This is a genomic window from Thermomonas sp. (genome assembly GCF_023953935.1).
GTDB lineage: Bacteria > Pseudomonadota > Gammaproteobacteria > Xanthomonadales > Xanthomonadaceae > Thermomonas.
The window spans coordinates 144,434-202,104 of sequence record NZ_JAMLIW010000006.1 but is presented as its reverse complement, the minus strand read 5'-3'; the positions used below and the strand labels follow the sequence as shown (position 1 = coordinate 202,104).

At 67.1% G+C, this 57,671-nt stretch carries 44 protein-coding genes, 1 pseudogene and 1 riboswitch (2 of these 46 running past the window's edge); of the genes and pseudogenes, 18 read left to right on the top strand and 27 right to left on the bottom strand.

Features of this window, described 5'->3' with window-relative positions; genetic code table 11:
- Positions 1-1,674, top strand: partial view of a winged helix-turn-helix domain-containing protein gene (locus M9902_RS08855; protein WP_297222329.1) — the 3' portion only. 957 nt of this gene lie to the left of the window's left edge; 1,674 of the gene's 2,631 nt are visible here — the last part of the coding sequence; its start codon lies off the left edge, out of view; it ends in the stop codon at positions 1,672-1,674.
- 27 nt (positions 1,675-1,701) lie between these two features.
- Here M9902_RS08855 and M9902_RS08850 read toward each other — a convergent pair whose 3' ends face one another.
- Complete coding sequence (locus M9902_RS08850; protein ID WP_297172688.1) at positions 1,702-1,905, bottom strand: dodecin family protein; 204 nt, start codon at positions 1,903-1,905, stop codon at positions 1,702-1,704.
- A gap of 97 nt (positions 1,906-2,002) precedes the next feature.
- Between M9902_RS08850 and M9902_RS08845 the strand changes: the two genes are divergently transcribed.
- Both M9902_RS08845 and aroB read left to right on the top strand, forming a co-directional pair.
- A complete protein-coding gene (locus tag M9902_RS08845) occupies positions 2,003-2,551 on the top strand; it encodes a shikimate kinase (protein ID WP_297222327.1) in 549 nt (182 codons plus the stop codon).
- Positions 2,548-3,642, top strand: coding sequence for a 3-dehydroquinate synthase (gene aroB, locus M9902_RS08840; protein ID WP_297222325.1), 1,095 nt, complete (start codon positions 2,548-2,550; stop codon positions 3,640-3,642). The genes M9902_RS08845 and aroB overlap by 4 nt, the downstream gene beginning before the upstream one ends.
- Before the next feature lie 72 nt (positions 3,643-3,714).
- Here aroB and M9902_RS08835 read toward each other — a convergent pair whose 3' ends face one another.
- Complete coding sequence (locus tag M9902_RS08835) at positions 3,715-4,695, bottom strand: SdiA-regulated domain-containing protein (protein ID WP_297222323.1); 981 nt, start codon at positions 4,693-4,695, stop codon at positions 3,715-3,717.
- 148 nt (positions 4,696-4,843) lie between these two features.
- Here M9902_RS08835 and M9902_RS08830 point away from each other — a divergent pair, with 148 nt between their 5' ends.
- Together M9902_RS08830 and hemE are read left to right on the top strand one after the other, a co-directional pair.
- On the top strand, positions 4,844-5,098 hold the full coding sequence (locus M9902_RS08830) for a WGR domain-containing protein (RefSeq protein WP_297172699.1): 255 nt from the start codon (positions 4,844-4,846) through the stop codon (positions 5,096-5,098).
- Positions 5,099-5,116: 18 nt separating this feature from the next.
- Positions 5,117-6,235, top strand: a complete 1,119-nt coding sequence (gene hemE / locus M9902_RS08825) for a uroporphyrinogen decarboxylase (protein WP_297222363.1) — start codon at positions 5,117-5,119, stop codon at positions 6,233-6,235.
- A 41-nt stretch (positions 6,236-6,276) separates the two neighbouring features.
- Here the strand turns inward: hemE and M9902_RS08820 are convergent, their stop codons facing one another.
- Together M9902_RS08820 and M9902_RS08815 are read right to left on the bottom strand one after the other, a co-directional pair.
- On the bottom strand, positions 6,277-9,780 hold the full coding sequence (locus tag M9902_RS08820) for a hybrid sensor histidine kinase/response regulator (RefSeq protein WP_297222321.1): 3,504 nt from the start codon (positions 9,778-9,780) through the stop codon (positions 6,277-6,279).
- Between the two features lie 179 nt (positions 9,781-9,959).
- Entirely contained in the window at positions 9,960-10,196 is a 237-nt protein-coding gene (locus M9902_RS08815) for a glutaredoxin family protein (protein WP_297222319.1), read from the bottom strand.
- 67 nt (positions 10,197-10,263) lie between these two features.
- Between M9902_RS08815 and M9902_RS08810 the strand changes: the two genes are divergently transcribed.
- Both M9902_RS08810 and M9902_RS08805 read left to right on the top strand, forming a co-directional pair.
- Positions 10,264-11,661, top strand: coding sequence for an L-serine ammonia-lyase (locus M9902_RS08810; protein ID WP_297222317.1), 1,398 nt, complete (start codon positions 10,264-10,266; stop codon positions 11,659-11,661).
- A gap of 105 nt (positions 11,662-11,766) precedes the next feature.
- Entirely contained in the window at positions 11,767-13,956 is a 2,190-nt protein-coding gene (locus M9902_RS08805) for an EAL domain-containing protein (RefSeq protein ID WP_297222315.1), read from the top strand.
- A gap of 15 nt (positions 13,957-13,971) precedes the next feature.
- On the opposite strand, the gene M9902_RS08800 is transcribed toward M9902_RS08805, so the two are convergent.
- Genes M9902_RS08800 through M9902_RS08790 form a run of 3 tightly spaced genes read right to left on the bottom strand, consistent with a single transcriptional unit; the run spans position 13,972 to position 17,368 of the window.
- Entirely contained in the window at positions 13,972-15,069 is a 1,098-nt protein-coding gene (locus M9902_RS08800) for a homoserine dehydrogenase (RefSeq protein ID WP_297222313.1), read from the bottom strand.
- A complete protein-coding gene (gene metB / locus M9902_RS08795; RefSeq protein ID WP_297222311.1) occupies positions 15,066-16,286 on the bottom strand; it encodes a cystathionine gamma-synthase in 1,221 nt (406 codons plus the stop codon). The genes M9902_RS08800 and metB overlap by 4 nt, the downstream gene beginning before the upstream one ends.
- Positions 16,283-17,368 (bottom strand): homoserine O-succinyltransferase, encoded by a 1,086-nt coding sequence (locus tag M9902_RS08790; RefSeq protein ID WP_297222309.1) that lies wholly within the window; start codon positions 17,366-17,368, stop codon positions 16,283-16,285. Before M9902_RS08790 ends, metB begins: the two co-directional genes overlap by 4 nt.
- Positions 17,369-17,454: 86 nt before the next feature.
- Positions 17,455-17,571, bottom strand: a riboswitch (SAM riboswitch).
- A gap of 99 nt (positions 17,572-17,670) precedes the next feature.
- Here M9902_RS08790 and M9902_RS08785 point away from each other — a divergent pair.
- Positions 17,671-18,501 carry a M23 family metallopeptidase gene (locus tag M9902_RS08785; RefSeq protein WP_297222307.1) on the top strand — a complete coding sequence of 277 codons (831 nt, stop codon included), beginning with the start codon at positions 17,671-17,673 and terminating at the stop codon, positions 18,499-18,501.
- Between the two features lie 6 nt (positions 18,502-18,507).
- Here the strand turns inward: M9902_RS08785 and M9902_RS08780 are convergent, their stop codons facing one another.
- A complete protein-coding gene (locus tag M9902_RS08780; RefSeq protein WP_297222305.1) occupies positions 18,508-20,904 on the bottom strand; it encodes a serine/threonine-protein kinase in 2,397 nt (798 codons plus the stop codon).
- A 57-nt stretch (positions 20,905-20,961) separates the two neighbouring features.
- Here M9902_RS08780 and M9902_RS08775 point away from each other — a divergent pair, with 57 nt between their 5' ends.
- A complete protein-coding gene (locus tag M9902_RS08775) occupies positions 20,962-22,557 on the top strand; it encodes a peptide chain release factor 3 (protein WP_297222302.1) in 1,596 nt (531 codons plus the stop codon).
- 28 nt (positions 22,558-22,585) lie between these two features.
- On the opposite strand, the gene M9902_RS08770 is transcribed toward M9902_RS08775, so the two are convergent.
- Genes M9902_RS08770 through mtgA form a run of 3 tightly spaced genes read right to left on the bottom strand, consistent with a single transcriptional unit; the run spans position 22,586 to position 24,841 of the window.
- Positions 22,586-23,014, bottom strand: a complete 429-nt coding sequence (locus tag M9902_RS08770) for a CBS domain-containing protein (protein WP_297222301.1) — start codon at positions 23,012-23,014, stop codon at positions 22,586-22,588.
- Positions 22,989-24,035 (bottom strand): glycosyltransferase family 2 protein, encoded by a 1,047-nt coding sequence (locus M9902_RS08765; protein WP_297222299.1) that lies wholly within the window; start codon positions 24,033-24,035, stop codon positions 22,989-22,991. The genes M9902_RS08770 and M9902_RS08765 overlap by 26 nt, the downstream gene beginning before the upstream one ends.
- Before the next feature lie 50 nt (positions 24,036-24,085).
- A complete protein-coding gene (gene mtgA, locus M9902_RS08760; protein WP_297222297.1) occupies positions 24,086-24,841 on the bottom strand; it encodes a monofunctional biosynthetic peptidoglycan transglycosylase in 756 nt (251 codons plus the stop codon).
- A gap of 392 nt (positions 24,842-25,233) precedes the next feature.
- Between mtgA and M9902_RS08755 the strand changes: the two genes are divergently transcribed.
- Both M9902_RS08755 and M9902_RS08750 read left to right on the top strand, forming a co-directional pair.
- On the top strand, positions 25,234-26,130 hold the full coding sequence (locus M9902_RS08755; protein ID WP_297222295.1) for an Hsp33 family molecular chaperone HslO: 897 nt from the start codon (positions 25,234-25,236) through the stop codon (positions 26,128-26,130).
- Positions 26,131-26,317: 187 nt separating this feature from the next.
- Positions 26,318-27,190, top strand: a complete 873-nt coding sequence (locus M9902_RS08750) for a hypothetical protein (protein ID WP_297222294.1) — start codon at positions 26,318-26,320, stop codon at positions 27,188-27,190.
- A gap of 34 nt (positions 27,191-27,224) precedes the next feature.
- On the opposite strand, the gene M9902_RS08745 is transcribed toward M9902_RS08750, so the two are convergent.
- From M9902_RS08745 to M9902_RS08725, 5 genes are all read right to left on the bottom strand, one after another.
- Positions 27,225-28,814, bottom strand: coding sequence for a sulfotransferase (locus M9902_RS08745; protein WP_297222292.1), 1,590 nt, complete (start codon positions 28,812-28,814; stop codon positions 27,225-27,227).
- A 13-nt stretch (positions 28,815-28,827) separates the two neighbouring features.
- Positions 28,828-30,414: a tetratricopeptide repeat-containing sulfotransferase family protein gene (locus M9902_RS08740; RefSeq protein ID WP_297222289.1), complete on the bottom strand. Its 1,587-nt coding sequence runs from the start codon at positions 30,412-30,414 to the stop codon at positions 28,828-28,830.
- Between the two features lie 101 nt (positions 30,415-30,515).
- Complete coding sequence (locus M9902_RS08735; RefSeq protein ID WP_297222287.1) at positions 30,516-33,650, bottom strand: TonB-dependent receptor; 3,135 nt, start codon at positions 33,648-33,650, stop codon at positions 30,516-30,518.
- 188 nt (positions 33,651-33,838) lie between these two features.
- Positions 33,839-35,665, bottom strand: a complete 1,827-nt coding sequence (locus tag M9902_RS08730) for a phosphoenolpyruvate carboxykinase (GTP) (protein ID WP_297222285.1) — start codon at positions 35,663-35,665, stop codon at positions 33,839-33,841.
- A gap of 66 nt (positions 35,666-35,731) precedes the next feature.
- Complete coding sequence (locus M9902_RS08725; RefSeq protein ID WP_297175755.1) at positions 35,732-36,307, bottom strand: TetR/AcrR family transcriptional regulator; 576 nt, start codon at positions 36,305-36,307, stop codon at positions 35,732-35,734.
- Between the two features lie 180 nt (positions 36,308-36,487).
- Between M9902_RS08725 and M9902_RS12035 the strand changes: the two are divergent.
- Both M9902_RS12035 and M9902_RS08700 read left to right on the top strand, forming a co-directional pair.
- Positions 36,488-38,962 (top strand): annotated as a pseudogene (locus tag M9902_RS12035) (acyl-CoA dehydrogenase).
- A 3-nt stretch (positions 38,963-38,965) separates the two neighbouring features.
- A complete protein-coding gene (locus M9902_RS08700) occupies positions 38,966-39,430 on the top strand; it encodes a hotdog fold domain-containing protein (RefSeq protein ID WP_343231879.1) in 465 nt (154 codons plus the stop codon).
- 3 nt (positions 39,431-39,433) lie between these two features.
- Here M9902_RS08700 and M9902_RS08695 read toward each other — a convergent pair whose 3' ends face one another.
- Entirely contained in the window at positions 39,434-39,784 is a 351-nt protein-coding gene (locus M9902_RS08695) for a DUF1304 domain-containing protein (protein WP_297222280.1), read from the bottom strand.
- Positions 39,785-39,823: 39 nt separating this feature from the next.
- Positions 39,824-41,248 (bottom strand): MFS transporter, encoded by a 1,425-nt coding sequence (locus tag M9902_RS08690; protein ID WP_297222278.1) that lies wholly within the window; start codon positions 41,246-41,248, stop codon positions 39,824-39,826.
- Between the two features lie 120 nt (positions 41,249-41,368).
- Here M9902_RS08690 and M9902_RS08685 point away from each other — a divergent pair, with 120 nt between their 5' ends.
- A complete protein-coding gene (locus tag M9902_RS08685) occupies positions 41,369-42,964 on the top strand; it encodes a choline dehydrogenase (protein WP_297222276.1) in 1,596 nt (531 codons plus the stop codon).
- Between the two features lie 78 nt (positions 42,965-43,042).
- Here M9902_RS08685 and M9902_RS08680 read toward each other — a convergent pair whose 3' ends face one another.
- Positions 43,043-44,998: a M48 family metalloprotease gene (locus tag M9902_RS08680; protein ID WP_297222274.1), complete on the bottom strand. Its 1,956-nt coding sequence runs from the start codon at positions 44,996-44,998 to the stop codon at positions 43,043-43,045.
- 100 nt (positions 44,999-45,098) lie between these two features.
- Positions 45,099-45,695, bottom strand: coding sequence for a LemA family protein (locus M9902_RS08675; RefSeq protein WP_297175439.1), 597 nt, complete (start codon positions 45,693-45,695; stop codon positions 45,099-45,101).
- A 120-nt stretch (positions 45,696-45,815) separates the two neighbouring features.
- Here M9902_RS08675 and M9902_RS08670 point away from each other — a divergent pair, with 120 nt between their 5' ends.
- On the top strand, positions 45,816-47,159 hold the full coding sequence (locus M9902_RS08670; protein ID WP_297222272.1) for a serine hydrolase domain-containing protein: 1,344 nt from the start codon (positions 45,816-45,818) through the stop codon (positions 47,157-47,159).
- Between the two features lie 143 nt (positions 47,160-47,302).
- Here the strand turns inward: M9902_RS08670 and M9902_RS08665 are convergent, their stop codons facing one another.
- The 7 genes from M9902_RS08665 to M9902_RS08635 all read right to left on the bottom strand — a co-directional run bounded on the left by M9902_RS08665 (position 47,303) and on the right by M9902_RS08635 (position 54,298).
- Positions 47,303-47,977 (bottom strand): hypothetical protein, encoded by a 675-nt coding sequence (locus M9902_RS08665; protein WP_297222270.1) that lies wholly within the window; start codon positions 47,975-47,977, stop codon positions 47,303-47,305.
- Positions 47,978-48,540: 563 nt separating this feature from the next.
- Positions 48,541-48,936, bottom strand: coding sequence for a glycine cleavage system protein GcvH (gcvH, locus tag M9902_RS08660; RefSeq protein WP_297175444.1), 396 nt, complete (start codon positions 48,934-48,936; stop codon positions 48,541-48,543).
- Positions 48,937-49,017: 81 nt separating this feature from the next.
- Complete coding sequence (gene gcvT / locus M9902_RS08655; protein ID WP_297175446.1) at positions 49,018-50,118, bottom strand: glycine cleavage system aminomethyltransferase GcvT; 1,101 nt, start codon at positions 50,116-50,118, stop codon at positions 49,018-49,020.
- A gap of 139 nt (positions 50,119-50,257) precedes the next feature.
- Positions 50,258-50,689 carry an NfeD family protein gene (locus tag M9902_RS08650; RefSeq protein ID WP_297175448.1) on the bottom strand — a complete coding sequence of 144 codons (432 nt, stop codon included), beginning with the start codon at positions 50,687-50,689 and terminating at the stop codon, positions 50,258-50,260.
- A gap of 3 nt (positions 50,690-50,692) precedes the next feature.
- Positions 50,693-51,637 carry an SPFH domain-containing protein gene (locus M9902_RS08645; protein ID WP_297175450.1) on the bottom strand — a complete coding sequence of 315 codons (945 nt, stop codon included), beginning with the start codon at positions 51,635-51,637 and terminating at the stop codon, positions 50,693-50,695.
- Positions 51,638-51,790: 153 nt separating this feature from the next.
- Positions 51,791-54,046, bottom strand: coding sequence for a TonB-dependent hemoglobin/transferrin/lactoferrin family receptor (locus M9902_RS08640; protein WP_297222266.1), 2,256 nt, complete (start codon positions 54,044-54,046; stop codon positions 51,791-51,793).
- Between the two features lie 84 nt (positions 54,047-54,130).
- Positions 54,131-54,298, bottom strand: a complete 168-nt coding sequence (locus M9902_RS08635) for a hemin uptake protein HemP (RefSeq protein ID WP_297222357.1) — start codon at positions 54,296-54,298, stop codon at positions 54,131-54,133.
- Between the two features lie 319 nt (positions 54,299-54,617).
- On the opposite strand from M9902_RS08635, the gene M9902_RS08630 reads away from it, so the two are divergent.
- From M9902_RS08630 to M9902_RS08620, 3 genes are all read left to right on the top strand, one after another.
- Complete coding sequence (locus M9902_RS08630) at positions 54,618-55,184, top strand: TMEM165/GDT1 family protein (RefSeq protein WP_297222264.1); 567 nt, start codon at positions 54,618-54,620, stop codon at positions 55,182-55,184.
- A gap of 84 nt (positions 55,185-55,268) precedes the next feature.
- Positions 55,269-56,408 carry a GGDEF domain-containing protein gene (locus M9902_RS08625; RefSeq protein ID WP_297222262.1) on the top strand — a complete coding sequence of 380 codons (1,140 nt, stop codon included), beginning with the start codon at positions 55,269-55,271 and terminating at the stop codon, positions 56,406-56,408.
- A gap of 357 nt (positions 56,409-56,765) precedes the next feature.
- A protein-coding gene (locus tag M9902_RS08620; RefSeq protein ID WP_297175458.1) for a nucleoside permease crosses the window boundary here: on the top strand, positions 56,766-57,671 show its 5' portion. 375 nt of this gene lie beyond the right edge of the window; the window shows 906 of its 1,281 coding nt (coding positions 1-906); the start codon lies at positions 56,766-56,768; its stop codon lies off the right edge, out of view.

Below are 57,671 nucleotides of genomic sequence, written 5' to 3'. Positions count from 1 at the left end.
CCGCTGTACCTGGCCCCGGAACTGCTGGCCGGGCAACCGGCCACCGTGCGCAGCGACGTCTACGCACTGGGCATGCTGCTCTATCAATGGCTGGCCGGCGACCTGCGCAAACCACTGACGCCGGGCTGGGAGCGCGACATCGACGACCCGCTGCTGCGCGAGGACATCGCCCACGCCACCGACGCCGACCCCACCCGCCGCATCGCCAGCGCCGCCGAACTGGCCGAGCGCCTGCGTCGCCTGCCGCAGCGCCGCGCCGAACTTGCGCAGCGCGAAGCGGACGAACGCGCCGCTTCCGCATTGCGCAGCGCGCTGGAACGCAGCCGCGCGCGGCATCCGTGGGCAATTGCGGCGTTCGCCGCGCTGCTGCTCGGGCTGGGTGGCAGCCTGTACTTCTGGTGGCATAGCGAGCAGCAACACCGCATCGCCGAACAGCAACGCGACATCGCCGAAAAGCAGGCAGCGCGGGCTCGCGCGGTCGTGGAATTCCTCAGCAACGATCTGATCGGCGCGGTCAGCCCCGGTGGCAGTGCGTTCGAACGCGACCCCACCATCAGGGACATGCTGGATGCGGCCTCGCGGGGCGTCGACGGCAAGTTTGGCAGCCAACCGGAGATCAGCGGCAGCATCCACGCGGCGTTGGGGCAGTCGTGGCGCACGTTGGGCCAAGGCGAGCGTGGCGTGGAGGAACTGCGCGCGGCCTTGCGCGATTTCACCTCCGCCTTCGGCGCGGACAATACGCTGACGCTGCGCACTGCCTACGCGCTGGTACGCACACTGGTCTACGCCAGCCGCAACACCGATTTCAGGGAAGCGGGCAGGCTGCTTGCCGAAACCGACGCCAGGGCCGGCGCACGCCTGCAGGGCAACGATGAACTGGCACTGGATGCGGCGTTCGCACGCGGCATCTTCCATCAGCAGCAACTGCAGATCCGGCAGGCATTACCGGCTTGGGTGCGCGCGGACACCCTGCAGCGCATGCTGTTCCCGACGGATACGCAGCGTGCCATCGTGATCCGCGAAAATCTGGCGGATGCCTTGCGTCGTTCCGGCAAAACCGACGAGGCGATAGCGCTGATGCGGGCGATTCTGGCCGATCCGCTGCTGGACGCGAAGCAGATCGGTGGCAACCGTGTCGCCACCGTGCAGATGAACTTGGCGCGCGCACTGCGCAACCAAGGCAAGTACGACGAAGCACTGCCGCTGGCACAGGCAGCCGCCACCACTGCGGAACGCATCTATGGCGCAGACAACTACCAGACGCTGACGCTGCGATCCACCATCGCCAGCATCCAGGACAGCGCCGGCAATTGCACCGCCGCCCTGCCGATCCAGCGCGACGTGGCCCGGCGCATGGCCGCACGCTACGGTAATGGCAAGCAGGCCGCGTTGATCGAAACCGGCAACCTGGGTCTGATGGAATACAACTGCGGCGACCGGCGTACCGCCATCACCTTGCTGCGTGACGTCGAACGCGACCTGCGCCGGCAATTCGGCGAAAGCAATGCTGCGGCACAGAGTTTTCGCCTGTCGCTGGCGGAAGCATTGATCGAACAGGGGCAGCGCGACGAAGCGCGGCACCTGCTGGACGGCCTCACCGAGCAGGCGATGGAAGCCACGGGCGGCGACAAGGCGGAACTGGCGCGCGTGCGCGGGCTGCTGACGAACGCCTGACGTCCGCCAGCACCATCGCGTCTGGCCTCACTCCACCACGAAGGTGATCCGCAGGTTGACCCGCCATTCCTGCACGTTGCCGGCGCCGTCGGTGACGACCTTGACGTCATTGACCCAGGCCCCCTGGATGTTTTTCACCGATTCCGAGCATTTCTTCAGCCCGGCGGCGACGGCTTGTTCGATTCCGGCCGGCGACGATGCAGTGAGTTCAATGACCTTGGCAACGGACATGTCAGGCTCCTCGGTGAGCGGACGCGGAATGCGACCGGAAACCGGAACCTCTCACGACGCGGGTTAAACGCGCGTCATTCGCTGCTAGCATGCGGCAATGCAGCAAGCATCCCACATCCTCCTGATCGGCCCGATGGGCAGCGGCAAGAGCACCCTTGGCCAGGCGCTGGCGGCGCGGCTGGGACTGGGCTTCATCGACGTGGACGCGCGCATCGTGGCGGCGACCGGCCTGTCGATCCCCGCCATTTTCGAGGCCGAGGGCGAAGCCGGTTTTCGCAGCCGCGAAACCGCCGCCCTGCTGGCCGCCTTGCAGGAACCACCTGCGGTCATCGCCACCGGTGGCGGCATCGTGCTCGCGGATGCCAATCGCGAGGCCATCCGTGCAGCGGGTTTCGTGATCTACCTGCACATCCACCCCGACGAGCAGCTGCGCCGGGTCGCCGGTGACCACAACCGTCCGCTGCTGGATCACGCCGATCCGGCGGGCCAGCTGGCGCGCCTGCAAGCCCGGCGTGAACCGCTGTACCGCGCGCTGGCCGATCTCACCGTGGACACCAGCGCGCAGACCTCCGAACAGCTCGCGGCCGCCCTGGCGCTGCGTCTGCCACAGCTGTGCGATTTGCCCGGCAAGCAAGCCCGACCATGAGCACCTCACCGCATACCGTCGATGTCGGCGGCAGCACGCCCTACCGCATCCACGTCGGTACCGACCTGCTTGACGACGGCGCCCTGCTGGCCTCGACGCTGCGCGGGCGGCATGCCCTGATCGTCAGCGATGCCCACGTCACGCCGTTGTATGCCGATCGCGTCGAAGCCGCGCTGCAAACCGCACGCCCAGAGTTGCGCATCGCCCGCCACGTCATCCCCGTCGGGGAAGCGTACAAGACGCTGGACAACTTCGGCGCCGTCATCGACGCCCTGGCCGCGCTCGGCGCCACCCGCGACGCCTGCGTGTTTGCGCTGGGCGGTGGCGTGGTCGGCGACCTGGCCGGCTTTGCCGCCGCCTGCTGGATGCGCGGGATCGATGTCGTGCAATTGCCGACCACGCTGCTGGCGATGGTGGATTCCTCGGTCGGTGGCAAGACCGCGGTGGATATCCCGCAGGGCAAGAACCTGGTCGGTGCCTTCCATCCGCCGCGCGCGGTGATCGCCGACACCACCAGCCTGCGCACGCTGCCGCCGCGCGAACTGCGTGCGGGCTTGGCGGAGGTCATCAAATACGGTGCGATCATCGATGCCGATTTCCTGCACTGGCTTGCTGCCCATTGCGATGCCCTGCTGGCCGGCGACGCCGCCGCGCTGGCCGAGGCCATCGCCCGCAGTTGCACGCACAAGGCCGCGATCACCGAGCGTGATCCGTTCGAACATGGCGAACGCGCCCTGCTCAATTTCGGTCACACCTTTGGCCATGCGATCGAGGCCGAACAGGGCTATGCCGATGGCCTCAACCACGGCGAGGCGGTGGCGGTGGGCATGCTGCTGGCAGCGCGGTTGTCGGCGGCGCTCGGCATGGCCTCGATCGGTGACGCCGAGTCGCTGCGAAGCCTGCTCGATGGTTTCGGCCTGCCGACGGAGATACCGCCCGGCCTCGATCCCGAAGCCCTGCTGGCACGGATGCGGCTGGACAAGAAAACGCAGGCCAGCGGGCTGCGTTTCATCCTGTGGGACGGCCCCGGCCAAGCCCGCGTGGTGGCCGACGTGGGTCCCGAGCACGTTTTGGCAGCACTGCGCGACTGAACGACCAGAGCGGTCGCTGCCACGGCACGATTTTCGGCCCGGAGTTTTCGACCCAGCGCAGCAATCGTCCGGCTACGGCGCCGCCTTGACGTGGTCGGACGTCATCGTCACCGGGGCGAATCGGTAGAACAGATTGGGCTCGCTGACCACGAACAGGCTGCGATCCGGCGCCATCGTCACGCCCTCGGGCCGCGGCATCGGCGTCTCCTCGCCGAGCACGCCACCAAAGTGCCGCACGCCGGCGACGCTGCCATCGCGACGCACTTCGGTCAGCCGCTGCCCGCGTTCGCTGAGCAGGAGCAAATGACCGCTGTGGGGATCCACTTCCACCGACGACAGGTCATCGCTGGGGCGCAGGTTGGCGAGCAGGCTGCTGCGGTCGCGGATGCGCAACGCCTGCATGCTGCCGGTCCGACGCAGCGCAGCCAGGCCGGCGATTTCGTAGAGCCGCACCGGCGAGTCTTCGCGCACCACGAACAGCACATCGGCATTGGGGTCGTAGGCCAGCCCCTCGAAACCCTTGTTCAGGGGATCGGACGGATGCAGGTCGAGATTCAGGATCACCGCGTCGGCATGGTCGATTTCGCCGTTCCCGCGACCCGCCGGCGCATGGAAAAACGCGAGCTGCGCCCGGCGCTCCTCGGCTACCGCAAACCAGCCTTCGCCCAGCGCCGCAATGCCTTCGGTGTCATGGAAATCGCGCAGCCGGTAAGTCGCCAACTGGTTGCCGTCGCGATCCAGGACCAGCAGGGTCGGCGGCTTGTTGAGCACCGCGACCAGATGGCCCGCTTCATCATCCCAAGCCAGTCCGGACAGATTCAGCACGCCGGGCAGCGGCAGCGCGTCGATCTCCGTCACATACGCCTGCAGCTGGCCAGGCGACGCATCCTCGGCCTTCGGATCCTGCCACCACGCCGTGAGGCGATGTTCGACGTGATAGTGGCGGATACCGATATACAACAGGCCAAGCGCCAAGGACAGGCCGACCAGCCAGTGCAGGACGCGTCGCCACCGGGGTGGTTTGCCGATCGTTCGGGTGCTGGCGACGGTCAAGGCGGGGGATCCGTGATTTCGCGGCGGCCCATGGTACGCCGATAGCGCGGCCGAATTCCGTGCGCTGCATCAAGCGACGCGCTTCGGTTCAGCCAGCAGCGCCTCGCGACTGCACGGCTCCTGTCTGTGTTGCGGCTACAATTTCCCCATGCGCCTGCTGCTGCAACAACGCCCCGACGGCCGCGAAGCCCCGCGCTTCGTCCAGCTCCAGCTCCAGCCCGACCTGCTGGGCGGCTGGGAGCTGCTGCGCGAAACTGGCCAGACCGGCGGCCGCAGCACGCTGCGACGCTCGATGTTCGCGGATCAGACCAGCGCGATGGTCGCGCTGGAAAAGGAGCGCGACGCACAGCTGAAGAAAGGTTTCCAACTGATGTTCGCGCAAGGCGCCGAGGCGCCGCGCTGAATGGAGTATTCCGTGCATTTGAAGAATGATCGCTTCCTGCGCGCGCTGCGCCGTGAACCCGTGGACTGCACGCCGGTGTGGCTGATGCGCCAGGCCGGCCGCTACCTGCCGGAATACCGCGCCACCCGCGCCCAGGCTGGCAGCTTCCTGGCGATGGCGATGACCCCGGAACTGGCCTGCGAGGTGACCTTGCAGCCGCTGCGCCGGTTCGATCTGGATGCGGCGATCCTGTTTTCCGACATCCTCACCGTGCCCAATGCGATGGGACTGGGGCTGTACTTCATCGATGGCGAAGGCCCGAAGTTCGAGCGCCCGGTGCGCAGCCCTGCCGACATCGACCGGCTGGCGGTGCCGGACATGGAGACCGAGCTGCGCTACGTGATGGACGCGGTGCGCCTGATCCGCCGCGAGCTGGATGGCAGCGTGCCGCTGATCGGTTTTTCCGGCAGCCCGTGGACGCTCGCCTGCTACATGGTCGAAGGCGGCGGCAGCAAGGAATGGGGCAGGGTCAAGGCGCTGGCGCTGAATGAGCCGGCAGCGATGCACAAGCTGCTGGGCGTCGTCACCGACGCGGTGATCGCCTACCTGTCCGCACAACGCGCCGCCGGCGCGCAGGCCTTGCAGGTGTTCGACACCTGGGGCGGCACCTTGTCACCTTCGATGTACCGTGAGTTTTCACTGCCGTATCTCACGCGTATCGCGCGCGCGATGGATTCGGGTGCCCCCGCCCGTGGTTCGACAGGCTCACCACGAACGGGGGGAGACTCACCACGAACGGACACCGGCGCACACACTCCGCTGATCCTGTTCGGCAAAGGCAATGCGCCGCATCTGGATGCGCTGTTCGACTCCGGCGCCGATGCCATCGGGGTGGACTGGACGGTGACGCTGGAAGACGCGGCGCGGCGCGCGAACGGCCGGGTGGCGCTGCAGGGCAATCTCGATCCGGCGATGCTGTACGGCAGCCCCGATGCAGTACGCGCGCAGGTGCGCATGGCGCTGGACAGCTACCGCGACGGCAACGGCGGTTCACGCGAGGGCCACGTGTTCAACCTCGGCCACGGCATGTCGCCGGACATGAACCCGGAGCACGTTGCGGTGCTGGTGGACGAGGTGCATCGCTACAGCGCGCGCTAGATCCCGCACCAACCGCGCACGTCAGGACGAATCCTCCGCGATCAGGGCAACGAAGCCAGCGCTGCGGCCAGCTGTTCGCCACTGACCGGCTTGCGCAGGAAAGCATCGAAGCCGGCAGCGTGCGCCTGCGCTTCCGCGTTCGGATCGGAACGTGCCGTCACCGCCAACAACGGCGCACGGAACCCTTGGGCGCGCAACATCCGTGCCAAGGCAAGACCGTCCATGCCGGGCAGGTCCAGATCCAGCAGGGCGGCGTCGAACTGCCCGGTGGCAATTTCGGCCAGGGCGCCCAGCCCGTGCGCCACATGCACGACCGCATGCCCTTGCGCCCGCAGCAGACCAGCGAGGGTTTCCGCCACGATCGGATCGTCTTCGACCAGGAGCAGCCGCAGCGGCGAATCGCTTCGCACCGCACCCGGCGCGACGGCATGGCTTGCCGCGGCCGGATCGCCCCCGCCGGGCAAGGGCAGATCGACGATGAAGCGGGTGCCCTTGCCCACCTCGCTTTCGACCGCGATCCGCCCGCCCATCGCCGCCGCCAGCTCCTGCGAGATCGCCAGCCCCAGCCCGCTGCCGCCATACCGCGCTGCGGTGCGTGCGCCTTCAGCCTGCTCGAAGCGGCGGAACAGCCGCTGGCGCTGCTCGTCACTCAAGCCCGGGCCGGTGTCGGAAACGGTGAAGCGCACGCCCTGCGGCTGCAAGCCCGAGGTTTCCACCGCGACGTGGCCGATGGCGGTGAATTTCACCGCATTGCCGATCAGGTTGAGCAGGATCTGCTGGATCCGGGTACGGTCGCCGTGGAGGATCGCCGGCGACTCCTTCCCGAGTTGCTCGACATAGACCAGGCCCTTGCGCTCGGCCACCGGCGCCATCAGCCCGGCGATGTCGTCCAGCAGCGGCCGCAGCGCGAAGTCCGCGTTGGTCAGCTGCAGCTTGCCCGCTTCGATCCGGGCCAGATCCAGCGCATCGTTGACCAGCCGCAGCAGGTGCTCGCCGGCGCGGCGGATGGCATCGACATGGCTGCGCTGGCTCGGGTCCAACCGGGTGGACTGCAGCAGTTCAGTCATGCCCAGCACCCCGGTCATCGGCGTACGCACCTCATGGCCCAGCGTCGCCAGGAACCGCGACTTCGCCTCCGAGGCCTGCTCGGCCAGCGCGCGCTTGTGTTCGGCCAGCTGCCAGGCATGCCGTCGCTTCAGACGTGCGCGATAGGCCAAAGCCGACGCGGCCAGCGCCAGCAGGCCCAGCAGCGCATACGCGGCGATCGCCCAGCCGCTGCGCCACCAGGGCGGCAGCACCACGAGGGACATTCGCTGCTCGGCGGCCACGTTGCCGGCGGCATCCTGCGCCCGCACGCGCACGACGTAGCGGCCCGGCGCCAGCGCGGTGAACACGCGCTCGCCGCTGTTCCCCAACGCCACCCAATCGTGGTCGAAACCGTCGAGCCGGGACCAGTAGCGGTTCGCCGACGGATCGTCAAAGGCCAGCAGGCGTGCGCGGATGCGCAGCTCACGGTCGCTGGCGGCCAGCCGCAAGTCGCTGCGCATGGGCAGATCCTGCCAGCCGCCGTTGCGGCGCACGGCCACGGCATCGAAGCGCAGTACCGGCCGCATCGGCGCGGCATCCGCCATCCGGGTATCGATCAGGCGCAGGCCGCCATCGGCGGTCGCGGCCACCAGCACGCCGTCATCGCGGAGCACCGCCGCGCGTTCCAGATATTCCTCGCTGCTGGTCTCGTCCTGGGCACCGGGATGGCGCAAGACGTTGCGCTGCGGATCCCAGCGATACAGGCCGCGCGAGCTGGTCAACCAGACCCGATGTGCGCCATCCACCAGCAGCGCCGCCGCAGCCACCGCCGGCATCCCGCGGCGGGCATCGACGCGCGTGGTCAACTGCCAGTCACCACCGTTGCGACGGTAGCCCTCCAATCCGGACAGTCGCTGCAACCACAGGCGATCCGGGCCATCGAAGGCCAGCGCATAGACGCGGGTCTTGCCCAGTGCCGACACCGGAACGAAACGCCTGGCCGCGGAATCGAATCGCAGGATGCCGGCGGCGCCTGCGATCCACGGCACACCCGACGGCGCCAGCACCATCGATTCGATGTCGGCCTCACCCAGGCCACTGGCCGCGCCCGCCGGCAGGTCGAGCAGCACATGGCCGGTGTCAGGATCGCGTTGCTGGACCCCGCCGACCGGGGCGGCCAGCCACAGCGTGCCATCACCGGCGTTCAGCAGCCAGGCGATCTGCCCCACCGGAACCGGATCGACGGCATCGTCCGAGGTCCACTCGTCGATCGCCCCATCGTGGCCGATCCGGATCAAGCCATTGCGGTGCGCCAACCACAGCCGGTGCCCGACATCCTCGGCGATGGCCACCGACTTGACGCTGCGCAGGCGCTCGAGCGCATCCTCGGGCAGCGACGCCACCTGGCCGCGCACGTCCATGTGCTCGACCCGACCGTCCATCCCACCCATCCAGATACCGCCATTGGCCGCCTTGGCCAGCGCACGGTACATCGCCCCTTGCAGGCCATCCTCGCTGCCGCGCAGTTCCGCGAGCTGGCGCCAGTCCGAACGCAGGTAGCCAAGGCCGCGACCGAGCACCGGCGTCCACAGCGCGGCACCGCGCTCGCGCAGCAGGGAGCTGATCGCGCGCGGAATGTCCGGGCCGCCCAGCGGCACCGGCACCGGCGGCTGCTCGGCCTGCTGATGCCACAAACCACGCTGACTGCCGATCCAGTGCTCTCCCTCCGGCAGGCTCAGGATCGAAAGCATGGCGTTGGGGCGTTCGAACATCGGCGACCACGCCGGGCGCGTCCAGCCGCCGCCGTGGCGCTGCCAGACTCCCTGCGCGCCGCCAACCCACAGACCATCCGTTTGCGTTGCCAGGGAATAGATCAGCTGCTTGCCGTCCTCTTCGGGCAGCGGGACGGCCACGAAGCGTTCGCCTTCGAGCCGCGCCAGCCCGGCCGTGGTGCCCGCCCACAGCACGCCTTGGCCATCGACCGCCAGCGCCAACACGACGTCGGCGGGCAGGCCGCCCTGCGCCTTGGTCCAGGTGCGCATCTGCCCACCGGGCAGCACCCGCGTGACGCCGCCGCCGAAGGTGCCGAGCCAGACCGCCTCGCCCTGCCTGGCCATGGCCCAGACATCGTCGCTGGCCAGCGCCGGTTGGTCGGCCATGCGGTAATGGATGAAACCGCGCCGGCTGGCATCCAGCACGCTGACCCCGGCCCCTTCCACCGCCACCCAGACCCGATCCGATGCATCCACCAGCAGGGCCTGCACGTTGTTGCCGGGCAGGCCTTCGGGATGCTCCGGATCATTGCGCCAGACCCGCATGCCGACGCCGTCGTAGCGCGCCAGCCCGTCGGCGGTGCCGATCCACAGATAGCCGTCGCGATCATGCGCGAGCGCCTTGATGTCGGTGGACGGCAGGCCTTGCGTTGGCCCGACGATGCGGAACCGCGGTCGCTGCGGCACGCCCGCCAGCGCGCTGGCGCACAGCAGCCACAGGCACAACGCCACCACGGCTTGACGCATCCCCTGCATCTTTGCGGCCGCCTCGAAATCCACTCGTTCTGGCCCATGCTGGCGATGCGCAGGTGCAGATGCAAGCGTGGCCTGCGGGCCAGAGTCAGGGCTGAGGCAAGTCCCGTGGAAGGTTCACGCCCAAGGGCATCCGATCCTGCCCGACCACATCGTGTGCAAGTGTTCTTCTCTCAGCCCCGGCCCGCCGCAAGAAATCCGCGCACCGCCTCCACGTTGAACGGCCAGTCCAGCTCCACATCGCGCACATCATCGCGCAGCACCGGCACGCGCCGGCCATAGCGCGCCTCCAGCTCCGGCACGTCGTCGAGGAACACCGACTCGAACTCCGGCGCGCGCGCTTTCGCCAGCTCGGCCAGCGCCAGGTCGCACAAATTGCAATCATCGCGTTGATACAGGATCAGGCCCATACGCTGGCGTCCGTGTCCGCTGCATTCCGCCGATAGAATAGCCGCTCCCCAGGAACCTCCCGCTGCCATGGCCGTTTCGACCTTCGACCTGTACAAGATCGGCATCGGTCCCAGCTCCTCGCATACGGTCGGTCCGATGCGCGCGGCGGCCCGTTTCGTCAGCAACTGGCTGATCGAACAAGGCGTGCTGGAGCGCACCGCGCGCATCCGCGCCGAAGTGTTCGGCTCGCTGGCCCTGACCGGGCGTGGCCACGGCACCGACAAGGCGGTGCTGATGGGTCTGGAAGGCCACTGGCCGAACCAGATCGACCCCGACATCATCCCCGCCGCACTCGCGCGCATCCGCGGCGAGAAGATGCTGCACCTGGGCGGCGGTCGCGCCATCGCGTTTGACGAGAAGCGCGACCTGATCATGAACAAGCGCCAGAAGCTGCCCTTCCATACCAATGGCATGCGCTTCATCGCCTACGACGACGCCGGCAACGAGCTCGCGACCCGCGACTATTACTCGGTCGGCGGTGGCTTCGTGGTCAACGCCGACGAGGCCGCGGAAGACCGCATCGTCGCCGACACCACGCCATTACCGTATCCGTTCAACAACGGCAACGAACTGCTTGCACAGTGTCAAAGCAGCGGCCTGAGCATCGCCCAGCTGATGCTGGAAAACGAAAAATGCTGGCGCAGCGAAGATGACATCCGCGCCGGCCTGCGCGAAATCTGGCAGGCGATGCAGGACTGCGTGGCGCGCGGCATCCGCGCCAGCGGCACCCTGCCCGGCGGCCTGCACGTGACACGCCGCGCGCCGGCGCTGCACGCCGAGTTGTCGGGTCGACCGGAGGCGGCGATGCGCGACCCGTTGACCGTGCTCGACTGGGTCAACCTGTATGCACTGGCGGTCAATGAAGAGAATGCCGCCGGTGGTCGTGTGGTGACGGCGCCCACCAATGGCGCGGCGGGCATCCTGCCGGCGGTCGGCCATTATTACGAGCGCTTCTGCGCCAGCGAGAAAGACGCCAAGGCACGCGAGGACGGCATTTTCACCTTCCTGCTCACCGCCGCCGCGGTCGGCATCCTGTACAAGGAAAACGCCTCGCTGTCGGGCGCCGAAGTGGGTTGTCAGGGCGAGGTCGGCGTGGCCTGTTCGATGGCCGCGGCCGGCCTGACCGCGGCGCTGGGCGGCAGCCCGGGGCAGATCGAAAACGCCGCCGAGATCGGCATGGAGCACAACCTCGGCCTGACCTGCGACCCGATCGGCGGGCTGGTGCAGATCCCCTGCATCGAGCGCAATGCGATGGGCTCGGTCAAGGCCATCAACGCCAGCCGCATGGCCCTGCGCGGCGACGGCAGCCACAAGGTTTCGCTGGACAAGGTGATCAAGACCATGCGCGACACCGGCCGCGACATGCAGGACAAGTACAAGGAAACCAGCCGCGGCGGGCTCGCGGTCAACGTGATCGAGTGCTGAGACCGGCCAGATCCTGTGGCCGTGTCTGCCGCGCAGACAATCACCGCCTTGACAATCACCACCTTGACTTGCCAAACCGGCGCTGAACCAGTCTAGACTGCCCCCATGCACGGGGCACTCACGGGGATCCTCCGCTTCGCGCTGCTCACCGGCCTTTACTACGTCGGGGCAGCGATCACCGTGCTGTACCTGCAAACCCCGGCGGACGTGGTGCTGTTCTGGCCGGCCGCCGGAATTGGCTTTGCCTACGTCCTGCGCTACGGGCTGCGCTACGCGCCCGCGGTACCGCTGGCCCAGTTGCTGCTGCACCTGACCGTCAACCCGGTGCCGGCGCTGTTCATCCCCTACTCGATCGGCGCCGACTACGTGGCGCTCATCATGGCCTGCCTGTACGTGCACAGTCGCAATGCGGAACTGCAGTTCCGCATCAAGGACGGACTGTTGCTGTTGCGCGGCGGCTTCGTGATCAGCCTGTTCAGCGCGGGCATCGGCACGCTGGGCATGCTGCACGCCGGCATGGTGTCCGCCGAAGCGGTGCCTCGCGCTTTCCTGCAGTGGTCGCTGAGCAATCTGCTCGGGGTGACGGCGATCACGCCGAATGCGCTGCTCCTGTTTGGTGCCGGCAACGGCAGAGACAGGCACCCCGCAGGCAAGATGATGACCGGGCGCCTGCGCGAGCGGGTGGCGTGGACTGCCGTTCTGGCGCTGGTGCTGGCCGGTGGCATCTGGATCATCGACCAGGGCAGCATGTACCCGCTGGCCGTCTCGGTGCTGCCTTTGGCCCTGCTGCTGTGGTCGGCGGCACGGTTTTCGGCGCAATTCACCGCGCTTGCCACCATGTGCGTGACGGTGCTGATGGCGCTCGCCCTTGGCCTCGGGCTGTGGGGCTTCCCGCGGCCGGAAACCTTGCATGACACGACCCTGATGATGGGGTCCCTGATCGTCAATTCGGTGATTCCGATCCTGATGGCCGTGGCGTTCCGGGAACGGGCGCTGGCGATGGAAGCACTGCGGATTCGCGCCACCCAGGACCCCCAGACCCACCTTCTCAACCGGTTTGCCTTCGAAGAGCGCGCGCGTGCGCGGCTGGCGCAGGATGAACCGCACCTGTGCCTGGTCTACATCGACCTGGACAACTTCAAGATGATCAACGAATCGGCCAGCCACGCGGCCGGCGACGAGATGCTGCGCCATGTCGCCGGTTTGGTGCGTGCCGAATTCAGGGAAGACGACCTGATCGCCCACACCGGCGGCGATGAATTCACCGTGCTCACCGCCGCCGATGCCGCCACCACCAGCGTGCGCTGCAACCGCCTGCTGGCTTCAATCGAAGCCGCGCGGGTGGCCTGGCAGGGCCAGAACCTGGGTACCAGTGCCAGTATCGGCATCACCACCAGCCAGCCGCCCCACGTTGCCTACGACGAGCTGCTCTCGCAGGCCGACACCGCCTGCCACGAGGCCAAGGAGCAAGGCGGCAATCGCCTGTTCCTGACCGAATCGAACGCGGAAAGCCTGGAACTGCGCACCCGGCAAATGCGCAGCGCGCTGATCGCACGCGAAGTGCTCGACGAAGGTCGCTTTGAACTGTGGTGCCAGCCGATCGTCAACCTGCGCTCCCCGCAACCGGCGCAATCGCATTTCGAACTGTTGATGCGCTGGCGCGATCGCGACGGCCAGGTGCGGCCACCGGCAGAACTCATCGCCGCCGCCGAGCGCTACCAGCTCGGCCCGCGGCTGGACCGCAGCATCCTCGGCAGCCTGCTGGCCTGGGCCGAAAAGCATCCGGATGCGGCCGCCGGAATCCAGCAATGCAATCTCAACCTCGGCGCCGCCACCCTGGCGGACGAGGATTTCGGCACCTACCTCGCGCACCGCCTGCGCCGCAGCCCGCTGCGCGCCGACCAGGTCTGCGTCGAGATCACCGAAACCAGCGTGGTGCGCGACATGACCCGCACCCGCCGCTTCATCGCCCAGATGCGCGACCTCGGCTGCCGGTTCGCACTCGACGATTTCGGCACCGGCTTCTGCTCCTTCAGCTACCTGCGCAACCTGAAGGTGGATTACCTCAAGGTCGACGGCAGCTTCGTGCGCGGCATCGACCAGCCCGGGCTGTCGGAGGCGGTGGTACGTTCGATCACCGAAATTGCCCACCTGCTCGACATGCGCGCGGTCGGCGAGCAGGTGGAAACCGAGCAGCAGCTCGACCTGCTGCGCAGCATCGGCGTGGACTATGCGCAGGGCTACTACTTCCAGCGCCCGCAGCCGATCGCCGAGTTCTTCGCCGTGACGGCCTGAGGCCGCCAGCCTGCTTCAGTCGCGCGCGCGCGCCGCCTGGATCGCCAGCGCATCATCCAGCAGCGCCGCCGCCGTCACCTCGGCGCCCGCGCCCGGCCCCTGCACGACCAGCGGCTGCTCGGCATAGCGGTCGGACCAGATCGCCACCCGGTTGTCGGCGCCGCCGCCACCCACCAGCGGGTGGTCGGCCGGCAACGCTTCCAGCCCCACCGTTGCCAGCCCGCCGGTTTGCAAACGCCCCACGAAGCGCAGCTTTTCGCCGTTCTTCCAGGCCGCCGCATAGCGCTCGCGCAGCGGCGCATCGAGCACCGGCAGAGCCGCATCCACGGCATCCCGCGGCAGGGCGAACAGCTCCGGCGGCAGCAGCGGATCCACCTGTACCGCCTCCGATTCCAGCAGGTAGCCGGAGGCGCGCGCGAGGATCAGCAGTTTGCGACGCACGTCCTCGCCGGACAGGTCTTCGCGCGGATCCGGCTCGGTATAGCCGGCCGCCTTGGCCTGGCGCACGAAACCGGAAAACGGGCGCAGGCCGTCATAGGCATTGAACAGCCAGGCCAGCGACCCGGACAACACCCCGGCAATCGCGTGGATGCGGTCACCCCCCGCCTGCAGGCGGCGGATGACGTGCAGCAGCGGCAGCCCGGCGCCGACCGTCGCGCTGTCGCCATAGTCGGCATCGCCGGCACGACGCGCGGCCTGGATCGCCTGCCAGCGCGCCAGCGAAGTTCCCTGCCCGAGCTTGCAGGCGGTCACCACGTGGATGCCGCGCGCCAGCCATTGGGCGTGGCATTCGGCCACCTGCTCGGAAGCGGTGGCGTCGATCACGATCCGGGTGCCGATCCCGGCCAACGCCACGTCGACCGCTTCCAGCGCGGCCTGCCGCGGCGGGTGCTGCAACAGCGCTTCACCCGACAGGCCGGCAATCCCGGAGGGGTCGGCAAAGGCGAAGCGCGAATTGGCGGCGTGCACCAACCGCAGCCGTTCACCCAGCGGCGTGCCCTGCCAGTGCGCCAGTCGCGCCCAGGCGGCGCTGCCCACCGTGCCGGTCCCGAGCAGGGCGACCCGCGCCGGCGCCAGACGACTGCGGTGCAAGGTCGCCACCTTCGCGCTCACGCCCGACACCGCAATTCGGCCTGCGCCACGGCCTGTGCACGCGCCAGCGCCGCGCGCAGATCATCGGCAAGATCATCACCGTGTTCGATACCCACCGACAGCCGCAGCAGGCCGTCCGGGATCCCCGCTTCGGCGCGGGCCTCGGCGCTCATGGCGGCATGGGTCATGCTCGCCGGATGCGCCACCAGGCTCTCCACGCCACCCAGCGATTCGGCCAGGGTGAAATAGCGCAGACCGTCGAGGAACGCGCACACGGCCGCCTCTCCGCCCTCCAGCTCCACGCTCAGCATGGCGCCGAAGCCGCGCTGCTGGCGCGCCGCCAGCGTGTGCCCGGGATGCGAGAGCAGTCCGGGATAATGCACCGCGCGCACGGCCGGATGCCCGGCCAGCAGGTCGGCGACCACTACCGCGTTTTCCTGATGCACGCGCAGCCGCGCCTCCAGCGTGCGCAGGCCGCGCAGGGTCAGGAAGCTGTCGAACGGAGATCCGGTCAAGCCGAGACAGTTCGCCCACCACGCCAGTTGCTCGTGCAAGCCGGCATCGCGTGCGATCACCGCGCCACCGACTACATCGCTGTGGCCATTGATGTACTTGGTGGTCGAATGCACCACGAGGTCCGCGCCGAAATCGGCGATCGGCCGCTGCAGGGCCGGCGACAGGAACGTGTTGTCGACCGCCACCAGCGCGCCGGCGGCGTGCGCGGAATCGATCACATGACGCAGGTCGGTGATCCGCAGCAGCGGATTGGAGGGCGTTTCCACCCAGACCAGCTTCGGCTGGCTGCGCAGGGCCTCGGCGAAGACCTGCGGGTCGGTCAGGTCGCAGGTGGTTTTCTCGAATGCGCCCTTGCCCGCCAGCGCATTGAACAACCGCCAGCTGCCGCCATAGCAATCGTGCGGCACCAGCACGCGATCGCCCGGCGACAGCAGCGCGTTGACCACCACCGCAATCGCCCCCATGCCGGTGGCCGTCACCACGCCGCCCGCGCCACCTTCCAGATCGGCCAGCGCCTCGCCCAGCAGGTCGCGGGTGGGGTTGCCGCTGCGGGTGTAGTCGTAGGCCCGCTTCTTGCCGAAACCTTCGAAGCTGAAGTTCGACGACAGCACCAGCGGCGGCGTGACGGCGCCGAACGCGCTGTCGCGGTCGATGCCGGCGCGCACCGCGCGGGTTTCGGCACGACAGCCGGGGGTGGAAGCTGGATCGTCACCTGCACTCATGCCACGACTCCGGAAAATTCGCGCGCGTGGGCGCCGGGCGTCAACTGTCCGCCGGGACCGAACAATTCGGTGGCCAGCAGCGCATCGACGCGGTCGATTTCCTTCAGGAACGCATCGTGCCCATAGGGCGAGCGCAGCACCCGCAGCCGCCCGCGCGTGCCCAGACCTTCGATCAACGCCACGGCATCGGCCATCGGCACCAGCCGATCACCTTCAACGGCGACCACCGTGGTCGGCACATTGACCTTGGCCGGATCCACTTGATGCAAGTCGATCGATTCCGACAGCCGCAGCCAGGCGGTTTCACCGACCCGCGCCACGAACTTCGCACCGGCCGCGTCCAGATAGTCCTCGGCCGCGACCCGCACCTGGCCATTGCAGATGACCGGCGGCGCATCGAAGCGCTCGGCGAACTCCTCGGGCGTGCGATAGCTGAGCATGGCGAACTGGCGCGCCAGCGACAGCCCCTGCGCGTCGGCGCACTGCAACCGCCCCAGCGCCACCGCCTTGCGCTGCAGCGCCCGCCAGGCCGCCGCATACGGATGCGCCTTGTGGGCGCCGCTGACGGCCACCAGCCGGCGCAGGCGCTGCGGATGCCGCACCGCCAGCTGCAGGCCCACCAGCGCGCCGTAGGAATAGCCCACCCAGCTCGCCAGCGACTCGATCCCGAGCGCGTCGAGCAGCAGCGCCACGGCATCGGCCTGGTCGGCGGTGTCGATCGGCGCATCGATGCTGCCGTCGGCGCCGACGTAATCGAAGGCCAGCACCCGCAGCCGCGACGGATCGAGCGTGCGTCCCGGATCCAGCAAGCCCTGCACCCAGCCCGACTCGGGGGCCAGCGGATTGGCCGCAACGTGGCGGCTGGCCGAAATGCCACCGGCCACGAACACCACCGGCGCGCCTTCCGGCCCGACCAGTTCGTAGTTCAAGCGCAAGCGCCGGGTCCCGGCGTGGCAGGTCGCGAGCACGGCATCGACGCCGCCGCGGCGGACCTGGGCATCGGAAATCCGCACCGGACGCATCGCGCCCGCAGCCCGGGGAAGGGGTTGGCTGGAAGCGACGATGCGTTCGGCAAGGTTCACGGCGATGCTCCGGTGCGGGTGGTTCCAGCAAGACCGAAAGGCAGCGCGCCACCGAAGCATTGGAGCAGCCGCATGTGCTGCGACCGCACCCATCTTTCGGCGAGCCCGTGGCCCCCGCAGGAATTGGCACCTTGCGGCTCGCACGCGAGCCACCGGTTGCCCCGGCTTCAAAGGGCCTGCCCCTCCGCCGGTCTTGATGGATTCGGCCAGTGTGCGCGCGGTTTTCCTGATTGTCAATCGCTTTATGCGAATGAAGCGATGGCATATTCGGCCGCCGCGACCGGCTGCGGCATACTGGCGCGATGTGGCCTCGTTTCCTTGCTTCGATCTGCCTTGCCCTGTATGCCTGCCTGCCCGCGCTGGCCCGCGAGCGGCCGGCCGTGGACGTGCCCACCGTCACCGTCCAGCGCGACGCCGTCGCCCGCCTGCGGATCGTGGCCACCGACGGCAGTTATGAGGCCTGGGCCGACAACCTGCTGCCTGGTCCGATCGAGGTCCGCCTCGATGTTGAAGCCGGCACACGGCCGCAGGCGCAGCCCGCGCTGCCGGCGCGCGCCAGCGTGCCGGCAGGCGGCAGCGTCCTGCTCACCCGGCTGCGCCCTCCGCCGGCCCGCGAAGGCAGGATGCAGCTGCGTCTGAACGGCGTGCCCGGCAGCAGCAATGCCAAGCCGCGCGACATCACCTACCTGCTGCCGCTGCGGCTGGACGCGCCGCGCATCGACCAGGGCTTCGACGGCCGTTTCAGCCACGACAGCGACGAGAACCGCTACGCGCTCGACTTTGCCGCGCCAGTCGGCACCCCGGTGCTGGCCGCCCGCGCCGGCATCGTGCTGCAGGTCGAAACCGGCTATCGCGGCGGCAGCCTCGACTACGCCCGCGACGCGGCCCGCGCCAACTTCATCCGCATCCTGCACGACGACGGCACGATGGCGCTGTACGGCCACCTCGCCTCTGGTGGCGCGCAGGTCGTGCCGGGCCAGCGGGTCGAAGTCGGCCAGCGCATCGGCAGCTCCGGCAACACCGGCTACAGCAGCGCCCCGCACCTGCACTTCGTGGTCCAGGTCAATCGTGGCGGACAGCTGGTGTCGATCCCATTCCGGATGCAGGACGTGGCGATCCCGACGCGCCGCTGAGCCGGCTCACTCAAGCCTGCCGCCGGCACGCACCGTTTCGGCAAACGTGCGATTGCGTTTGCTGCGCTCGTGGTCGGGCCCCAGCTTGGCGTCCAGCAGCGGCTGGGCGGCAGCAAACGCCGCCAACGCGTCTTCGCGCTTGCCGGCACGGCCAAGCACGCGACCGAAATTGCTGCGATAGACGCCCATCAACGGGTGATCTTCCGCCCCCAGCAGTTTCGGCCCATCGGCCAGTACCGAGCGCATCAACGGGATGGCCTCGTCGTAATGCCCGCGCCTGGACAGCAGCAACGCCAGGTCATTGCGGACGATCAACAGCAGCGGATTGGTTTTGCCCTTCAGCGCCTCGAGCAACTCACGCAGCTGGGTCTCGGATTCATCCAGTCGCCCCAAATCCTCCAGCGCGTAGGCGCGGTCGTGCATGGCGTTCAAGGTCAATGACGCATTCGGACCCAAGCGCTCACGGGTGGCGGTCACCAGTTGGTCCAGCATCGGTTCGGCCTCTGCCTGCTTGCCGCGCTGGATCAGGATCACCACCAGATTGTTGAGCGTGGTCAGGGTCGAAGGGTGGGTCTCGCCCAGGCTCTTGCGTCGGGCCGCCAGCACTTCCCGGGTGATGGCTTCGGCCTGGTCGGGATGGCCCAGCTGCTGCTCAACCGCACCGAGCAGGTTGTAGCTGTACAAGGTCAGCGGATGCTCGGCCCCAAAACGCTTGCTGCGGCCCTGCCAGGCCTGCCGCGCAAGCGGCTCGGCAGCGGCGGCGTCGCCGCTGGTGAACAGCATCGAGGCGTGGTTGTGCAAGGCCGCCAAGGTATCCGGCGCGTCCACGCCCAGGCTCCGGCGGGCCATTTCATGGACAGAACCAGAGACCGCCAGCGCATCCTGGCTGCGGTGGGCGTTGCCAAGCAAGGTCACCAGCGCGGTCCCCACCTCGACCTGCAATTTTTCATTGCGCAGGTTCTTGGCGACGGCAAGGATGCGGCGCAGTTCCGCCTCACCCGCATCGACCTGACCGATGCCGCCTCGTGCCAGCGCCTCGTTGGCGGCCGCGCTCAGGGTCTCCACGGCATTGGCGCCATTGCGACGCACGGACAATGCATGCGCCTGCTTGAACCGCTGGTAGGCGCGCTCGGACTCGCCCAGGTGCAGCAAAGCGCCGCCGATCGTGGTGGCCAGAATCTGCCGGACCTCCGCCGGCAGCTTGGCGCCCTGATTCTCGAAGTCACGGTCCGTTGCTTGCAGCCATTCGCGCAGGCTGATGTCGGAGCCCTCGCCTTCGTCGGGATCGGCCGATTGCAGCATGGTGTTGAGGAACCCGTTCACCGCCTGCAATTCATTTGCCCGCGCCTGTGATTCGGCCAGGGCCGCGCGGGCGCGTTGCGCCGCCAGGGTGCTGATGACGGTCGCCGATACCAGCGAGATGAAGATCACCGCCACCGCCGCGCTCAGGGCGCGGTTGCGGCGGATGAAGCGGCCGCTGCGGTAGCTCCAGGTGGGCGCGCGCGCCTTGATCGGGCGCGAGGCCAGCACCGCTTCCAGATCGTCGGCGAAAGCCGCCGCCGTGTCGTAGCGCTGCGACGGCTCGGACGCCAGCGCCTTCATCACCACCAGACTGAGGTCGCCGCGCGCGGCGCGGTTGATGCGCCCGAGCGGGGTCGGCTCCTCGCGGCGCACGATCATCAGCGCTTCGATCAGCGAGGAAGTCGACAGCCCCGGATGCGGCAAGCGGCCCGCCAGCAGCTCGTAGCCGATCGCCCCCAGCGCATACACGTCACTGCGCGCATCGGCCTCGTTGGCATGGCCTTCCAGCTGTTCCGGCGCCATGTACGGCAGCGAGCCCATCACCTGGCCGGCGCGGGTCATGCCGGCCTCGGCCTCGTCCTGCAGGCGCGCAATGCCGAAATCGAGGATCTTCGGCTGGCCGTGCTCATCGACCAGAATGTTCGACGGCTTCAGGTCACGATGGACGATCCCGCGCCGATGCGCGTAGTCCACCGCCTGCGCCAGCTTGACCAGCAATCCGATTCGCGTCCGCAAGTCCGGTTGTTCGCGTTCCAGATAGCCGCGCAAATCGGGACCACGCACGTATTCCAGCGCAAACCATGGCGACGGCAGCCCGCCGACCGTGTCTTCGCCGGCGGCATAGAGCCGAACGATGCCGGGGTGCTCGAGCTGGCCGAGGATGGTGATCTCGCGGCGGAAGCGATCCAGCGCGGCAGAGGAAATCCCGCGCACCACCTTGATCGCCACCTCGCGCGCCGGATGGGTTTCGCGCGCCAAGTACACCCGCCCCATCGCGCCCTCGCCCAGCAACCCGGTGACGCGGTACGGGCCGATCGAACCCGGCAGTCCAGCGGCGCGCTGTGCTTCTTCATCCAACGCGTGGGTGGGGTCGTCGTGCATGGCTCCGGCCACAGTCAGCGGTTCCGGCCATCCTGCCCGCGCCGGTATAATTGTGCAATGTCAGACGTTGCCTCCGAAGCCGCGCGCCGCCGCACCTTCGCCATCATTTCCCACCCCGACGCCGGCAAGACCACGCTGACGGAGAAGCTCCTCCTGTTCGGGGGTGCCATCCAGATGGCCGGTTCGGTCAAAGGCCGCAAGGCTGCGCGCCACGCGACCTCCGACTGGATGGCGCTGGAGAAGGAACGCGGGATTTCGGTGACGAGCTCGGTGATGCAGTTCCCTTACGAGGGCCGCATCGTCAACCTGCTGGACACCCCGGGCCACGCCGACTTCGGCGAAGACACCTATCGCGTGCTGACCGCCGTGGACAGCGCGCTGATGGTGATCGACGTGGCAAAAGGCGTGGAAGAACGCACCATCAAGCTGATGGAAGTCTGCCGCCTGCGCGACACCCCGATCATGACCTTCGTCAACAAGCTCGACCGCGAGGGCAAGGATCCGATCGAGTTGCTGGATGAAATCGAGTCCGTGCTGGGCATCCAGTGCGCGCCCGTCACCTGGCCGATCGGCATGGGCAAGCGTCTGAAAGGCGTGGTGCATCTGATCACCGGTGAGGTGCATTTGTACGAGCCGGGCCGCAACTTCACCCGCCAGGATTCCACCATTTTTCCGTCGCTGGACGATCCGGGCGTGTTCGCCGCGATCGGCCAGGAGTTGCTGAACGAAGTGCGTGAACAGCTGGAACTGGTGCAGGGCGCCTCGCATCCGTTCGATCCGGCCGCCTATCGGGCCGGCAAGCAATCACCGGTCTTTTTTGGTTCCGGCGTCAACAACTTCGGCGTGCAACCGCTGCTGGATTTCTTCGTCCAGCACGCGCCCGCCCCCGGCACCCGCGCCACCACCACCCGCGCGGTTGCGGCGACCGAGCCGAAGCTGACCGGCTTCGTGTTCAAGATCCAGGCCAACATGGACCCGATGCACCGCGACCGCGTTGCCTTCATGCGTGTGTGCTCGGGCAAGTTCACGGCCGGCATGAAAGCCTTCCACGTGCGAAGCGGCAAGGACGTGAAGCTGGCCAATGCGCTGACCTTCATGGCCAGCGACCGCGAGATCGCCGAGAGCGCCTTTCCGGGCGACGTGATCGGCATCCACAACCACGGCACCATTTCCATCGGCGACACCTTCAGCGAAGGCGAGAAGCTCTCCTTCACCGGCATTCCCAATTTCGCGCCGGAGTTGTTCCGCCGCGCGCGCCTGCGCGACCCGCTCAAACTCAAGCAGCTGCAGAAGGGTCTGGCCCAGCTGTCGGAAGAAGGGGCCACCCAGTTCTTCAAGCCGCTGATGAGCAACGATTTGATTCTCGGTGCGGTGGGCGTGCTGCAATTCGACGTCGCCGCCTACCGGCTCAAGGACGAATACGGCGTCGAGGCCATCTTCGAACCGGCGCAAGTCGCGACCGCACGCTGGATCCGCTGCCCGGACGAGAAAACCCTCGACGCGTTCCGCGACAAGCACGCGCTGCACCTGGCCATCGACGCCGCCGGTGAGCTGGTGTATCTGGCGCCGAGCCGGGTCAACCTGCAGCTGGCGCAGGAGCGCGCGCCGAACGTGGAGTTTTTGGCCACCCGTGAGCACGCGCAGGCGGTTTGACTCCTCCCGGACTTTCGCGCTCGCACCGCTACGAGGCGATATACCGCTGCAAATGATCGATATCCTGCTGCTGCATCTCGATCACCGCCTTGACCAGGTCGCCGATCGACAGCACTCCGACCACGCGCTCCCCATCCAGCACCGGCAGATGGCGGATGCGGCTGTTGGTGACCAGCTCCATGCAATGTTCGGTGCTGTCGCTGGGGGTCACCGTGACGACCTGTGCGGTCATGATGTCACGCACCGGCGTGTCCTTCGATGAACGCCCCTGCAGGACGATTTTTCGGGCGTAATCGCGTTCGGAAATGATGCCGGCCAGGCGCGGCCCTTCCATCACCAGCAGCGCGCCAACCCGGCGTTCGGCCATCATCCGGATCGCATCGATCACCGGTGCATCCGGGGTGATCGAAAACACGTCCGCGGGCTTGCCTTCAAGCAGCTGTCGTACCGTGCGCATCGCAGTCCTCCTTGCCATCGTCCAGACCGGGGGCCAGAGCGGTGGCCCGGGTCGAGGATAGCGCGTTTGCCGGCTGCCAGGCATCCACCAGATACAGCGGCCGCTGCTTGGATTCCTCGTACATCCGACCCAGATATTCGCCGAGGGTTCCCAGCGCCATCAGCTGGACGCCGCCGAGGAACAGGATCACCGCCATCATCGTCGGCCAGCCGGCCACCGGATCGCCCCACAGCAGCGCCTTGACGATCACGACCAAGCCGTAGCCGAAAGCCAGCGCGGCGGTGGCAAATCCGAGGTAGGTCGACAGCCGCAGCGGCACCGTGGAAAACCCGGTGATGCCTTCCAAGGCAAAATTCCACAGCCGCCAGACGCTGAACTTGCTGCGTCCGCCCGAACGCGGACCGCGTTCGTAGGGAATGGCGGTGCGGTTGTAGCCGATCCAGCCAAACAGGCCTTTCATGAAGCGATGCCGCTCACGCAATCCGCGCAACGCCGCCAAGGCGCGCGGCGACAGCAGTCGGAAATCGCCGGCGTCACGCGGGATCGGCGTGCGCGAGAGCAGGCCGATCACCCGATAGAAGCCGTGCGCGCTGGCGCGCTTGAACACGCCCTCGCCCGCGCGCGCAAGGCGCATGCCGTAGACATCGTCGAAACCTTCCCGCCATTTCGCCACGAACTGCGGAAGCAGCTCCGGCGGATCCTGGCCATCGGCATCGAGAATGAGAGCGGCGCCGCGCTCGACCCGATCCAGCCCCGCGGTCAACGCCGCCTCCTTGCCGAAATTGCGCGACAGCCGCAGCAGCGCCACCCGCGCGTCCGCCTGCGCGAATTCCTGCAACAGCGCCCAGGTGCCATCACGGCTGCCGTCATCGACGAACAGCGCGCGCGCTTCCAGCCCTTCGGCCTGTGCCGCATCGAGCGCGGCGCGGATTCGCGGCCACAGGCACGGCAATGCCTCCGCCTCGTTGAAAGCGGTGATTACCAAAGTCAGGCAGCGGTCTTCGACAGCGATCTCGGCCATCGCGGGAGTATGCCAGCCCGCTTCCCGGTCCAGCGTCTCGATCCAGCGTCTCAGTCCAGCGCGCGCAGATAGCCGGTGCCGCCAATCATCCGCATCTGGCGCTGGATCGCCGCCGCCCGCCGCGTGACGTACGGTCCCGGCGCGGCGGCACTGTAGCGGCGCGGGCTGGGCAATACCGCCGCCAGCCGCGCCGCTTCGGCCGGGCCCAGCCGCGCCGCGTCCTTGCCGAAGAATCGCCTGGACGCGGCTTGCGCGCCGTACACCCCGTCGCCGAATTCGGCGACGTTTGCATAGATTTCCAGAATCCGCCGTTTCGGCCACAGCACCTCGATCAGCGCCGTGTACCAGACTTCCAGCCCCTTGCGCAGCCAGCGGGTCGCCCCCGTGCCCTGCCACAGGAACAGGTTCTTGGCGGTCTGCTGGCTGATCGTGCTGGCCCCGCGCAGGCGCTTGACCGGCGTGCCGCGCCGCTGCGCGCGTTCGGCCATCTTCTGGTTGTGCGCCTGGGCGCGCTCGATGGCAGCGAAATCAAATCCGTTGTGGGTCGCGAAGTTCTGGTCTTCGGCCGCCACCAGCGCCACCGGCAAATTGGGGGAAATCACATCCAGGTCACGCCAGTCGTTGCTGATGCGGAAACCGGGGTTCCCCGTCAGTGCTTCACCCAGCCAGCGCTCGATCATGAACGCCGACAGCGGCGGATCGATGAAACGCAGCGCCAGCACCTGCGCCACGCTGACCACCACGAACAGCAGCGGCAGCTTCCACCAGAACCCGCGCAAGCGACGTTTCCATTTGCCTTCCACCATGCCTAGCCGACCCATCATCGCCCCAACCCGTCGGGGATTATCCCCCGTCCGGAACATGCCCGTCTCCAGCCCCTCACCCCAACCCTCTCCCCGACGTCACGGGGAGAGGGAGACGAGTCACCGCGCTCTCCCTTCTCCTCCATCGCGAAACAGAAGGAAGACGGTGAGAAGAAGGAAGATCGAGCACCGCACCCCGTCTCTTCCTTCTCCCCATCCCGGATTGGGAGAAGGTGGCGCGCAGCGCCGGATGAGGGGCGCGTCTGGCGCAGCCCCGATGTCGGGCGCGTTTCGCGCAGCGTCGGACGCAGGCCAACGCGCTACTGCGGCAAACGCCAATTCCCGGGTATCTTCATCAGGCGCGGCCAGATCGCCGCAAGCCGGATTGACGCTCCATGAGTTCCAGCGACGACACCCTGCTGCGTTTTCTCCTGCCCAGCGCCGGCGTGCGCGGCGTTGCGGTACGCCTGGATGCCAGCTGGCAAACGCTGGTCGCGCGCAGCAGCCCTCCCGCAGCGACGGCCGAACTGCTCGGCCAGGCCTGCGCGGCGTCGGTTCTGCTGACCGCGCACGTCAAGATCAAAGGCCGGCTTTCGCTCCAGTTGCGCGGCGGCCCGATTGCCACCCTGTTTGCCGAATGCACCGCCGATGGCGCCATCCGTGGCATCGTCCGCCTGCGTGAAGGTGAAACCGTCCTTCCGCCCGACCTGCGCATGCTGGGCAAGGACGCGCTGCTGGCCATCACGATCGAAAACCCCGGTTTGACTGGACACGATGGGCGGCGCCAGGTCGGAATGGTGCGGCCCGCCGGTGCCCGTCTCGATGCGGCGCTGGAAGCCTATTTCCTGCAATCCGAACAGCTGCACACCCGGCTCCACCTGGCCTGCAATACCGAGGTGGCCGCCGGCCTGCTGCTGCAAAAGCTCCCCGGCTCCAGCGACGATGCCGACGGCTACCCACGCGCCAGCGCCCTGTTCGAAACCCTGCGCGATGACGAGCTGTTCACGCTCGCGCCCATGGAGATCGTCCACCGCTTGTTCCACGAGGAAGCCCCGCAACTGTTGGGTGAATCCGGGCTGCACTTCGGCTGTTCCTGCTCGCGTGAACGGGTGGCCGACGTGCTGATCGCGCTCGGCCGCGAGGAGGCCGATGCCGCAGTTGCCGCAGGCGGCGGCCAGGCCATCGTCGACTGCGAGTTCTGCGGCCAGACCTACAGCTTCGACGCCGACGCCATTGCCGCCCTGTTCGCGCGCCAGGCCGGCGCGCTGCCGGGGGCACCGGGGCTGCAGTGAACCTGCGGCCACGGTTCCTTGCGCTGTTGCGGCTGGTGGGCCCCAAGGGCTGAACCAGGGCCTGAACGGCGGACAACCCGACGCAACCGAAGCGTCGAGTGAACTTGTTAAAGAATCATAAATCGACTATGCTCCCGGCAAGCCCGACTGGAACTTTTCGGCCGCTGCCGGGGTCGATTCCACCAGCATGAAACTGCGCGTCCTGCCACTTGTCGCTGCCACCCTCGCACTGGCTTTCGCCAGCGGCGCGGCGCGTGCGCAAAGTGCCCCGGCAGGCCACGCCAACGCCCGCGCCGTTCCGGTCCTGAACAAGGACAGCGGCAAGCTCGAGGCCGTGCTCTATCTTGAACCCGCCAACGCCAGCGTCGCCACCGGCGCGCGCTGGCGCTTCGGCAGCACCACGCTGGAAGCCACCTACGGGCTGCAAAACGGCGGCTCGCTGGCCCTGCTGTGCGATCGCCAGAGCGGCGCCGTTCCGGCCATGGGCCAGCTCGCCAGCAATTGCGTGCTCGCTGCGCTCGAACCCGGCCGCCCCGGCGCCGCGCTCAGCCGGCGCACGACGGTGGGCGCGAACCTGACCCGTGGCGCTACCCGCGTCGGCGCCAGCTTCGGCAGCGGCCATGACATCGTGCCTTCCTGGGTTGCGCCCGGCCAGCTCGGCGGCGCCCGCTACAGCCAGAACGATTTCTCCCTGTTCGCCGAACACGCCATTAGCCGTGAAGGCTTCGTCAGCGTCGGCGGTACGATCGCCCGCGCCCGCCTGGTGCCGGCTTCCGCCGTCCCGCAGCTGGCCGACCAGTGGAACAGCCGCAGCATCAGCATCGGCGGCGGCTACGGCAACTTCAGCGCCAACATCGTCGGCCGGGTGGTCAACGTGCCCGGCCAGAGTGAAGTGTGGAAGGGCCTGGGCCTCGGCCTGACCTGGCGCACGCCCTGGAACGGCCAGCTCACCGTCGGCGCCGACAACGTCGTCACCCGCGGCAAGAACCCGTTCTCGGCCGGCGCCGAGACCGAAGAAGAAGGCGCCGTGCCCTACGTGCGCTACCAGCAGGATCTTTGATCCGCAACTGCTGCGCCACGCCAAGCCGCGGCGGTCAATCCGCGCTTCCGATCTCGATTCCCCCTGCCTGCAGCGCTTCCCGCAGCGGCTGCAAATGCCGCGCATAGGGAACCCACTTGGGCACCGCCCGCTTGCGCACGCCATCGCGAACCTGCACCGCACTTGCGGTGGCAACTGCGCGCGTGCTGCTGCGGGTGTCGGTCATCGCATCGATGAACTCGATCCCGCAAAACGCCGCCACCTCCCGCATGACCGCCGCCGGATCCTCGGTCAGCCGGGCATAGTCCACGTCGAGGATTCGCCCGGGAAATGCGCGCTGCCAATGCGCCATCAACCGACGGTACTGGATGAAGTAATCGGCGAGCTCGCGTTGGTCATAGGAATACGGATTGGCTTCCGAAAACAGCTCGCGCAGGTTGGAGAAGCACGTCTCCATCGGGTCGCGCACCATGTGCAGGATTTTCGCCTGCGGCAAGGCCTTGCAGATGAAACCGATGTTGAGGAAGTTGGACGGCAACTTGTCGGTGAAGAAGGGCTCTTCGCCAAGCCGCCAGGCCATGCCTTCCAGATAGCGGCGGCCCACCTCGGGGAAGTCGACCGCACCTGCACGCGCGACGATGGTGGTATCGATGACGCCCTTGCAGTGATGGTCGGTGCCATAACGCATGGCGCTGGTGAAGTCATACAGCTCGCCGACCGCACGCACCTCGGGGCTGGCGGCCAGCAACTGTTCCAGCAAAGTGGTGCCGGAACGATGCATTCCGACGATGAAAATGGGCGTTCGGTCAACCGGCGACGCCAACGGCTGTGGCGCAGCAAGCGGCATGGCCATGAGCCCGGCGAACAGGGCGCGGCTCTCGTCCGGCTTGTAATTGAGTGACCGTCGGCGCGCCGCACAGGCGGCTTCCAGTGCCTGCCATGCGGCCTCGTAGTCGCCAAGACCATCCAGCATTCGATGCAGCGCCATCTGCAACAGGACCCGCTCCAGCTCCGGCCGGTTGGGGCGCTGCAGCTGCGCACGAACCTGCTCGACATGACGGGTTGCTCCGTCGCTCCCTGGCAACTGCGCCAGCAGCCACCAGCCTTGCGCCAGCTCCGGCGCACGCTTGAGGCAGCGATCGATGTCCGCGCGCGCTTCTTCAAAACGGCCCAGATACAGCAAAACCTGACCGCGTGCGAGCAGCGTGGCCGGATATTCGGGATCACCGCGCTTCGCCTCGTCCAGCAGGCGGATCGCCTCACCCTGCAAATTGAGATAGCTGAATTGCGCGGCACAGGCCAACAGCAGTGGAATGGGCAACCTGGACAGCGGTCCCAATCCGGCGAAATATCGCTTGAATGCTTCAGCTTCGTTGAACGTGCGCAAGCGGGCGACCAATTCCTTGACCGTCTCCGCGTCGCGAGGCCGCAGCCGCGATGCTTGCACGGCATAGTCGCGCGCCGGCCGGTAGCGACCGGCCAATGATTCAACGTAGGACAACTGCACGAACGGCCTGGGGTCGTCGGGGCGGGCTTCGGCGAACCGGGTGAAACAGCCGATGGCCTGATCCCACTGCTGCGCGTTGGCATGCGCCTCCGCGCGTGCCCACAGCTGCTTGAGGTCGCTGTCCGTCAGCTTCGGCACACGCCCTCCGGGATCACGCGGCATCGGAGAGCAGCGGCGCAAGCCGTTCGCGCAGCGGGGCGAGTTGCGCCTCGTAGTGACGCCAGGCCCCGATGCCGCGGGTGTTGATGGGCTGCCGCACCTGTGAGGTGCTGGCTGTCAGCACCGGCATCTTGTTTTTGGTGATGTCGACCTGTTCGACCTGGAACGGCAGACCGCAGAACTCCATCACCTGACTGCCGATGCGTTCCGGATCCGAGACCAGATCCTCATAGCCGACTTCCATGTAGCGCCCTTGCAGTGTCCTTCGCCAATGGGCGGAAAGCTGGTCGAACCGCAGGTAGTAGTCGGCCAGCTCGTCCAGCGCGTAGCTGTAGCCAAACGCATTGTTCATGAACAAATTCTTGAGATTCGAGAAGCAGGCGTCGAGGGGGTTGCGGCGCATGCACAGAATCTTCGCCTGCGGCAACGCCCGCGCCATGAAACCGGAATAAATGAAATTCAGCGGGTTCTTGTCGACGTGGAAGCGCTTGTCTCCGCGCCGCGACGCCGTCCGGTGGAGATAGCCCTCTCCAACCTTGCGCCATTCCACGTCCTGGACCCGATCCAGGAACGCCGTCTGCAGGAAATCACCGATGAACTGATCGGTCTCCCAGCTGAGCATGTCCGAGAAATCGCTGAGTTCCCCGAGTGAGGCCAGCCCCGGGCTGGCGCCCACGATGCGTTCCAGCAAGGTGGTACCGGTGCGCGGCATGCCCACGATGAAGATCGGGACCGGCAGTTCAGCCGCAACTTCTGCCCCGGCGCTGGACGCAACCGGCGGCGTCATCGCGATCAGGCGCTCGAACCCATCCTGTTCTTGCTGCGACGAATAGCGCAGGTGCTTGCGCTTGATTGCCGCGCCTGCCGCAAGATGTTCCCACGCTTGCGCGCGGTCGCCCGCATCGTCGAATTCCTTGAACAGCGCATAGTGCAACTGCGGTTGGTACTGGGAGTCGTTCGCAAACGCCTTCTGGGCGCGCTGGAGTCGAGGCACCCGGGCGCGCGGTGGCGTGGATTTCTCGTGGTAGGCAAGCGCGTAGTGGGCATCGAAATTCCTGGGATTGAGCTGAAGGCAGCGCTCGTACTCCGCCGTTGCCTCCGCCATGCGCCCGGCATACTGCAGCGCGCGCGCGCGGGTGAAGCTCAAGGCATCGCTGGGCTGCACGCGCGGCAGCACGCGTTCATCGATCAGCCGGATCGCCTCCGGCACCCCGCCCACCAGGGTGAGATATTTGGCGAGGGTCGGCGCATTGCGCACGACTTCGGGGGCGGTCCAATCCGCCGAACCGATGAGGTCTTTGACCAGCTCACGTTCGTTGAACTGCATCAGCAGGGTCGTCACCGCCAACAAATCCGCCAGCCGCGCACCGCGGACTGCTTCCGCGCAGATCAGCGCATGCTGGCGCGCCAACCGATAGTGGCCCTGTGTCTGCGCAATCGCGCACAGCCGGATCCGGACATAGAGGCGCTTGGGGTCCTGCGCCAGCAAGTTGTCATAAACCGCTTGCGCCGCCGGCACGTCGCCCGCGTTTTCCAGTTGCCTCGCCTCACGCCACTTGCGATCAAACTCCGGGTCCATGTTGGCTCTCGTTGCAATTGTTGGATTGTAGCAATTCGTGCTTTTTGCCAAAAAAACGGCCGCCCGAAGGCGGCCGTTGAAGATGCAGCAAGTGCGCTCGATCAGAAGTCGTACTGCACCATCAGCTGGACATAACGCGGGGTCAGCGTCGACAGCGGCAGCATGTAGGTCGGCAGGGCGAGACCACCCGTCGGATCTTCCGCCGTTTCCGAGACCGAGGTGGTCTGCTGGCTGTTGAACAGGTTGAAGATGTCCACCTTGAACTGCAGGCCCTTCAGCCAGTCCGGCGTGTAGGAGACGTTCAGGTCGAACTGGTGGGTCCACGGCAGCCGGCCCATGGTGCCGCGCGGCACCGGGACCGAATTCTGCATGCGGGCGTCGCCAGTCGGGCTGCACTCCATGAACGACGACCCGTAGGCGTGCGGGCTGTAGTTGTAGTTGACGACGTTGCCGTTGGCGTCATAGGTAGGCGGCAGCGGGTTGTTGTCATGCACGCCGAAGCAGTTCAGCGGACGGCCCGACTGCACCACGGCGTTGAAACCGACCGACCACTCGTCGTTGAACTTGTAGTTGCCGAACAGCTTGAAGCTGTGGCGGCGGTCGTTCGGCAGGTAGCCGTAGGTGTTCACCGTCAGCTCGTAGTAGTCGAAGTCCTGGGTGGTGCTGGTGTCATCCTGACCGATATCCGACTTGACGCCACCTTCGGTGTTGCCGCGCGAGCTCGACCAGGTGTAGCTGCCCTGCAGGAACAGGTGGTCGGTGGTGTAGGTGAACGAGGTCTCCAGGGCCGAGTAGGTACGCTTGGCCTTCGGCGACAGCAGCGAGCCGGGCACGTGCACCGGCTTCAACTGGCCGTTGCCGAGGAAGTCGGTCATGAACACCGCGTCCTCACCCGGGTTGAACAGGCGGCAGTACGGGAAGCCGGAGTTCGGCAGGTTGGCCGCGTTGCCGTTGGCGTCATACCACCACGAACCGTTGAAGGTGAAGCCCGAATCCGGCGAGTTCAGCACCGCGCTGTAATCGCAGTTGTCGTCGATCGCCGCCTTCAGGTTGCGGTAGACGCCGCGCATGGTCATCGACAGGTTGTCGGTGAGCTGGCGCTGGAAGCCGAGGATGAACTCGTCCTGGTACATCGGCTTCAGGTTCTGCGAAGCGATGGTCGCGGCGGTCTTCGGGTTGCCGTCTTCCGAGTTGATGAAGATCATGCCGCCGGTCGGAACCGCGTTCAGCGGCGCGCCGGTCACCGGATCCACCACGAAGGTGGTGCCACCCAACGAATTCGGGTTGAGCGGGTCCGGACGGAAGTTCTGCTGGGTGAACAGCGAGGCCGAAGCGCCGCGGACGGCGACGGTCGGGGTCAGCGGCAGCGCGTAGCGGCCGGCGTTGCCGAACACCTTGAACGACGAGTCACCGTTCACGTCCCAGCTGAAGCCCAGGCGCGGGCCAAGCTGATTGTTGATCTTGACATAGGTCTGGCCGGCACCGTTGATGTTCTCGAAGGTGTCCCAGCGCAGGCCGATGTAGGCGATGAAGTTGTCGGTGATGCTCCAGCTGTCTTCGATGTAGAAGGCGTGCTGCTTGACCTTCACAGTTGCGCCCTGGGCCACGTAGCGCAGGCGTGCGCGATCCTGGATCACGCCACCCACGGAAGTGGTGGTGTAGCGCCACTGGTAGCCGCCTTCGTACTGCGAGCCGGCCACCGAGGTGTAGCTGTCGGCGTCATAGCCGAAGCGCAGCAGGTGGTTGCCCAGCGACCATTCGCCGTCGACGCGGAACTGGGTGCGCTTGTCACCGTTGTTCACGCCATCGATCATGCCGTTGAACACCGCGCAGCCCGTGTAGGCACCGGTGGCGGTCTGGCGCCAACCCGGACGAGCATCAGTGACGATCGAGCAGGCCGTGTGCGGGGCATTGCCCGGCACCGGCACGGTGAAATGCCCGTCGTAGGTCACCTTGGTGCCGTTCGGTGAAACCAGGTAGTTCATGCGCGAGTAGGTGCTGTGGCCCCCCAGCACGGACAGGGTGAAGTTGTCGGTCAGATAGCCGGTGTACTTCAGGATGTAGTTGTTGCCGCCGGACTCATCTTCCGAACGCCCCATGTAGGTCGTACGATCGAGTTGTCCCATGGTATTCCGATAGGTGGCGGTGTAACCACGGGACTTGTCGGAGAAGCCGGTGAATTCCAGCAGGTGGTTGTCGGAAATATTGAAGTCCAGCTTCAACAGCCACTGCGGCGAGCGCGAGCTGCTGTGCGAGTTGGTCGTGGAGAGCAGGCTGCCCCAGCTGTCGCTGCTCGAACGCGCGTAGGTGATCATCGCGTAGGCGAACAGGCGATCCTGGATCAGCGCGCCGCTGGCCCAGATATTGGTGCGCCAGGAATCGGCCTCGTCCCGGGTATTGACGTCGTACACGTTGCCGTAATCAAGCGGCGTCAGTGGGTTGGCGTAGTAGCGCGAACGACGCTCCGAACGCAGACCGTCCGGGATCCAGTAGACGTTGGCGCCGGCGTGGAACTCGTTGGTACCGCGCTTGGTGATCTGGTTGACCACGCCGCCCAGCGAACGCCCGAATTCCGCGCCGTAGCCGCCGGTCTTGATCTGCTGCTCGGCGATGGCTTCGAACGGAACCTGCGCGAAGTTGAGGTTCTTGAAGGTGTTGGTGATGTTGAAGCCGTTCAGGTAGTACTGGTTTTCCGCGACGGACGCGCCGCCGAAGGAGGCCAGGTTGCCGAACGCGCTGTCGCCGCGGACGGTGCCCGGGGCCAGCAGGGCAACGGCCGTGGTGTTGCGGGCCACCGGGATGCGCGCGATCTGCTGCGCGGTCAGGATGGTGGTGGACTCCACCGAGGAGACGTCGATCGGATTGATCGCGCCGGTGCCCTGGGCAACCACGGTCTCCAGCTGGGTGGCGTCGCCGCCGCCGGCTGCAACGAAATCAACGCTGGTCGCGCCGCCGACGGTGACACGGACGCTGCGCGTCGCCCCGCCGTTGCGCGCCACCTCGTAGTCGCCGGTCGGCAGCTGCGAGAAGCGGTAGATGCCGCTGGAATCGACCGTGATGGTACGGCTGAACCCGGTGGCCGGATTGGTGACGGTGATGGTGTCGCCGGCAGCAGCACGACCGGTGACCGCACCTGCCGCGTTGGTCTGCGCCTGCACACCGCCAATGAAGCACAGACCCAGGGCAACTGCGAGTGCGCTCTGCTTCAGGCCTTTGGCAAGGTAGTTGGAAGCCATTTGATGTAACCCCCTTAGGGACGAAGTGACTAGAAAGGTGAACCAGAAAGGTGTACCAGCACGCCCGACCTGAGACGGCCTGACCTGCCGACTATAGACCAGACAACATTTCTTTAACAAGCCCCTCAGGGCGTATTCACGAAAATCTTTGCGTATTCAGGTTCGGTGCAGCGGAATTGTGCGCTGCATCACTCTTCCAGGGCGCGGGCAATCTGCTGTTGTTCGGCCGCCAGCGCCGGTGGCACGCGCCCGCCGTAGCTGGCCAGATACTCCCCGATGCCGGCAAATTCTGCCTGCCAGCCTTCGCGGTCGAAGCCCAGCAGCTTGCTGCGGGCCTCCTCCGACAGGGTGATGCCGGCCAGATCCATCTCGGCCTCGACCGGCAGCAGGCCGATCGGGGTCTCGATGGCGCCCGCCTTGCCTTCCACCCGCGCCAGCATCCATTCCAGCACGCGCAGGTTGTCGCCGAAGCCCGGCCACAGGAACTTGCCATCGCTGCCCTTGCGGAACCAGTTGACGTGGAAGATTTTCGGCAGCTTCGCGCCCGGCTGGTCGAACGACAGCCAGTGGCCGAAGTAGTCGGCGAAGTTGTAGCCGCAGAACGGCTTCATCGCCATCGGATCGCGACGCAGCACGCCGACCGCGCCGGTCGCCGCCGCAGTGGTTTCCGAACCCATCGACGCGCCGACCAGGACACCATGCGTCCAGTCGCGTGCTTCGAATACCAACGGCACCAGCGACGCGCGCCGGCCACCGAAGACGATCGCGCTGATCGGCACCCCCTGCGGGTCTTCGGTCATCGGCGAATAGCTCGGGCACTGGCGCGCGCTGACGGTGAAGCGCGAGTTGGGATGCGCGGCCGGGCGCACGGCCGGATCAAACGGCTGGCCCTGCCAGTCGGTGACGGGCGTCTGGCCGTTGTCGATGCCTTCCCACCAGGGCTGGTTGTCGGCGGTGACGCCGACATTGGTGAAGATGGTGTTGGACTGGATCGTGGCCAGCGCGTTCGGGTTGGATTTCTTCGAGGTGCCCGGCGCAACGCCGAAGAAACCCGCCTCGGGATTGATCGCGTAGAGCTGGCCATCGGCGCCGGGACGCATCCAGCAGATGTCATCGCCCACCGTCCAGATCTTCCAGCCCGCCTGCCGGTAGCCTTCCGGCGGGATCAGCATGGCGAGGTTGGTCTTGCCGCAGGCCGAGGGGAACGCGGCGGCGATGTAGCGAGTGACGCCCTGCGGGTTTTCGACGCCGAGGATCAGCATGTGCTCGGCCAGCCAACCTTCGCTGCGCGCCTGGTACGAGGCGATGCGCAGGGCATGGCATTTCTTGCCAAGCAGGGCGTTGCCGCCATAGCCGGAGCCGTAGGACTTGATCGTCAGCTCCTCGGGGAAGTGCATGATGAAGCGGCGGTTCGGATCCAGTTCGCCGGTCGAGTGCAGGCCCTTGACGAAGGTGCTTGCCCGTTCGCCGCGCGCGGCACCCTCGGCGCCTTCGCGCTCGATCCGGGCCAGCGCCGGTGCGCCCATCCGGGTCATGATCCGCATGTTGGCGACGACGTAGGGCGAATCGGTGATCTCCACGCCGCACCGCGCCAGCGGGGAATCAATGGGGCCCATGCAATAGGGAACGACATACAGCGTGCGGCCGCGCATGCAGCCATCGAACAGCGCATCGATCTTCGCGTGGGCTTCGGTGGGGGCCATCCAGTGATTGTTGGGGCCGGCGTCCTCGCGTTCGGGGGTGCAGATGAAGGTCAGGTGTTCCACCCGCGCAACGTCCTGTGGGTTGGAACGATGCAGCCAGCAGTTCGGGTGAGTCTGCGGGTTGAGAGCAATCAGGGTGCCGTCGGCCTGCATCTGCGCGTTGAGCGCGGCGCTTTCCGCCTCGCTGCCATCGCACCAGTGGATGGCGTCAGGGCGGGTCAGCGCGGCGACGGCGTTCACCCAATCGGCAAGCGCCGCCAGCGAGGTGCCGGTGCCGCTGACCGTCGGCGGGGTCGGGGATGCTGCATCCATGAAACGTGCCTCTGCCCGGGTGGGCGTTGATTCGAAAAATTGGAGATGGCGCGACGGGGGACGTGCTTACGCCCGCGGGATCAGCGTCGCCATGATGTGATCGATGTAGCCGGCGAAGTCCTCGCTCTGCTCGCGCTGCCGGAACTTGGGCAGTTCCAGCTGCAGGAAGCCAACGTACACCGCATAGGCCATCCGCGCTCGCCGCAGCGCATCACGTTCAGCCAGGCCGGCGTGGCGGAACGAATCGAACAGGAAGCCGATCCGGCGCTGCAGGACATTGTCGAGCACGCTGCGGATCGCCGGGTGTTCGGCCGCCTTGAGCAATTCGGAATAGATGACGTGGGTCTTGGTGTGGAAGCGCACCATGTTGAACAGGGTGCGCAGGCGCTCGCCGGCGTCGCTGATCGAACCCAGCGCGCCGTAGGCGGCCTGTTCGTCGCGCTCCCAGCGCTCCAGCGCCGCCTGCAGCAAGGCGTCGCGTGACGGGAAGTGCCAGTAGAAGCTGCCCTTGGTGACGCCCAGTCGACGCGCCAACGGCTCGACCGCCACCGCCGCGACCCCGGCCTCGGCGATCTGCTCGAGCGCCTCGCGGGTCCAGTCGTCCACGCTCAGGCGCGGGCTGCGTGTTGCGGTATCGGTCATCGGGATTCCTGATTCCATACGGTGACACCACGAACGGTATGCTGAGCCATTGCTCGACTTTTGTACGTTAGAAGTTCGCATGCAGATCACATACCGAAAGGTATGGTATTGGCGGGCAAGGCGTGATGCAACGCCACCCGCGGCCCGCACTGATTCCGGAGCCCCGACATGAGCCCCATCCTGAGTATTTCCCTGCCGATCCTCGCCGTCCTGCTGGCCACGGCTTTTGCCGCTTACCACCGCCTGCGGTTGGCCGTCTGGGCGGCGCTGAGCGCGACCCTGCTGGTCGGCTGCTGGCTGCTGGGAGCCAGCCACGTCGCGGTGATCGTGATTGCCGCGCTGGTGGCATTGCTCGCCATCCCGCTGCTGATCCCGACCATTCGCAAGCCGCTGCTCACCGCCCCGGCGCTGAAGTTCCTGCGCAAGGCACTGCCGCCGCTGTCGCAAACCGAGCGGATCGCGCTGGAGACCGGCTCGGTCGGCTTCGAGGGCGATCTGTTCTCCGGCAAGCCGGACTGGCGCAAGCTGCTGGGCCATCCCAAGCCGCAGCTGTCGGCCGAAGAGCAGGCCTTCCTCGATGGCCCGGTGGAGACCCTGTGCCGGATGATCGACGACTGGGACATCACCCACGTCCGCGCCGATCTGTCGCCCGAGGTCTGGGACTTCATGAAGAAGCAGCGCTTCTTCGGCATGATCATTCCGAAGGAATACGGCGGACTCGGCTTCTCCGCGCTGGCCCATCACAAGGTGATCCAGAAGGTCGCCTCGATCAGTTCGGTCGCCAGTGCCACCGTCGGCGTGCCCAATTCGCTCGGCCCCGGCGAGCTGATCCATCGCTACGGCACGAAGGAACAGAAGGACTACTACCTGCCGCGCCTGGCCTGCGGGCCAGGACGTGCCCTGCTTCGGCCTGACCGGTCCGTTCGCCGGCTCCGACGCCACCTCGATCCCGGACTTCGGCATCGTCTGCAAGGGCCAGTGGAACGGCGCCAACGTGCTGGGCCTGAAGCTCACCTTCGACAAGCGCTACATCACCCTGGCGCCGGTGGCCAGCCTGATTGGCCTCGCCTTCCGCATGTACGACCCGGACGGCCTGCTCGGCGATACCCGCGACATCGGCATCACCCTGGCCCTGCTGCCGGCAGAGACGCCGGGGTGGAAGTCGGGTCGCCGCCACTTCCCGCTGAACTCGCCGTTCCAGAACGGCCCGATCCACGGCAAGGAAGTGTTCATCCCGCTGAGCCAGCTGATCGGCGGCCTCGACATGGCCGGCAAGGGCTGGAACATGCTCAACGAATGCCTCGCGGTGGGGCGTTCGATCACCCTGCCCTCCACCGCCAGCGGCGGTGCCAAGTCGGGCGCGGTGGTGACCGGCGCCTATGCGCGCATCCGCAAGCAGTTCGGGCTGTCGGTGGGCCGCTTCGAGGGCGTGGAAGAAGCGCTGGCGCGGATCGGCGGCAAGGCCTATGCGATCAGCGCGCTGTCGCAGGCCACGGCCGCGGCGGTGGATCGCGGCGACGTGCCGTCGGTGCCGTCGGCCATCGCCAAATACCACTGCACCACCGCGGCCCGCGAGATCAGCAAGGACGTGATGGACGTGATCGGCGGCAAGGGCATCATCCTCGGCCCGCACAACTTCGCCGGGCGCTCCTGGCAGGCCGCGCCGATCGCCATCACGGTCGAAGGCGCCAACATCATGACCCGCAGCCTGCTGATCTTCGGCCAGGGCTCGATCCTCTGCCATCCGTACATCCTCAAGGAAATGCGCGCGGCGCAGGACCCGGACGCCAAGGCCGGGCTGGACGCGCTGGACGCGGCGCTGTATCCGCACATCGGCGGCGCGATTTCCAACGCGGTGCGCTCGCTGTGGTTCGGCCTGACCGGCTCACGCCTGCAGTCGGTGGCCGGCGATGCCTACACGAAGAAGTTCTTCCGCAAGCTCAACCGCTACGCCGCCAACCTCGCCCTGCTGACCGACATTTCGCTGGGTGCGCTGGGTGGCCGACTGAAGTTCAAGGAATCGCTGTCGGGGCGGCTGGGCGACGTGCTCAGCCATCTGTACATGATGGGCGCGGTGCTCAAGCGCCATCACGACGAAGGCTGCCCGGAGGCCGACAAGCCGCTGCTGGCCTGGGCCTTCCACAACAGCGCGTATGAAATCGAGCTGGCGCTGTCGCAGGCGCTGCGCAACTTCCCGATCAAGCCGCTGGGCTGGCTGCTGTGGCCGCTGGTGTTCCCGTTCGGCCGCCGTGCGGTGGCGCCGGGCGATCGCTTGTGCCGGCGCGTGGCGAGCGCTGCTGATGAATCCGAACGAGGCGCGCGAGCGGCTGGCGCAGGGCGTGTTCCTGACCCCCGGTGCGCACAATCCGGGCGGCCGCATCAACAGCTATCTGGAAAAGGCCATCGCCGCCGAGCCGGTCGAGCGCAAATTCCTCAAGGCGCTCAAGACCAAGGACATCGAGGCGCTGGATTTCGCCGCCAGCTCGACGAGGGCGTGCGCGAGGGCTGGATCACCTGGAGGAACGCAAGCAGCTGGAAGAGCTGCGCGTCCTCACCCTGGACACGATCACCGTGGACGATTTCGACCCGCACGAGCTGCGTTCCGCCGGCTACTACGATCTGCATGCAAGGCGCGAACGCCGCGCGGTGGCCTGACCGATGCCGTCGGTGCTTGCGCTGTATCGGCGGCTGGCCGGCTGGCCGGCGGGGCGCTGGCTGTTCTCGCGGCTGGTGTGCCTGAAGGCGCCGTATTTTTCCAGCATCGCGCCGCGGATCGTCGTGCTGGAACCGGGACGCGGGATCGCCACCCTGCGCCATCGCCGCGCGGTCACCAATCACATCGGCACCGTGCACGCGATCGCGCTGTGCAACCTGGCTGAGTTCGTCGGTGGCCTGACCTGCGACGTCAGCATTCCGCCGACGATGCGCTGGATCCCCAAGGGCATGACGGTGGCCTATCTGAAGAAAGCGGCAGGCACGATGCGCGCCACCGCCACGCCGGCGTTTCCGCCGCGCGAATCGAAGGAAGGCTACGACTTGCCGTTCGAGGTGGTGGTGGAAAACCCGGCCGGCGAAGCGGTGTTCAAGGCCAGCATCTCGATGTGGGTGACGCCGAAGGCTTGAACTTCAAGCCCAGAAGACTGCCGCCAGCGCCGCCAGCGCCGGCACGCCCTGCACGAAGAAAATCCGCCGGTTGACGCTGTACGCGCCGTACAGCGCGGCGACGACCACGCAGCCGAGGAAGAACAACGCCAGATCGTGACGCGCGCTCACCGCGGCCCAGAGCAGGCCGGCGGCAAGGAAGCCGTTGTACAGGCCCTGATTCGCCGCGAGCACGCGGGTGATCTCGGCGTTTTCCGGCGTGTTGCGGAAGGTCTTCAGGCCCAGCGGGCGGGTCCACAGGAACATTTCCAGAAGCAGGAAATACAGGTGCAGCGCGGCGACCGCAGCCGTCAGTATCCGTGCGAGCAACAGCATGGCCACACCTCCCTGCGCCTGTACCGCAACCGTATCAAATCACCCGGGTTTCGCATCCGATTCCACTGCGCCCTGCCGCTGCGAACGGCCGGCGTTGCCGGGTGCGCCCGCTTCAGCCCGACGCGCCAGCGCCCAGCCGACCCAGCCCGAAGCCGCGGCCGCCAGCGCGCCCAGCCAGCCGAAGGTGGCCGTCACCGCGCCCAGTGCGCGCAAGCCGTTCATCGAGGTCGCCACCACCACGTCGCCGGCGCGCCAGACCGCGGTATCGACGGCGTTCTTGCCCTTGTAGCGCAGTTCGCGCGGCACCAGGGTGTACAGGCTCTCGCGCGCCGGCTGGACCAGGCCATAGGCGCCACTGCGGGTAACGATCAGCACCATCACCGCCAGCGACAGCCCACCCAGCCAGCCCACCGAAATGTCCCCGAGCACGCCCAGCAGCACCAGCACGATTACGCTGGCGGCCGCCCACACGGCGATCACCACGCCCGCGCCGTAGCGGCGCAGCAGCCAGCGGGTGAGCGTGAGCTGCATCCCCAGCTGCAGCAGGTTGGTCGTCAGATCCACCAGCGAAGCGGCAAAGGTGCGCGCCTGCGCCGCGGTCAACGTGGCCGCGTCGTTCCACGGCAGCATCCCGTACAGGCTCACCACCAGCTGATGGAACTGCGAGGGCTGCGTGACGTCCCGCGCGAACGCCGCGCCCAGACTGTCCACGTAGAGGGCATAGGCGATCGTTCCCAGCGCATCGCCCAGCACCATCAGCAGGGCCATGCCGCGGATGAACGGGTGCGCGAACACCTGCCGCAGGCCGTCGAACATGCTGCCGCCGACCGCCGCCTCGTGCGCGACGTCGCCGCGGTTGGCCCCGTGCCGGCGCGACCACCGCCCCAGCAGCAGCACGCAGCCCAGCGCCGCGCACAGCAGCAGCACCGACACCACCAGCAGCGGCGCCACGCCCAGCACACCCACCAGCGCCGAGGTGAGGACAGGGCCGGTGATCGCCCCGATCGCCCCGCCGGTGGCGATCAGCGGAAAGACGCGCCGCGCCTGCTGCTCGCTCCAGATGTCGGACATGAAGCTCCAGAACACCGACACCACGAACAGATTGAACACGCTGACCCAGACGAAGAACACGATGCCCAGCGCCCTTGGGCTGAGCAGGCCCTGGGCGGTGAACAGCGGCACGAAAGCGAGCAGGCAGGTGATGAAGAACAGGTACACCACCGGTACCACGATCCGCCGCGGCCAGCGCGAGGCCAGCCAGGCGAAGATCGGGGTGAGCGCGAGCGTGGCGACGAAGGTGGCGGCGAAAAACCACGGCAGCTGGGTGGAGCCGACCGCGGCGGAAAGTTGTTCGCGCACCGGGCGGATGACGTAATAGGCCGCCAGAACGCAGAAAAAGTACAGGAAAGACAGGGCCGCAGCCTGCCGCTCGCCGGGTTCGATGCGTTGTTGCGCGCCTGCCATTGCGCAAGCACGCTACCGGCGTGACCGTGATCGCGCAAGCCGTTGCAGCGCAGCCGAGCATTTGCTCTAACCGCACCGCATAGTTTCGGGAACAGACCTCAGCAGGCGCAGGCGACGGCATTGGCCACGGCATTCGACTACATCATCATCGGCGCCGGCTCGGCCGGCTGCGTGCTGGCCCACCGCCTCAGCGAAGACCCGAACGTCACGGTGCTGCTGCTGGAAGCCGGCGGCCGCGACTGGCATCCGTTCGTGCACATGCCCGCCGGGCTGGCCAAGATCGCCGGCCTGAAGTCGATCAACTGGGACTACGACACCACCCCGCAGCCGCAGCTGGACGGGCGCCGGCTGTGGTGCCCGCGCGGCAAGCTGCTGGGCGGTTCCAGCTCGATCAACGCGATGTGCTACATCCGCGGGGTGCCCGCCGACTACGACGAATGGGCCGCGCGCGGCGCCGACGGCTGGCACTGGGACAATGTGCTGCCCTATTTCCGCAAAAGCGAGGGCAACAGCCGCGGCGGCGACGCCTTCCACGGCGGCGGCGGCCCGCTCACGGTCTCCGATCTGCGCTACGTCAATCCGCTCAGCCGCGTTTTCATCGAAGCCTCGAAACAGGCGGGACTGATCGAAAACCCCGATTTCAACGGCGCCCACCAGCAGGGCGTGGGCCTGTACCAGGTGACCCAGCGCGACGGCGCGCGCTGTTCGACTGCGGTCGCCTACCTGAATCCGGTGAAATCGCGGCCGAACCTGACCGTGGCCACCGCCACCAGCGTCGACCACATCAGCTTCGCCGGTCGCCGCGCCAGCGGCGTGGCCTGCGTGCAACACGGCAGCCCGGTTGCTTATGCCGCCCGTCGCGAAGTGTTGCTGTGCGGCGGCTCGATCAATTCGCCGCAGCTGCTGATGCTGTCCGGGATCGGCCCGGCCGACGCGCTGCGCGGGCACGGAATCACCGTCCTTCACGACGCCCCGGGCGTCGGCGCCAATCTGCAAGACCACCTCGACGTCACCACCTTGCAGCACTGCACCCAACGCATCAGCTACGACCGCGTCAGTGAAGTCAGGACCGCATTCGAGTATTTCCTCGGCGGCCACCGCGGGCCGGGCACCAGCAATATCGCCGAAGGCGGCGCGTTCTGGCGCTCGCCGCTGGCCAGCGACGAGCGCGCCGACATCCAGCTGCACTTCATCCCGGCGATGATCGACGACCACGGCCGCAACCGCCTGCCCGGCGACGGCTACACCATGCACGCCTGCTTCCTGCGTCCGCGCAGCCGCGGCACGGTAACCCTGGCCAGCAACCGCGCCAGCGACAAGCCCCGGATCGACCCCAACTACCTGGGCGACCCGGACGGCTTCGACCTCAAGGTCATGCTCGAATGCGCCAAGCTGTCGCTGGAAATCTTCGCGCAGAAGGCCTTCGACCCCTACCGCGGCATACTGATCTTTCCGCCGCAGCTGCCGCGCAGCGAGGCCGAGCTGATCGCCTTCGTGCGCAGCCGCGCCGAAACGGTCTACCACCCGGTCGGCACCTGCAAGATGGGCAGCGACGCCGCGGCGGTGGTCGATCCGCAGCTGCGCGTGCGCGGCGTGGAGGGTCTGCGGGTGGTGGACGCCTCGGTGATGCCCAACCTGCCCGGCGGCAACACCAACGCGCCCACCATCATGATCGCCGAGCGCGCGGCGGATCTGATCCGCGCGGCAGCCACTTGATTCGTTCTGCCCGCAGCGTTTCCGCGCGCAGCGGTCGCGCCCCTGCGGTGCACTCCCACGATCCCGGTGCAGCCGCGCTCAGGAAGCCTGCTCCAGCATCGGCGGCAGCGGACAGTGCAGCACGCCGCAGATCGTGCGCAACAGCTCGGCCTCGGCCACGTTGATCCGGCCATCGCTGCCAATCGCTTCGGTGACGGCTTCGACCATGACCTGCTTGGCCAGCGGGTCGAGCGCGTCGAGCGGCTCCCAGACCGACTCCAACGCGGCCACCCCGTTGGCCGGCGGCGCGTAGGGCAGCACGTCGCGCGGCAGCACCCGCTGCATCCCGGCCAGATAGGCGCGCCGCGCCGCAGCCTCATCGGCATTGCCATATTGCGCGACCACCGCCAACAGGGTGGCAAACTCCTGCCGCACCCCGCCCGGCTTGCGACGGCCGAACTGGACGTAGCGTGCGGGATCCAGCGCTTCCCGCACCTGCACCGTCAGCAGCTTGCCCAGGCAATACTCGAACAGCGACACCCCGCCGTCGGCATTGGCCACCGCCTGCACCGCCGTGAGGAAGGCATCGAGCTGCGGGCGCGGGCGCAGCCGCAGGGCCGGGAACGCCAGCGCGGCCAGCGGCAGCCGCAGCATCGGGTGCAGGCTTTGCAAATGCTGGTCGCGCAGTTCCACCGCCTGTTCGACGATGGCTGCGCCCAGTCGCGGGCCCACCTCGGCCAGCTGGCGTTCCCGCACCGTCGCATCCGCATCGAGCAGCAGCGCCAGCAGCAGGGCGATCACGGCCTCACGGTCGCGGGCCAGCGCGCGCAGCACTTCGGGCAGCGCGGCGATGATCGCGCCGGCACGCAGGTAGTCGTCGGCATCCGGGGTGGCCACCTGCGCGGCCACTTCGGTTCCGGCAAGCCGTATCTGCGTCGCCGCGCCGGGCAGCGGCGGCGGGCGCGGGCCAGCGCGGCCGGCCGCCGTCGGCAACGGGGGTGGCATCACGCCCGCCCGCAGCGGCGGCAACTCGCCTTCGCCAACCAGACCAAGCTGCACGTCCTCGCTCAACCCGTCCGGCGGCGTCAGCACCCAGCGCGCCTTGAGGGCATCCAGCGCCCGGGCCGAGAAGCTCGGATCGAGCACACGGATCCGCTCCAGCAGCGGAGGATGGGTGGCGAACAGCCTGGAAAATCCGAGCCCGTCGCCGAACAGCATGTGGCTGACCTCCTCGGCCTTGCTGCGCTGGTCGAGCCGCGAGCCTTCCGCCACGCCGGCAATTTTCTTCAGCGCCCCGGCCAGGCCCGCGGTCTGGCGGGTGAACTGCACGGCCGTGGCATCGGCCAGCCGCTCGCGCGAGCGGCTGATGCCGGCCTTGATCATCCGCCCGAACAACAGGCCGATGTAGCCCACCAGCATCAGGGTCAACGTCACCAGCAAGACGAGCAGCGCGCCGGAACCGCGGAAGCGGCCGTATTCCAGTACCTTGCGGGCGATCAATCCCACCATCAGGATCCCGAACAGGACCCCGATCATGCGCAGATTCAGCCGCATGTCGCCGTTGAGGATGTGGCTGAACTCGTGGGCGATCACGCCCTGCAGTTCGTCGCGGTTGAGCCGGTCCAGCGCGCCGCGGGTGACGGCGACCGCGGCATCGGTGGGCGCGAACCCGGCCGCGAACGCATTGATGCCGGCTTCATCTTCCAGCACGTACAGCCGCGGCATCGGCAGCGACGAGGCGATGGCGATTTCCTCGACCACGTTGCGCAACCGCCGCAGCGATGGGTCCTGCGTGTTGGACGGCACCTCGGTCCCGCCCATCTGCTCGGCCACCACCCTGCCGCCGCCGCCCAGGCTGCTGATCCGCCAAGCCGAGCCGCCGCCGATCACCAGCAGCGTGATCACGGAGACCAGCAGCAACACGCCCGGGTGCGGCAGGAACAGGAACACGATCGCATCCACCGCTGCCACGATCGCCGCGACCGCCAGCGCGAACAGCAGGACCAGCCGTGCTGAACTCCTGCGCGCCCGGGCCTGTTGTTCGAAGAAGTTCATGGGCGTGCCGTGATTGGTGATTGGTGATTGGTGATTCGCGAAAAGCCTTGATTCGCGCCCCCATGCTCTTTCGAATCACCAATCACCAATCACGGCCCCTTCAGAACTCCACCTTCGGCGCGGCGCGGACCTGTTCCTGTTTCTCGGCGGGGATTTCCAGCAGGGCCGCCGGCTGGAAGCCGAATATCCCGGCAAAGACGCTGCTGGGGAACACTTCGCGCTTGTTGTTGTAGGCCATCGCGGAGTCGTTGTAGGCCTGGCGCGCGAAGGCGACCTTGTTCTCGGTGCTGGTCAGCTCCTCGGTGAGCTGCATCATGTTCTGGTTGGCCTTCAGGTCCGGATAGGCCTCGGCCACCATCATCAGCCGCCCCAGCACGCCGTTGAGCTGGCCCTGGGTTGCGGCCAACGCCGCCATCGCTTCCGGATCGCCCGGGTTGGCCTTGGCGGCGGCCAGCCCGCCCTGCGCGGCCGAGCGGGCGGAAATCACCGCCTCCAGCGTCTCGCGTTCGTGCGCCATGTACTTCCTGGCGATTTCGACCAGATTCGGGATCAGGTCGAAGCGGCGCTGCAGCTGCACGTCGATCTGGGCGAACGCGTTCTTGAACGCATTGCGCGCGACGACGAGGCCGTTGTAGATCCCGACGACCCAGAATCCCAGCCCGACGATGATGGCAAGAAAGATCAGGCCTGCAACCATGGCGAACCTCCCGGAATGTTCAACTCGCGAAAACAGGCGTTAGAATCAGCCGCAGGATCAATCGCCGGAACCCGGCATTGGAATCGCGGCGTAGATGCAGCATACCCGAGGGCGGGAACAATGAAAGCACGTACCCTCCGGCACGCTTGGCGCGCTGGCCTGATCGCCGGTCTGCTCCCCCTGGCGCTGGGCTCTTCCGCGCAGACCGCGCCAACCTGGAACGGGCGTCCGATCCAGATGGCGGCCGCGGTCCCCGCAGCTTCGGCGGCACCTGCGGTGCTGCCGCCCGTGCGCCTCGACGTTGCCGACTACGAGGCCATCGCCACCGCGATGACCAACGAGGGCAAGTTGCCGGGCATGGCCATGGCCATCGTGCAGGGCGGGCGCGTCGTCAGCGCGCGCGGCTATGGCGTCACCGACGTCAGCAATCCGCTCCCGATTGATGCGCACACCACGTTCCGCCTCGCCTCGCTGTCCAAGGCATTCGCGGCCACCGTCACCGGCCTGTTGGTGAACGACGGCGTGCTGCGCTGGGACAGTCATCTCACCGATTATGTCCCGGCATTCCAGTTGTCCGAGCCCGGCGCCGCCGAACAGCTCACCGTGGCCGACATCCTCAGCCACCGCACCGGGCTGAAGCGCAACACCTTCGACCGCGACATCGAGCGCGATGCCGATTACCACGTGCTGACCACCCAGTTGGCCACCGCGCCGATGCAATGCGCGCCAGGCTCCTGCTACGCCTACCAGAACGTGGCGTTCAGCCTGATCGGCGACATCGTGTTCGCGGCGACCGGGCAATTTTACAGCGAGGTCGTCACCCGCCGGATCTTCAAGCCGCTGGGCATGAACGATGCCAGCTACGGGCTGGAAGGCATCACCGCCAGCGCCCGCTGGGCCAGGCCACACGTCCGCAGCGGACGCGGCTGGACCTCGCTGATCCCCAAGCCAACCTACTACCGGCTGGCGCCGGCAGCGGGCGTCAACGCCAGCATCAGCGACATGGCGCAGTGGCTGATTGCCCAGGCCGGACACCGCCCCGACGTCCTGCCCGCGCCCCTGCTTGCCACCTTGCACGCGCCACTGGTGGACACGCCGGGAGAAACCCAGGTCGCGTCCTGGCGCCGCTCGCGTCTGACCGCAGCGAGCTACGCGCTGGGCTGGCGCGACTACAGCTATTCCGGGCACGACGTGATCTTCCACGGCGGCGCGGTGCAAGGCTACCGCGCGGTGATCGCCATGCTGCCCGAGCGCGATCTGGGCGTGGTGATCCTGTGGAACTCCGACAGCGCGCTGCCGAGCGCGCTGCTGCCGACGATCCTGGACGATGCCTTGGGCATCCAGGGCGGCGAATGGCTGGACGATCCATCCTATGGCCTTCCCGCCAGCACGATGTACGCGCGTCGCCGCGCCGACACGCCCGAAGGCAGTGACGCCTCGTCGTCCAAGGCTTCACCGCGCTGAAGTCCGGGATTCCCCAAGCCTGATCCAGGCGCAGGCAGCAAACGCGAGCGCCAAAAAGAAACCCCCCCCGCCTGGGCAACGGGAAGGGCCTTGCAGAGACTTGCTGTCGCCGGAACCGGACGTGCCGGAACCGGTCGAGTGACTCACATCGCCGGCGCGGGAATCGCCGGCATTGCCACCGGCTTGGCCTTCTTGGCGGCCGGCTTCTTCGCAGCCTTCTTGGCCGCCGGCTTCTTCGCAGCAGCCTTCTTGGCCGCCGGCTTCTTCGCAGCAGCCTTCTTGGCGGCCGGCTTCTTCGCAGCCTTCTTGGCAGCCGGCTTCTTGGCCGCCGGCTTCTTCGCAGCCTTCTTGGCAGCCGGCTTCTTCGCAGCAGCCTTCTTGGCAGCCGGCTTCTTCGCGGCCTTCTTGGCAGCCGGCTTCTTCGCGGCCTTCTTGGCGGCCGGCTTCTTCGCAGCGGCCTTCTTGGCAGCAGGTTTCTTTGCAGCAGCTTTCTTCGCCGCCGGCTTCTTGGCGGCGGGCTTCTTTGCAGCAGCTTTCTTAACGGCCATGGTATGGCTCCTCGTCAATGGGAAAATCGGTAACGCCCAGTTGCGAAAGACACCGCGGGTATCGGACCCACGATCGACCGCCGGCGCGCGACGCGCGCCGGAACGGATGCTGTGCCGGTGCGCATGCGCACACGGCGAATCTGCGGCTGCCGGCCAACTGCCAACCACACCGGCATGGCATCGCCCGACGCTGCCATGCGGGCGAGTGCGGCGAAGGATTCCGGAATCGGGCCATTGCGGAACTTCGAGTGACGATGCACCGGCGCCCACCTTGCAACGCTCAGGGTGGTGGCGCGGTGGATGCTGTTCGTCGTTGCGTCGTGTCTGGTCACGCTGTTCCGCAGTGATCGTCTGCTGGACGAAACCTAATCACGCTTTTTTCACGTGTCAACAATCTTGCGCAAAGTTTTTTTCGTTCGCGTCGGCACTCGCCGCGATCGAAGCCCGCATGCGCGTTCGCGATTGCCCATGCCGCGAACGAATGTGCAACCTGCCGACATCGATGCAATCGGCTGCACGCAAGCATTGGCGCGGTCTCCAGACATTCGACGACATTTGCATGCAGTGTGCGTCAACGCCATGCGGCACTGCCGACAACGCGCACGCCATGTCTTCGGGCCCACGCGCGCGCTGTCGTGATCGCGCGCGATTGCGTGCGGATTTTCGCGCTGCACAAGCCGGTTTGCGCGAACATTGCGCAGGATTTCATGCGCGTGCGATCGCGATCGCGCACTCCAACCCGTTCGCGCCTGCGCATTTGCGCCGTCGCAGAAACGAAAAACCCGCGGCGCTTCCGCCGCGGGTGGATTGCCCCGGATCGGGCGGACGCGACCTCAGTGCGCGTCGTCTTCGAGCTGTTCGGCGTAGCCGTCGGCATCCAGCAGATCGTTGAGCTGGTCGGCATCCTCGAGATCGACCACGAACATCCAGCCTTCCCCGTACGCATCCTCGTTGATGGTCTCGGGCTTGTCCGCCAGCGCGGCGTTGACCTCGACGACCTTGCCACTGACCGGGGCATACACGTCGGAAGCGGCTTTCACCGACTCGACCACCGCGCAGGCGTTGCCGGCTTCGATGCGGTCACCGACGTTGGGCAGTTCCACGTAGACCAGATCACCGAGCAGGCCCTGGGCGTGATCGGAGATGCCGATCGTGGCCTTGCCATTGCCTTCCACCCGCACCCATTCGTGGGATTTGTGGAACTTGAGGTCGCCTGGGATATCGCTCATCGGTATCGCTCCTGTCGAAGCTGCGTGGGGTGGGGGAAGTCTAGCGAAACTTCAGTCCGGGCTGAACTCTCTCTGCCACCGTCAGACGCCGGGCTGGATGCTGTTCTCGCGCACGAAGGGAAACTTGACCACGCGCACCGGGACCTCGCGGCCGCGGATGTCCACCCGCACCGCACCGATCGCGCCGGACGGCACGCGGGCAAAGGCGATGGCCTTGCCGATCGTCGGCGCGAAGGTGCCCGAGAGGATCTCGCCTGCACCGGCATCGGTCAGCACCGTCTGGCCATGGCGCAGCACGCCTTTTTCGTCCATCACCAGGCCAATCATCTGGCGCGGCACGCCGGCCGCTTTCTGCGCCTCCAGCGCGGCGCGACCGACGAAATCGCGGCCTTCGTCCAGCGCCACCGTCCACCCCAGCGCCGCCTCCCAGGGGGTGACGGTCTCATCCATGTCCTGCCCGTACAGGTTCATCCCGGCCTCCAGCCGCAGGGTGTCGCGCGCGCCCAGTCCGGCCGGCTTCACGCCCGCCTCCAGCAGTGCGTTCCAGAACCCGGTGATGTCGTCGTTGGGGATGATGATCTCGAAACCATCCTCGCCGGTGTAGCCGGTGCGGGCAATGAACAACTCGGCGCCGGTCGCAGTCCTGGCCTTGCGCGCGGAAAACCGCGCCAGCTTCATGACCGGCTCGCGCTCGTCTTCCGCCAACAGCCCGATCACGCGCTGGCGGGCGTTCGGCCCCTGCACGGCGACGATGCCCAGCTCCGGCCGCTCGCGCACGTGGACGTCGAAGGCGCGCGCCTGTGCGGTGAGCCAGGCCAGATCCTTGTCGCGGGTGGAGGCGTTGACCACCAGCCGGAACCAGGACTCGGTCATGAAATACACGATCAAGTCGTCGATCACGCCACCGTGCGGGTTGAGCATGCACGAGTACAGTGCCTTGCCCGGCTTTTGCAGCTTGTCGATGGAGTTGGCCAGCAGGTGGCGCAGGAAGGCGCGCACGCGCGGGCCGGCCAGGTCGACCACGGTCATGTGACTGACGTCGAACATGCCGGCGTCGCGGCGCACCTGGTGGTGTTCGTCGATCTGCGAGCCGTAGTGGATCGGCATGTCCCAGCCGCCGAAATCCACCATCTTGGCGCCCAGCGCACGGTGGATCGGATTGAGGACGGTCTGTTGGGTCATGGCGGGTCCGTTGGCGTGGGGGCCCGGTATTCTACGACGTCGCGCGCAAGCCCCGCTCGCAGCCTCCGGGCGCGGCGGAGGCGAGCCCTGTCTTGCGAGACCGGCGATCAGGCGCGCGCAGGGCGCGCACCCGCAGGGCTCAGACCGGCTCGACCTGCAGGGTCATGGCGTCGCCGCCGACGATCCGAACCTGGGCCCCGACGGGGAGCTCCGGTCCGGTGACATCCCAGTACGCATCGGCGATCTGGACCCGGCCTCGACCGTCGACGATGGCGCGCTCCAGCGTCACCACGCGCCCGACCAGCGCCGCCGTGCGCCGGTTCAGCGCCGGCTGGTCGCTTTGGCGCTCGCGTTTGCGGAACCAGCGTCGGTACACCTGGATCGACACGAAGCTGAGCACCACGAAGGCGGCGGCCTGTACCAGCAGCGGAATCCCCGGCACCAGCAGAACAGCCAGAAACACCGCCACCGCCGCCAACCCGAGCCAGAGCATGAACGCGCCGGGCGCCATCGCCTCGGCCGCGAACAGCAGCAGCGCCACCGCTGCCCAGGCAAACACGTCCCAGCGCATCGATCAGCCCCCTTGCTTGATCGCCGGCGGACGCGCGGCCTGCCGCTCCATCGCTTCCTTCGCCAATTCGGCAATCCCGCCGATCGAGCCGATGATGCCCGCCGATTCCATCGGCATCATCACGAACTTCTGGTTGGGCGCCTCGGCCAGGGACTTGAACGCCTCGATGTACTTTTGCGCGATGAAGTAATTGATCGCCTGCACGTTGCCGCCGGCAATCGCATTCGACACCATCTGGGTGGCCTTGGCTTCCGCCTCGGCCAGGCGTTCGCGGGCCTCGGCCTGGCGGAACGCGGCTTCCTTGTCGCCTTCGGCAGACAGGATCGCCGACTGCTTCTCACCCTCGGCGCGCAGGATCTGCGACTGCCGCAGGCCTTCGGCCTCGAGGATGTTGGCGCGTTTTTCGCGCTCGGCCTTCATCTGCCGCGCCATCGAATCGACCAGGTCGCGCGGCGGCTGGATGTCCTTCAGCTCGATGCGGTTGACCTTGATGCCCCAGGGATGGGTGGCCTCGTCGACCGCGTGCAGCACCTTGGTATTGATCTCGTCGCGCTTGGACAATGACTCGTCAAGGTCCATTGAACCGATCGCGGTACGGATATTGGTCATCACCAGGTTGAGGATGGCCACCTCCAGCTGGGCGACTTCATACGCGGCCTTGGCGGCATCGAGCACCTGGAAATAGACCACGCCATCGACCTTGACCACGGCATTGTCCTTGGTGATGACGTCCTGGCTGGGCACGTCCATCACCTGTTCCATCATGTTGATCTTGCGCCCCACGCCGTACATGATCGGCATCAGGAAGTGCAGGCCCGGGCCCATGGTGTGGGTGTACTTGCCGAAGCGTTCGACCGTCCACTCGTAGCCCTGCGGCACCATCCGCACGGTCTTGAACAGCAGGATCACGCCTGCCAGCAGCAGGATCAGTGCAAGAAAAACAGCCATCGATGCTCTCCGGTTGACGGGGCGAGTATAAGCCCGATTTTTCCCGGTAAACGTCGCCTGCGCGCAGGAACGGCCGGGGCCACGCAGCGCCCCGCCGGATCACGCTGCCGCAACCGCAGGCCGGCGACGCGGGCCGCGAGCCCTCCTGCTGCGCTACCACTCCATCTGCAACGAAACCGCGAGGCTGCGACCGGGCGCGGTATAGCGATCCAGCACCGCGCTGGTCGAACCGGCCAGCGGCACGTCACCGGCCGACCAGTAGCGGCGATCGGTGAGGTTGCGCAGGCCGGCGTTGAGCTTCACGTACGCGCCAAGCTTCCAGTGCGCGTAGAGATCGAACACACCATAGCCCGGTGACACGAAATAGGAGGTGCCGGCCGGCGGCGTCGGCATCCGCTCGCGACGGCCGGCGAAGCGTCCGGCCAGCTCCAGGCCCCAGTCGTCCGCGTCATACGCCAGCCCCAGCGTGGCGGTGAACGGATCGACCGATGCCATTGGCTCGTCCGCCGTGTGGTCCTCCCCGCGTGACCATGCCGCCGCACCGCGCAGCGACCAGCCCGTCAACACCGGCGACAACGCGCCCAGTTCCAGCCCCGCCTTCAGCTCGACCCCGTGGATGCGCGCATCGGCCACGTTCTGCGACTGGTAGACCATCAGACCCTGTTGATTGAAACCGACGAACACGAATGACTCGATGAAATCGCGGTAGCGGTTGTCGTAGGCGCTCAGGCTGGCGTAGGCGTGACTGCCGGAATAGCGCAGGCCCAGCTCGAAGCCATTGCTGGTTTCCGGCTTGAGGTCGGGATTGGAAATCGCGGTGTAGCCGAACATCGCATTGGTGAAGCCGATGTTGACGTCGGCATACGGCGGCGAGCGGAAACCGCGCGCGTAGCCGCCGAACAGCGACCAGTCCTCATTGAAGTGCCAGACCATGCCGAGTTTGGGCGACACGCTGGTCTTGCTCAGGCTACTGAGCACCACGCCGGGATTGTCGCCGGCAAAGATGGCATCCATGTGCGGGCTCAATTCATAGCGATCCACCCGCAGCGCCGGCACCAGCCGCAGCGCGCCGCCCAGCAGGCTGATCTCGTCCTGAAGGTAGGCCGCCGTGTTGGTGGTGGTGCTGAGCGGGAAATCGCGCACCGGGTAGTGATCCGGCGGCATGTTCGGGGTGCTGACGCCGGTCAGCGGAAAACCGCGCAGGCCGTCGCGGCGTTGCCCGGTCTCGGTGCGCGCGATATCCAGGCCCCAGGCCAGGTCGTGCTGGACGCTGCCGGCGTCCACGGTCTTGCGGAAGTTCAGCTGCAGGCCGCGCACGCGCTGGTCGAAATGGAACCAGCGCTCACGCACATCCTGCAAGGTTGGCGTCGGCAGGGTGCGTGCCTCGATCGTGTATTGGGTGGTGCTGCTGCGCTGGATGTAGGCCTGCCAGTCGATGCTGTCGGCAAAGCCGCCTTCCAGATCGATCCGGTGTTCCAGCGAAATCCGCGTGCGGCGCTGCTGGTCGATGGCACCGACATGGGTATTGATGGCGCCGGTCATCGGCTGCACGCCCATCGAGGTCAGCATGTCGGTGTCGGCGCTGTCGTCGTTGCCTTCCAGCGTCAGGGTGAAACGCTGGCTGGCGCTGGGCGCGTACACCAATTTGCCAAGCACGCTGCGACCGCTGCGATCCTGCGGGTTGGGTCGGGTGCGGGCAGCGCCGACGCCATCGGCCTCGCCCTGATTGCGGGTCTCGTGCCCCTGCCGATGGCTCACCGCCAGCAGGCCCGACCAGCGCTGGCCGCCGAAAGCCGCCGTCAGTCCGGTCGAGAATCCGTTCCATTCGCCATCAAAGCCCAGCTTGAAGCCGAAGTAGCTGGACCTGCCGGCTTGCAGGTAGTCCGCCGGATCCTTGGTGACGAACGAGACCGTGCCACCCAGCGCATCCGAGCCGTACATCGAGCTGGTCGGGCCACGCACGACTTCCACCCGCTTGAGTGTGTCGAGATCGACGAAATTGCGGTTGGCATTGGAGAAGCTGCCGATGGTGAACGCATCCGGCACCGCGATGCCGTCGGTCTGGATGCGCACGCGATTGCCGCCGAGCCCGCGGATGCGGATGTCGCCGATGCCGAAGCGGCCGAAGCTGCTGCCGACGCTGATGCCGGGTTCGTAGCGGAACAGGTCCTTCAGGTTGTCGACCAGCAGATCATCCATGCGCTTGCGGTCGATCTCGTCCACCGTGTTGGGGACATCGATCAGCGCGCGCTCGCTGCGGGTGGCGGTGACGACCACGCGCTCGAATACTTTGACATCGCCGTCAACTCCTGCCTCCGTTTCATCGGCGGCGGGCCCGGCCTGGGCATGGGCTTGGGAAGAGGCGGCGAGTACGGCGAGCAGGGCAAAGGCCAGCGGGTGCGAGCGCATGAGACATCCATCGAGGAAGGTTGTCTGCTGGCTCGCGTGTGGACGCTGGCTGGCGTGGGGACCGGCGCGCAGGCGCCGGCTGGGTCATTTGGTGAGGATCAATTTGCCGTTGCGGGTGTGACGCAGGCGGTAGATCTCATCGCCGTGGCGGATCAGCACTTCGCACTGGCCGCGCAGCAACTGGCCGCTTTCCAGACACCGAAGCGGTGGACCGGACGGGGTCGGAACTGACTTGGCCGGTGGATCGGACACCGGCGCAAACGGTTGGGCTGCGGTCATGCAAAGCTCGGGACGAGGCCATCGTCGATATGGTAATGATTCTCATTATCTAGTCAACTCAACGCCGCGTGCTTCAATACGCACTCTCTTCCTCCGGGGAGTAGCCCGCCACGGCGCGATGCCGGGGCCCGCGCGTCAACACACTTGGCCGGCAGGCCGTGGCGCGCAGCGTTCGATCGAATGTGGATTCGATGGAACGCGGGCAAGACCGAAGGCAGGCGACGCGCACCCGACCGGGCGCCGCGGCGTTTGCCTTCGCGTCCTTCGCGAATGCGCCCGGTCCGGAGCTTCGATGTTCAACCCCCTGCTCGTGTCCACCGGCACCGTGGCGCTGGCCGAGATCGGCGACAAGACCCAATTGCTGGCCCTGCTGCTGGCGGCGCGCTTCCGCAAACCCTGGCCAATCGTGGCCGGGATCCTGCTTGCCACCCTGCTCAATCACGCGCTGGCCGGCTGGGTCGGCACCCTGGTCGCACAGTGGCTGACGCCGCAGCTGCTGCGCTGGGTGGTCGCCGCCAGTTTTCTGGGCATCGCGCTGTGGACGCTGAAACCGGACCAGCTGGACAAGGACGAGGCGCTGCCGGCGCACGACGCCTTCATCGCCACCGTCATTGCTTTTTTCATCGCCGAGATCGGCGACAAGACCCAGGTGGCGACGATCCTGCTGGCGGCCAAGTATTCGCCGCTGTGGCAGGTGGTGGCCGGCACCACCGTCGGCATGCTGCTGGCGAACGTGCCGGTGGTGGTGCTTGGCAGTCGCTTCGCGCAGAAATTGCCCTTGAAGGCGGCCCGCATCATCGCCGCATGCGTGTTCCTGGCGCTGGGGGTGTGGACGCTCTTTGCCGGACTCCCGGACTGAGCAAGCCTGCCGTGGCTGCCAGATGCAGCGGATTTGAGTCAGGCCCCTCGGCAGCCTATGCTGCGGCGGGAAACAGGGGAGCGCATGGACGGCATCCGGTCCGATTTGCGGGAGTTCTGGCGACGCCTGCGGGCGCCACCGGACGCGCTGATGCTGGAAGTGGGCGCCGGCGGCGAGCTGCTGGTGGCCAAGCTGCGCGCCGTGCTCGCGTTTGTCCTGCTGCTGCTGCCGCTGGCCAGCATTGCCGCCGACGAGTACACGCCCACCGAGGGACTTGCCGGCATCATCGGGGTGATCCTGACCGTGCTGGCCGCGCAGCTGATCCTGATGCTGGCGCGCCAGAAACGCCGCTTCCGCTGGCTGCCCTGGCTGTCCACCAGCTACGACATCACCCTGACTTCGCTGGTGCTGGGAATGCTGGCGTTCGGCTCGTTTGCCGGCGCCTTGAACAGCATGGTGGTGTGGGCGTTCTACCTGATCGCGATCGGCATGACCGCGCTGCGCAACGACGGGCGCCTGACCTTGTACGCCGGTGCGCTGGCAATGTTCCAGTACGGTGCTCTGGCAGTGCTGCTGTTCTCGCTGGCCACCACGCCCGACCAGCTGGCCTCGGCCGACTACGGCACCGCACACGTGTCCAACGTGCTCCAGCGACTGCTGTTGATCGCCGTCACGACCGTCATGATGGCCGCCGTGGTGTACCGGATGCAGCGGCTGATTGAGCTGTCCGGCACCGACGGCCTGACCGGGCTGCCCAACCGCACCCTGCTGACCTATCGTTTCCCGGCGCTGGCCGACGCCGCCGGCGAGGCCGGGATGTCGCTGTCGGTGGCCTTGATCGATCTCGATTATTTCCGCAGGATCAATGACGAACTCGGGCACACCGCCGGCGACAGCGCGCTGCGTCACGTGGTGGATGTCCTGCGCTCCGGGCTGGAAGAAAAGGACTGGCTGGTGCGCCTGGGTGGCGAAGAATTCGCGCTGGTGTTGCGGCAGCCGGTGGGGCGCGCCTGGGAACGCTTGGAAGCCCTGCGCCGCAGCGTGGCCGCTTCCCCCTTCGTCCACGAGCCCGGGGAAGCGCCGATTCGGATGACCTTCAGCGGCGGGATCTCGAGCTGGCCGCAGGACGGCACCGAACTGGCCCAGCTGCTGCGGCGCGCCGACCTGCGCCTGCGCCAGGCCAAGATGACCGGGCGCAACCGCGTGGTGGCGCGGGAGAGTTGAGTTGTCGGCTTGGCGACAGTCGCGTTGGCGTGGCCACTGACGCTCAGTGGACCCGTCCCCAGCACGTCCAGTTTGTCGACAGTCGCGTTGGCGCAGCCGCTGGCGCGAAGTCAAGGAGGAGATGGCGGCCGCAAGGCCGACATCGGGGGATATGAGCGCCAGCGGCTGCGCCAACGCGACCCAAGGATTTCATGCCTGGTTCAACCCAAACCACGATGTCACCTTGCCGGGACGGTCAGCCCGGGGCAAACACCTCGACCCGAATCACGCTTGCAACGCATTCCGCTTGCCGCCGCCAGCGGCGATGACTAACCTGCGGCATTGGCCGCGCCGCCACGGCGCCGCATCGGAGTCCCAGTGAGCCTGAAACTGCGCCTGATCGTGATGAACTTCCTCCAGTTCTTCATCTGGGGGGCCTGGCTGATCACCATCGGCGCCTACTGGTTCCAGCACAAGCAGTGGTCGGGCACGAGCTTCGGCGCGATCTTCTCGACCATGGGCATCTCGGCCCTGTTCATGCCGGCGCTGATGGGGGTGGTGGCCGACAAGTGGATCAGCGCCCAGAAGTTGTACGGCGCCTTGCACATCGCCGGCGCGGCGATGCTGTTCTACGTGCCGCAGGTGAACGACCCGCACACCATGTTCTGGGTGATGCTGGTGACGATGATCTTCTACATGCCGACGATCTCGCTGGCGATCGCGGTGGCCTACAACGCGCTCAAGCGCGACGGTCTGGACGTGGTGCGCGATTTCCCGCCGATCCGGGTGTGGGGCACCGTGGGCTTCATCGCCGCGCTGTGGACCACCAGCCTGCTCAAGCTGGAAACCTCGCCGGGCCAGTTCTACATCGCCTCGGCCGCCTCCCTCGCATTGGGCCTGTACGCCTTCACCCTGCCGCCGTGTCCGCCCACGCTGGGCAAGGGCGAGGGCAGCCGCAGCCTGGTGGACGTGCTGGGCCTGTCCTCGTTCCGGCTGTTCAAGAATCGCAACATGGCGGTGTTCTTCGTGTTCGCCATGCTGCTGGGCGCGGCGCTGCAGCTGACCAACGCCTACGGCGACACCTTCCTGCACGATTTCGCCAACGTCGATGCGTTCAAGGACACGCTGACGGTGAAATACCCCGCCATCATCATGTCGATTTCGCAGATCAGCGAAACCCTGTTCATCCTCACCATCCCGTTCTTCCTCAAGCGCTTCGGCATCAAGATCGTGATGACGATCAGCATGCTGGCCTGGTTCCTGCGCTTTGGTCTGTTCGCCTAC

Excerpts from the sequence above, each read along its gene's own strand:
- M9902_RS08850 (WP_297172688.1), bottom strand. The coding sequence starts at position 1,905 with ATGTCCGTTGCCAAGGTCATTGAACTCACTGCATCGTCGCCGGCCGGA.
- M9902_RS08845 (WP_297222327.1), top strand. The coding sequence starts at position 2,003 with ATGCAGCAAGCATCCCACATCCTCCTGATCGGCCCGATGGGCAGCGGC.
- aroB (WP_297222325.1), top strand. The coding sequence starts at position 2,548 with ATGAGCACCTCACCGCATACCGTCGATGTCGGCGGCAGCACGCCCTAC.
- M9902_RS08830 (WP_297172699.1), top strand. The coding sequence starts at position 4,844 with ATGCGCCTGCTGCTGCAACAACGCCCCGACGGCCGCGAAGCCCCGCGC.
- M9902_RS08820 (WP_297222321.1), bottom strand. The coding sequence starts at position 9,780 with ATGCGTCAAGCCGTGGTGGCGTTGTGCCTGTGGCTGCTGTGCGCCAGC.
- M9902_RS08815 (WP_297222319.1), bottom strand. The coding sequence starts at position 10,196 with ATGGGCCTGATCCTGTATCAACGCGATGATTGCAATTTGTGCGACCTG.
- M9902_RS08810 (WP_297222317.1), top strand. The coding sequence starts at position 10,264 with ATGGCCGTTTCGACCTTCGACCTGTACAAGATCGGCATCGGTCCCAGC.
- M9902_RS08805 (WP_297222315.1), top strand. The coding sequence starts at position 11,767 with ATGCACGGGGCACTCACGGGGATCCTCCGCTTCGCGCTGCTCACCGGC.
- metB (WP_297222311.1), bottom strand. The coding sequence starts at position 16,286 with ATGAGTGCAGGTGACGATCCAGCTTCCACCCCCGGCTGTCGTGCCGAA.
- M9902_RS08785 (WP_297222307.1), top strand. The coding sequence starts at position 17,671 with ATGTGGCCTCGTTTCCTTGCTTCGATCTGCCTTGCCCTGTATGCCTGC.
- M9902_RS08780 (WP_297222305.1), bottom strand. The coding sequence starts at position 20,904 with ATGCACGACGACCCCACCCACGCGTTGGATGAAGAAGCACAGCGCGCC.
- M9902_RS08775 (WP_297222302.1), top strand. The coding sequence starts at position 20,962 with ATGTCAGACGTTGCCTCCGAAGCCGCGCGCCGCCGCACCTTCGCCATC.
- M9902_RS08770 (WP_297222301.1), bottom strand. The coding sequence starts at position 23,014 with ATGCGCACGGTACGACAGCTGCTTGAAGGCAAGCCCGCGGACGTGTTT.
- M9902_RS08765 (WP_297222299.1), bottom strand. The coding sequence starts at position 24,035 with ATGGCCGAGATCGCTGTCGAAGACCGCTGCCTGACTTTGGTAATCACC.
- mtgA (WP_297222297.1), bottom strand. The coding sequence starts at position 24,841 with ATGGTGGAAGGCAAATGGAAACGTCGCTTGCGCGGGTTCTGGTGGAAG.
- M9902_RS08755 (WP_297222295.1), top strand. The coding sequence starts at position 25,234 with ATGAGTTCCAGCGACGACACCCTGCTGCGTTTTCTCCTGCCCAGCGCC.
- M9902_RS08750 (WP_297222294.1), top strand. The coding sequence starts at position 26,318 with ATGAAACTGCGCGTCCTGCCACTTGTCGCTGCCACCCTCGCACTGGCT.
- M9902_RS08740 (WP_297222289.1), bottom strand. The coding sequence starts at position 30,414 with ATGGACCCGGAGTTTGATCGCAAGTGGCGTGAGGCGAGGCAACTGGAA.
- M9902_RS08735 (WP_297222287.1), bottom strand. The coding sequence starts at position 33,650 with ATGGCTTCCAACTACCTTGCCAAAGGCCTGAAGCAGAGCGCACTCGCA.
- M9902_RS08730 (WP_297222285.1), bottom strand. The coding sequence starts at position 35,665 with ATGGATGCAGCATCCCCGACCCCGCCGACGGTCAGCGGCACCGGCACC.
- M9902_RS08725 (WP_297175755.1), bottom strand. The coding sequence starts at position 36,307 with ATGACCGATACCGCAACACGCAGCCCGCGCCTGAGCGTGGACGACTGG.
- M9902_RS08700 (WP_343231879.1), top strand. The coding sequence starts at position 38,966 with ATGCCGTCGGTGCTTGCGCTGTATCGGCGGCTGGCCGGCTGGCCGGCG.
- M9902_RS08695 (WP_297222280.1), bottom strand. The coding sequence starts at position 39,784 with ATGCTGTTGCTCGCACGGATACTGACGGCTGCGGTCGCCGCGCTGCAC.
- M9902_RS08690 (WP_297222278.1), bottom strand. The coding sequence starts at position 41,248 with ATGGCAGGCGCGCAACAACGCATCGAACCCGGCGAGCGGCAGGCTGCG.
- M9902_RS08680 (WP_297222274.1), bottom strand. The coding sequence starts at position 44,998 with ATGAACTTCTTCGAACAACAGGCCCGGGCGCGCAGGAGTTCAGCACGG.
- M9902_RS08675 (WP_297175439.1), bottom strand. The coding sequence starts at position 45,695 with ATGGTTGCAGGCCTGATCTTTCTTGCCATCATCGTCGGGCTGGGATTC.
- M9902_RS08670 (WP_297222272.1), top strand. The coding sequence starts at position 45,816 with ATGAAAGCACGTACCCTCCGGCACGCTTGGCGCGCTGGCCTGATCGCC.
- gcvH (WP_297175444.1), bottom strand. The coding sequence starts at position 48,936 with ATGAGCGATATCCCAGGCGACCTCAAGTTCCACAAATCCCACGAATGG.
- gcvT (WP_297175446.1), bottom strand. The coding sequence starts at position 50,118 with ATGACCCAACAGACCGTCCTCAATCCGATCCACCGTGCGCTGGGCGCC.
- M9902_RS08650 (WP_297175448.1), bottom strand. The coding sequence starts at position 50,689 with ATGCGCTGGGACGTGTTTGCCTGGGCAGCGGTGGCGCTGCTGCTGTTC.
- M9902_RS08645 (WP_297175450.1), bottom strand. The coding sequence starts at position 51,637 with ATGGCTGTTTTTCTTGCACTGATCCTGCTGCTGGCAGGCGTGATCCTG.
- M9902_RS08640 (WP_297222266.1), bottom strand. The coding sequence starts at position 54,046 with ATGCGCTCGCACCCGCTGGCCTTTGCCCTGCTCGCCGTACTCGCCGCC.
- M9902_RS08630 (WP_297222264.1), top strand. The coding sequence starts at position 54,618 with ATGTTCAACCCCCTGCTCGTGTCCACCGGCACCGTGGCGCTGGCCGAG.
- M9902_RS08625 (WP_297222262.1), top strand. The coding sequence starts at position 55,269 with ATGGACGGCATCCGGTCCGATTTGCGGGAGTTCTGGCGACGCCTGCGG.